This is a genomic window from Amycolatopsis sp. FBCC-B4732 (assembly GCF_023008405.1).
Classification (GTDB): Bacteria; Actinomycetota; Actinomycetes; order Mycobacteriales; family Pseudonocardiaceae; genus Amycolatopsis; species Amycolatopsis pretoriensis_A.
Genome location: NZ_CP095376.1, coordinates 9,034,615 through 9,091,210 on the forward strand (window position 1 = coordinate 9,034,615; position 56,596 = coordinate 9,091,210).

General features: G+C 71.5%; 54 protein-coding genes (2 of these 54 running past the window's edge). 27 read left to right on the forward strand and 27 right to left on the reverse strand.

What is annotated here, in order from left to right:
• A protein-coding gene (locus MUY14_RS41000; RefSeq protein WP_247017831.1) for an o-succinylbenzoate synthase crosses the window boundary here: on the reverse strand, positions 1 to 587 show its 5' portion. 343 nt of this gene lie to the left of the window's left edge; 587 of the gene's 930 nt are visible here — the first part of the coding sequence; the start codon lies at positions 585 to 587; its stop codon lies off the left edge, out of view.
• Between the two features lie 75 nt (positions 588 to 662).
• On the opposite strand from MUY14_RS41000, the gene MUY14_RS41005 reads away from it, so the two are divergent.
• Positions 663 to 3,452: an AfsR/SARP family transcriptional regulator gene (locus MUY14_RS41005; RefSeq protein WP_247017833.1), complete on the forward strand. Its 2,790-nt coding sequence runs from the start codon at positions 663 to 665 to the stop codon at positions 3,450 to 3,452.
• A gap of 98 nt (positions 3,453 to 3,550) precedes the next feature.
• Here MUY14_RS41005 and MUY14_RS41010 read toward each other — a convergent pair whose 3' ends face one another.
• Both MUY14_RS41010 and MUY14_RS41015 read right to left on the reverse strand, forming a co-directional pair.
• Positions 3,551 to 4,387, reverse strand: coding sequence for a DUF72 domain-containing protein (locus tag MUY14_RS41010; protein WP_247017835.1), 837 nt, complete (start codon positions 4,385 to 4,387; stop codon positions 3,551 to 3,553).
• A 300-nt stretch (positions 4,388 to 4,687) separates the two neighbouring features.
• Positions 4,688 to 5,449 carry a DUF4253 domain-containing protein gene (locus tag MUY14_RS41015; RefSeq protein ID WP_247017837.1) on the reverse strand — a complete coding sequence of 254 codons (762 nt, stop codon included), beginning with the start codon at positions 5,447 to 5,449 and terminating at the stop codon, positions 4,688 to 4,690.
• Positions 5,450 to 5,700: 251 nt separating this feature from the next.
• Between MUY14_RS41015 and MUY14_RS41020 the strand changes: the two genes are divergently transcribed.
• Complete coding sequence (locus tag MUY14_RS41020) at positions 5,701 to 6,333, forward strand: hypothetical protein (protein WP_247017839.1); 633 nt, start codon at positions 5,701 to 5,703, stop codon at positions 6,331 to 6,333.
• A gap of 142 nt (positions 6,334 to 6,475) precedes the next feature.
• Entirely contained in the window at positions 6,476 to 7,606 is a 1,131-nt protein-coding gene (locus MUY14_RS41025; protein ID WP_247017841.1) for a PrsW family intramembrane metalloprotease, read from the forward strand.
• Here the strand turns inward: MUY14_RS41025 and MUY14_RS41030 are convergent.
• Together MUY14_RS41030 and MUY14_RS41035 are read right to left on the reverse strand one after the other, a co-directional pair.
• A complete protein-coding gene (locus MUY14_RS41030) occupies positions 7,603 to 8,166 on the reverse strand; it encodes a TIGR03086 family metal-binding protein (RefSeq protein ID WP_247017843.1) in 564 nt (187 codons plus the stop codon). The genes MUY14_RS41025 and MUY14_RS41030 overlap by 4 nt on opposite strands.
• Positions 8,163 to 9,809 carry a DNA repair helicase XPB gene (locus tag MUY14_RS41035; protein WP_247017845.1) on the reverse strand — a complete coding sequence of 549 codons (1,647 nt, stop codon included), beginning with the start codon at positions 9,807 to 9,809 and terminating at the stop codon, positions 8,163 to 8,165. The genes MUY14_RS41030 and MUY14_RS41035 overlap by 4 nt, the downstream gene beginning before the upstream one ends.
• Positions 9,810 to 9,884: 75 nt before the next feature.
• Between MUY14_RS41035 and MUY14_RS41040 the strand changes: the two genes are divergently transcribed.
• Positions 9,885 to 10,502 (forward strand): hypothetical protein, encoded by a 618-nt coding sequence (locus MUY14_RS41040; RefSeq protein ID WP_247017847.1) that lies wholly within the window; start codon positions 9,885 to 9,887, stop codon positions 10,500 to 10,502.
• A 3-nt stretch (positions 10,503 to 10,505) separates the two neighbouring features.
• Here MUY14_RS41040 and MUY14_RS41045 read toward each other — a convergent pair whose 3' ends face one another.
• Entirely contained in the window at positions 10,506 to 11,471 is a 966-nt protein-coding gene (locus MUY14_RS41045) for an ABC transporter substrate-binding protein (RefSeq protein ID WP_247017849.1), read from the reverse strand.
• 185 nt (positions 11,472 to 11,656) lie between these two features.
• Between MUY14_RS41045 and MUY14_RS41050 the strand changes: the two genes are divergently transcribed.
• The 6 genes from MUY14_RS41050 to mdlC all read left to right on the forward strand — a co-directional run bounded on the left by MUY14_RS41050 (position 11,657) and on the right by mdlC (position 20,180).
• A complete protein-coding gene (locus MUY14_RS41050; protein ID WP_247017850.1) occupies positions 11,657 to 14,398 on the forward strand; it encodes a nitrate- and nitrite sensing domain-containing protein in 2,742 nt (913 codons plus the stop codon).
• Between the two features lie 13 nt (positions 14,399 to 14,411).
• Positions 14,412 to 15,089: a copper homeostasis protein CutC gene (locus MUY14_RS41055; RefSeq protein ID WP_247017852.1), complete on the forward strand. Its 678-nt coding sequence runs from the start codon at positions 14,412 to 14,414 to the stop codon at positions 15,087 to 15,089.
• An 88-nt stretch (positions 15,090 to 15,177) separates the two neighbouring features.
• On the forward strand, positions 15,178 to 15,723 hold the full coding sequence (locus tag MUY14_RS41060) for a hypothetical protein (protein ID WP_247017854.1): 546 nt from the start codon (positions 15,178 to 15,180) through the stop codon (positions 15,721 to 15,723).
• Positions 15,724 to 15,770: 47 nt separating this feature from the next.
• Positions 15,771 to 16,733, forward strand: coding sequence for a hypothetical protein (locus MUY14_RS41065; protein WP_247017855.1), 963 nt, complete (start codon positions 15,771 to 15,773; stop codon positions 16,731 to 16,733).
• A 140-nt stretch (positions 16,734 to 16,873) separates the two neighbouring features.
• Positions 16,874 to 18,520: a protease pro-enzyme activation domain-containing protein gene (locus tag MUY14_RS41070; RefSeq protein ID WP_247017857.1), complete on the forward strand. Its 1,647-nt coding sequence runs from the start codon at positions 16,874 to 16,876 to the stop codon at positions 18,518 to 18,520.
• 73 nt (positions 18,521 to 18,593) lie between these two features.
• The gene (gene mdlC, locus MUY14_RS41075; protein WP_247017860.1) at positions 18,594 to 20,180 is read left to right on the forward strand and encodes a benzoylformate decarboxylase; all 1,587 of its coding nucleotides are present in this window, start codon (positions 18,594 to 18,596) and stop codon (positions 20,178 to 20,180) included.
• Positions 20,181 to 20,421: 241 nt separating this feature from the next.
• Here the strand turns inward: mdlC and MUY14_RS41080 are convergent, their stop codons facing one another.
• From MUY14_RS41080 to MUY14_RS41095, 4 genes are read right to left on the reverse strand one after another with little or no spacing between them, the layout of a single operon-like run.
• The gene (locus MUY14_RS41080) at positions 20,422 to 21,282 is read right to left on the reverse strand and encodes an ABC transporter ATP-binding protein (protein ID WP_247017862.1); all 861 of its coding nucleotides are present in this window, start codon (positions 21,280 to 21,282) and stop codon (positions 20,422 to 20,424) included.
• A 20-nt stretch (positions 21,283 to 21,302) separates the two neighbouring features.
• On the reverse strand, positions 21,303 to 22,136 hold the full coding sequence (locus MUY14_RS41085) for an ABC transporter permease (RefSeq protein ID WP_247017864.1): 834 nt from the start codon (positions 22,134 to 22,136) through the stop codon (positions 21,303 to 21,305).
• A complete protein-coding gene (locus MUY14_RS41090) occupies positions 22,133 to 22,903 on the reverse strand; it encodes an ABC transporter permease (RefSeq protein ID WP_247017866.1) in 771 nt (256 codons plus the stop codon). The genes MUY14_RS41085 and MUY14_RS41090 overlap by 4 nt, the downstream gene beginning before the upstream one ends.
• A gap of 1 nt (position 22,904) precedes the next feature.
• Positions 22,905 to 23,912 (reverse strand): ABC transporter substrate-binding protein, encoded by a 1,008-nt coding sequence (locus tag MUY14_RS41095; protein WP_247017868.1) that lies wholly within the window; start codon positions 23,910 to 23,912, stop codon positions 22,905 to 22,907.
• Between the two features lie 717 nt (positions 23,913 to 24,629).
• Between MUY14_RS41095 and MUY14_RS41100 the strand changes: the two genes are divergently transcribed.
• The 6 genes from MUY14_RS41100 (at position 24,630) to MUY14_RS41125 (ending at position 31,752) form a co-directional block, all read left to right on the forward strand.
• Positions 24,630 to 27,800, forward strand: a complete 3,171-nt coding sequence (locus tag MUY14_RS41100; protein WP_247025484.1) for a nitrate- and nitrite sensing domain-containing protein — start codon at positions 24,630 to 24,632, stop codon at positions 27,798 to 27,800.
• A gap of 20 nt (positions 27,801 to 27,820) precedes the next feature.
• Positions 27,821 to 28,282 (forward strand): roadblock/LC7 domain-containing protein, encoded by a 462-nt coding sequence (locus MUY14_RS41105; protein WP_103355284.1) that lies wholly within the window; start codon positions 27,821 to 27,823, stop codon positions 28,280 to 28,282.
• 25 nt (positions 28,283 to 28,307) lie between these two features.
• Positions 28,308 to 29,087 carry a DUF742 domain-containing protein gene (locus MUY14_RS41110; RefSeq protein WP_247017869.1) on the forward strand — a complete coding sequence of 260 codons (780 nt, stop codon included), beginning with the start codon at positions 28,308 to 28,310 and terminating at the stop codon, positions 29,085 to 29,087.
• Positions 29,068 to 29,676: an ATP/GTP-binding protein gene (locus MUY14_RS41115; RefSeq protein WP_247017872.1), complete on the forward strand. Its 609-nt coding sequence runs from the start codon at positions 29,068 to 29,070 to the stop codon at positions 29,674 to 29,676. The genes MUY14_RS41110 and MUY14_RS41115 overlap by 20 nt, the downstream gene beginning before the upstream one ends.
• 402 nt (positions 29,677 to 30,078) lie before the next feature.
• Positions 30,079 to 30,495, forward strand: a complete 417-nt coding sequence (locus tag MUY14_RS41120; RefSeq protein WP_247017874.1) for a roadblock/LC7 domain-containing protein — start codon at positions 30,079 to 30,081, stop codon at positions 30,493 to 30,495.
• A gap of 6 nt (positions 30,496 to 30,501) precedes the next feature.
• Complete coding sequence (locus tag MUY14_RS41125) at positions 30,502 to 31,752, forward strand: DUF742 domain-containing protein (protein ID WP_247017876.1); 1,251 nt, start codon at positions 30,502 to 30,504, stop codon at positions 31,750 to 31,752.
• On the opposite strand, the gene MUY14_RS41130 is transcribed toward MUY14_RS41125, so the two are convergent.
• Entirely contained in the window at positions 31,749 to 32,336 is a 588-nt protein-coding gene (locus tag MUY14_RS41130) for a hypothetical protein (RefSeq protein WP_247017878.1), read from the reverse strand. The genes MUY14_RS41125 and MUY14_RS41130 overlap by 4 nt on opposite strands.
• Positions 32,337 to 32,385: 49 nt before the next feature.
• Positions 32,386 to 34,623: a helicase-associated domain-containing protein gene (locus MUY14_RS41135; RefSeq protein WP_247017880.1), complete on the reverse strand. Its 2,238-nt coding sequence runs from the start codon at positions 34,621 to 34,623 to the stop codon at positions 32,386 to 32,388.
• Positions 34,624 to 34,712: 89 nt separating this feature from the next.
• Between MUY14_RS41135 and MUY14_RS41140 the strand changes: the two genes are divergently transcribed.
• Together MUY14_RS41140 and MUY14_RS41145 are read left to right on the forward strand one after the other, a co-directional pair.
• Positions 34,713 to 34,898, forward strand: a complete 186-nt coding sequence (locus MUY14_RS41140; protein WP_247017882.1) for a hypothetical protein — start codon at positions 34,713 to 34,715, stop codon at positions 34,896 to 34,898.
• A 98-nt stretch (positions 34,899 to 34,996) separates the two neighbouring features.
• A complete protein-coding gene (locus MUY14_RS41145) occupies positions 34,997 to 36,385 on the forward strand; it encodes an NAD-dependent malic enzyme (protein ID WP_247017884.1) in 1,389 nt (462 codons plus the stop codon).
• Between the two features lie 330 nt (positions 36,386 to 36,715).
• Here the strand turns inward: MUY14_RS41145 and MUY14_RS41150 are convergent, their stop codons facing one another.
• Both MUY14_RS41150 and MUY14_RS41155 read right to left on the reverse strand, forming a co-directional pair.
• The gene (locus tag MUY14_RS41150; protein ID WP_247017885.1) at positions 36,716 to 37,123 is read right to left on the reverse strand and encodes a PIN domain-containing protein; all 408 of its coding nucleotides are present in this window, start codon (positions 37,121 to 37,123) and stop codon (positions 36,716 to 36,718) included.
• Positions 37,111 to 37,377 (reverse strand): type II toxin-antitoxin system Phd/YefM family antitoxin, encoded by a 267-nt coding sequence (locus MUY14_RS41155; protein WP_247017886.1) that lies wholly within the window; start codon positions 37,375 to 37,377, stop codon positions 37,111 to 37,113. The genes MUY14_RS41150 and MUY14_RS41155 overlap by 13 nt, the downstream gene beginning before the upstream one ends.
• 83 nt (positions 37,378 to 37,460) lie before the next feature.
• Between MUY14_RS41155 and moaC the strand changes: the two genes are divergently transcribed.
• Together moaC and MUY14_RS41165 are read left to right on the forward strand one after the other, a co-directional pair.
• Entirely contained in the window at positions 37,461 to 37,931 is a 471-nt protein-coding gene (moaC, locus tag MUY14_RS41160; protein WP_247017887.1) for a cyclic pyranopterin monophosphate synthase MoaC, read from the forward strand.
• On the forward strand, positions 37,928 to 38,848 hold the full coding sequence (locus MUY14_RS41165; RefSeq protein ID WP_247017888.1) for a molybdenum cofactor biosynthesis protein MoaE: 921 nt from the start codon (positions 37,928 to 37,930) through the stop codon (positions 38,846 to 38,848). The genes moaC and MUY14_RS41165 overlap by 4 nt, the downstream gene beginning before the upstream one ends.
• 370 nt (positions 38,849 to 39,218) lie before the next feature.
• Here the strand turns inward: MUY14_RS41165 and MUY14_RS47045 are convergent, their stop codons facing one another.
• The 3 genes from MUY14_RS47045 to moaA all read right to left on the reverse strand — a co-directional run bounded on the left by MUY14_RS47045 (position 39,219) and on the right by moaA (position 42,909).
• Complete coding sequence (locus tag MUY14_RS47045) at positions 39,219 to 39,857, reverse strand: transglycosylase family protein (protein WP_281506219.1); 639 nt, start codon at positions 39,855 to 39,857, stop codon at positions 39,219 to 39,221.
• 1,782 nt (positions 39,858 to 41,639) lie between these two features.
• Positions 41,640 to 41,900 carry a MoaD/ThiS family protein gene (locus MUY14_RS41180; protein WP_247017889.1) on the reverse strand — a complete coding sequence of 87 codons (261 nt, stop codon included), beginning with the start codon at positions 41,898 to 41,900 and terminating at the stop codon, positions 41,640 to 41,642.
• Between the two features lies 1 nt (position 41,901).
• Positions 41,902 to 42,909 carry a GTP 3',8-cyclase MoaA gene (moaA, locus tag MUY14_RS41185; RefSeq protein WP_247017890.1) on the reverse strand — a complete coding sequence of 336 codons (1,008 nt, stop codon included), beginning with the start codon at positions 42,907 to 42,909 and terminating at the stop codon, positions 41,902 to 41,904.
• 149 nt (positions 42,910 to 43,058) lie between these two features.
• Here moaA and MUY14_RS41190 point away from each other — a divergent pair, with 149 nt between their 5' ends.
• The 5 genes from MUY14_RS41190 to MUY14_RS41210 are packed head-to-tail and all read left to right on the forward strand — an operon-like array spanning position 43,059 to position 46,696.
• The gene (locus tag MUY14_RS41190) at positions 43,059 to 43,538 is read left to right on the forward strand and encodes a MarR family winged helix-turn-helix transcriptional regulator (RefSeq protein WP_247025486.1); all 480 of its coding nucleotides are present in this window, start codon (positions 43,059 to 43,061) and stop codon (positions 43,536 to 43,538) included.
• Positions 43,539 to 43,571: 33 nt separating this feature from the next.
• On the forward strand, positions 43,572 to 43,976 hold the full coding sequence (locus tag MUY14_RS41195; protein ID WP_247017891.1) for a molybdopterin-binding protein: 405 nt from the start codon (positions 43,572 to 43,574) through the stop codon (positions 43,974 to 43,976).
• Positions 43,973 to 44,788 (forward strand): molybdate ABC transporter substrate-binding protein, encoded by an 816-nt coding sequence (gene modA, locus MUY14_RS41200; protein ID WP_247017892.1) that lies wholly within the window; start codon positions 43,973 to 43,975, stop codon positions 44,786 to 44,788. The genes MUY14_RS41195 and modA overlap by 4 nt, the downstream gene beginning before the upstream one ends.
• A 58-nt stretch (positions 44,789 to 44,846) precedes the next feature.
• Complete coding sequence (locus MUY14_RS41205; protein ID WP_247017893.1) at positions 44,847 to 45,614, forward strand: ABC transporter permease; 768 nt, start codon at positions 44,847 to 44,849, stop codon at positions 45,612 to 45,614.
• Entirely contained in the window at positions 45,611 to 46,696 is a 1,086-nt protein-coding gene (locus MUY14_RS41210) for a sulfate/molybdate ABC transporter ATP-binding protein (protein ID WP_247017894.1), read from the forward strand. Before MUY14_RS41205 ends, MUY14_RS41210 begins: the two co-directional genes overlap by 4 nt.
• Before the next feature lie 47 nt (positions 46,697 to 46,743).
• Here MUY14_RS41210 and MUY14_RS41215 read toward each other — a convergent pair whose 3' ends face one another.
• A complete protein-coding gene (locus MUY14_RS41215) occupies positions 46,744 to 48,525 on the reverse strand; it encodes a multicopper oxidase family protein (RefSeq protein WP_247017895.1) in 1,782 nt (593 codons plus the stop codon).
• A 194-nt stretch (positions 48,526 to 48,719) separates the two neighbouring features.
• Between MUY14_RS41215 and MUY14_RS41220 the strand changes: the two genes are divergently transcribed.
• Positions 48,720 to 49,514 (forward strand): HAD-IIA family hydrolase, encoded by a 795-nt coding sequence (locus MUY14_RS41220; RefSeq protein WP_247017896.1) that lies wholly within the window; start codon positions 48,720 to 48,722, stop codon positions 49,512 to 49,514.
• Between the two features lie 37 nt (positions 49,515 to 49,551).
• A complete protein-coding gene (locus tag MUY14_RS41225; protein WP_247017897.1) occupies positions 49,552 to 50,352 on the forward strand; it encodes a metallophosphoesterase in 801 nt (266 codons plus the stop codon).
• Here the strand turns inward: MUY14_RS41225 and MUY14_RS41230 are convergent, their stop codons facing one another.
• The 9 genes from MUY14_RS41230 to MUY14_RS41270 all read right to left on the reverse strand — a co-directional run.
• Entirely contained in the window at positions 50,353 to 50,727 is a 375-nt protein-coding gene (locus MUY14_RS41230) for a YccF domain-containing protein (protein ID WP_247017898.1), read from the reverse strand. It lies immediately after the preceding gene.
• Positions 50,727 to 51,479 (reverse strand): PhzF family phenazine biosynthesis protein, encoded by a 753-nt coding sequence (locus MUY14_RS41235; RefSeq protein ID WP_247017900.1) that lies wholly within the window; start codon positions 51,477 to 51,479, stop codon positions 50,727 to 50,729. The genes MUY14_RS41230 and MUY14_RS41235 overlap by 1 nt, the downstream gene beginning before the upstream one ends.
• Before the next feature lie 61 nt (positions 51,480 to 51,540).
• On the reverse strand, positions 51,541 to 52,953 hold the full coding sequence (locus MUY14_RS41240) for a hypothetical protein (RefSeq protein ID WP_247017902.1): 1,413 nt from the start codon (positions 52,951 to 52,953) through the stop codon (positions 51,541 to 51,543).
• 14 nt (positions 52,954 to 52,967) lie between these two features.
• Complete coding sequence (locus MUY14_RS41245) at positions 52,968 to 53,519, reverse strand: hypothetical protein (RefSeq protein WP_247017904.1); 552 nt, start codon at positions 53,517 to 53,519, stop codon at positions 52,968 to 52,970.
• Positions 53,519 to 54,016, reverse strand: a complete 498-nt coding sequence (locus MUY14_RS41250; RefSeq protein WP_247017906.1) for a hypothetical protein — start codon at positions 54,014 to 54,016, stop codon at positions 53,519 to 53,521. Before MUY14_RS41250 ends, MUY14_RS41245 begins: the two co-directional genes overlap by 1 nt.
• A 71-nt stretch (positions 54,017 to 54,087) precedes the next feature.
• Positions 54,088 to 54,777 carry an ESX secretion-associated protein EspG gene (locus tag MUY14_RS41255; RefSeq protein WP_247017908.1) on the reverse strand — a complete coding sequence of 230 codons (690 nt, stop codon included), beginning with the start codon at positions 54,775 to 54,777 and terminating at the stop codon, positions 54,088 to 54,090.
• A gap of 34 nt (positions 54,778 to 54,811) precedes the next feature.
• A complete protein-coding gene (locus tag MUY14_RS41260; RefSeq protein WP_247017910.1) occupies positions 54,812 to 56,044 on the reverse strand; it encodes a helix-hairpin-helix domain-containing protein in 1,233 nt (410 codons plus the stop codon).
• On the reverse strand, positions 56,041 to 56,484 hold the full coding sequence (locus tag MUY14_RS41265) for a hypothetical protein (RefSeq protein ID WP_247017913.1): 444 nt from the start codon (positions 56,482 to 56,484) through the stop codon (positions 56,041 to 56,043). The genes MUY14_RS41260 and MUY14_RS41265 overlap by 4 nt, the downstream gene beginning before the upstream one ends.
• A protein-coding gene (locus tag MUY14_RS41270) for a 4Fe-4S single cluster domain-containing protein (protein WP_247017915.1) crosses the window boundary here: on the reverse strand, positions 56,481 to 56,596 show its final stretch. It continues 460 nt past the right edge of the window; the window shows 116 of its 576 coding nt (coding positions 461–576); its start codon lies beyond the right edge, outside the window; it ends in the stop codon at positions 56,481 to 56,483. The genes MUY14_RS41265 and MUY14_RS41270 overlap by 4 nt, the downstream gene beginning before the upstream one ends.

Here is a 56,596-nt window from a genome sequence, read left to right on the forward strand (position 1 = left end):
TCCGCCGCTCCGGCGACCGCGACCTTCAGTGGGTCTTCCGCGCGGCGGATCGACTCGTCGGCGGCGATCCGGACGCCCACCTTGCGGCGCACCGCGGCCAGGTCGTCGATCGTCGGGCACGGCTGCTCCGCGTACTCCAGCCCGCCCGCCGCCTTGTCGAGGTCGGTGATCGCGCGGACCGCCGTGTCGACGTCCCACGCCGCGTTGGCGTCGACGCGGATCGCGCCGTCCGGGCCCAGCGCGTCGCGGACCGCCTCGACCCGGGCGCAGTCGTCGGCCAGGGAGACGCGCGGGTCCGCGACCTTCACCTTGGCCGTGCGGCAGCCGGACGCACGCACGAGTTCGTACGCCTTTTCGGGCGCGACCACCGGCACGGTCGTGTTCACCTCGACCCGGTCGCGGACCGGGGCCGGCCAGCCGGTTTCGCTCGCTTCGAGGGCCGCCCGCAGCCACGGCGCGCTCTCGGCGTCCGAGTAGTCGGCGAACGGGCAGAACTCGCCCCAGCCCGCCGGGCCGCGCAGCAGCACGCCTTCACGGACGGTGATGCCGCGGAACCGGGTGCGCAGGGGAATCGCGTAGACCTTCATCAGGGCCGATCATGCCACCGTCCCAGGTTCGGCGAACGGGTGCAGAACCGCGCATTCGGAGGAGAGAATGATCCGGTGGTCCTCGACTTCCGCGTGCTGGGTCCGGCCGAGGTCACGGCCGACGGCCGCCCGGTACCGCTCGGGGGCAGCCGGCCGTTGATCGTGCTGGCCGGCCTGCTGCTGCGCGCGAACCGGGTGGTGCCGGTCGAGGAGCTGGGCCGCTGGCTGTGGGACGACGACCGCCGCCGTTCCAAGGGCGCGCTCCAGACGTACGTGCTGCGGCTGCGCCGGGCGCTCGGCGACCAGGTCGCGATCCGCACCGAAAGCGGCGGCTACCGGATCGAACTCGACGACGGCCTGCTCGACCTGTCCCGGTTCCGCGCCCTCGCCGCCCGCGGCAAGGCCGCGCTCGACCGGGGCGAGAGCCGCCAGGCGGCCGCCCACTTCGCCGAGGCGCTCGAACAGTGGCGCGGGCCCGCGCTGCTCAACGTCGAGTCGGACGCGCTCCACCGCGACGAAGCCGGCCAGCTGGCCGAGGAACGGCTGCGGGTCCGCGAACAGTGGGCGGACGCGCTGCTCGACGTCGGCGAGTACGGCACCGTCGTCCCCGAACTCACCCGGCTGACCAGGGAAAACCCGTTGCGGGAGCGGCTGCACGAGCAGCTGATGGCCGCGCTGTACCGCTCGGGACGGCAAGCCGACGCGCTCGAGGTGTACGGCCGGATCAGCGGGGTGCTCGCCGACGAGCTCGGGCTCGACCCCGGGCCGTCGCTGCAGCGCACCCGGCAGGCGATCCTGACCGGCGCCGACGAGCCCGCCGGGCTGGCGCGCTACCGGCTCGGCGCCGAACCGCAGGTGCCGCACCAGCTGCCCGCCGACCTGCGGACCTTTTCCGGGCGCGAGTGCGACCTCAAGGCGTTGCACGCGCTGCTGCCGGAGGCGGTCGACGCCGGTGCGTCCACGCCGATCGCGTCCGTCGAAGGCATGGGGGGTCTGGGGAAGACGACGCTGGCCGTGCACTTCGCGCACGAGATCGCCGACCGGTTCCCCGGCGGGCAGGTCTACCTCAACCTGCGCGGCTACGGCCCCGGCGAACCGGTCGAGCCGTCGACGGCGCTGGAGGCGATGCTCACCGCGCTCGGCGTGCCGTGCGAGGCGATCCCGGCCGACCTCGACGGCCGCGCGGCGAGCTGGCGGACGCACACCGCGGGACGGCGGCTGCTCGTCCTGCTCGACAACGCCAACCGCACCGAACAGGTGCGGCCGCTGCTGCCCGGGCCGGGCTGCCTGGTCGTGGTCACCAGCCGCTGGCAGCTGCGCGCGCTGGTCGCGACGCACGGCGCGCGGCGGATCGCGCTGGAGGAGCTCGGCGACGAGGACGCGGTCGAGCTGCTCGCGGCCACCATCGGCGTCGAGCGGGTGGCCCGCGACCCGGCGGCGGCCGAGCGGTTCGTGCGCCACTGCGGCGGGTTGCCGCTGGCCATCCGGATCCTCGCGGTGCGGGCGGCGCAGTTCCCCGACCTGGCGCTCGACGAGTTCGCCGGCTCGATCGAAGACGACCTGCTCGGTTCGTTCGACCTCGCCGACGGCGAAGGGACGAACATCCGCTCGGTGCTGTCGTACTCCTACCAGGCACTGGAGCCCTCGGCGGCGCGGCTGCTGCGGCTGCTCGGCCTGGCCACCGGCGCCGACTTCACCGCCCCGGTGGCGGCCGCGGTCGCCGGCCTGGACCTCGCGACGGCCCGGGCGGGCCTGGAAACCCTGGCGTCCGCGCACTTGCTGGCCCAGCCGCGGCCGGGCCGCTACCAGTTCCACGACTTGATCCGGGCGTACGCCGGCGAAGTCGCTTCGCAGGTCGATACGGCTTCGCAGCGCTCCGCGGCGTTGGACCGGCTGCTGGGCTGGTACCTGGCGTCGGCACTGGACGCGTCCCGCCGGATGCGCCCGGAGCGCTACTACCGGCTGCTGGAACCGGACGACCTCGAAGGTGGTCTCACCTTCGACTCCCACCACGACGCGCTGGACTGGTTCGTCGAAGAGTCCGCCAACCTCATCGCCGCTGTGCACCTGGCGCGGCGCCTCGGCCGCGACGACGCCTGCTGGAAGCTGGCTTGGCTCCTGCAGAGCTACTTCGTGACGCGCTCGCGGCTGGACGATTGGCGTTCGGTGTTCACGGTGGCGCTCGAAGCGGCCCGCGCGAGCGGCCACCGCCCCGGCGAGGCGGGCATCCTCAGCGGCCTCGGCGTCGTCAACGGCGTCGCCCGGCAGTACGCGGACTCGCGGCGCTACCTGGAGCAGGTGCTGGCGATCCAGCGCGAGCTCGGCGCGCGGGAGGGCGAGGCGCGGGCGCAGTACAACCTGGCGCTGGCTTCGCACAACCTCGACGAGTACGCCTCGGCGTACGAGCACGGCAAGCAGGCGCTGGAGCTCGTGCGCGAGCTGGGGATGGGCCAGTTCGAAGCGAGCGTGCTGCGCGCGCTCGGCGACGTGTGCACGTCGATGGGCGACCACGAGCAGGCGTTGCGCCTGGCGGACGCGGCACTGGCCGTCGTCGGCCCGGACGGCCAGCCGGTGGACACGCGCTTCACCCAGCACACGCGGGGCCTGGCCCTGATCGGCCTCGGCCGGCTCGACGCGGGCATCGCGTGCATCCGCGAGTCCGTCTCGATGTTCTTCGAGATGGGCGAGCTGTACGAGGCCGCGGACGTGCTCGCCCAGCTCGGCACCATCTATTCGAGGTACGGCGACGAGGCTCTGGCCCGCGAGTGCTGGCTCCGCTCGGTCCGCCTGCTGACGGAGCTGGGCCACCCCGACGCCGACGACGTCCGCGCCAAACTGGCGGCGCTGGTCAGCGCGGGCGGCTGAAAGACGTGCGGCGGACCGCCCGCGTGCCGACCCCCAGCGACAGCACGCAAGCGGGTCCGCCTGCCCGACGAGTCAAGCGGACCCCGCTCACTGTCCACTCACTGCGGCCCGATCCCGAGCAGGTCGGCGAGGCATTCGGCGTTGCGCGGCGCTTCGACTTTGACGTCGTTGTCGAAGTAGACGTAGACGTCTCGCCGCCCGCCGTCGTGCCAGGTGCGGATCTTGTCGGCCCAGGTGCGCAGGGCTTGGTCGGAGTAGCCGCTGACGTAGAGCTCCTCGTCGCCGTGCAGCCGGACGTAGGCGAAGTCCGAGGTCTGCTCTTCGAGGAACGGCCACTTTCCCGCGGTGTCGGCGACCACGAGGGCGATGTCGTGTTCGCGCAGCAGGTGCGTGGCGGCGGGCTGGGCGAAACTGGGGTGCCGGACTTCGAGTGCGTGCTTCAGCGGTTTTTTCGGGCCGGGTTTCAGGTAGGGATCGTCTTTGAGCTTGTCGTCGTGCTTCTTGGCCAGCGCGGCGGCTTCGGTCGTGGTGCGGGGCAGGAGCGCGAAGAAGTTCGCGAGCCGGTCCGGGTCGAACGCGAGCCGGGGCGGGAGCTGCCAGAGGAACGGGCCCAGTTTCGCGCCGAGCGCGAGGACCCCGGAGGCGTAGAAGTTCGCGAGGGCGGTCTCGACGTCGCGGAGCTGCTTCATGTGCGTGATGAAGCGCCCGCCTTTGACGGCGAAGAGGAAGCCCGCCGGCGTCTCGTCGAACCAGGCGCGGTACCGCTCGGGGCGCTGGAGCGAGTAGAAGGAGCCGTTGATCTCGACGGAGTTCATCCGCCGCGAGAGGTGTTCGAGTTCCCGCCGCTGAGCGAGCCCGGACGGGTAGAAGACACCGCGCCAGGGCGGATAACGCCAGCCGGACGTCCCGATCCGGATTTCGGCGATCGCCCTCACCCCCTTTCCGTTCCCGCGAAAGGTGATTCCCGGCGTCCGTCGTGGTGAAACGCGGCGACGACCGGACGGTTGGACCGCGGGTCGGGACGGGTGACCTGAGTTCGGGGACGGCCGTCTCAGTGGGCCTTTGAAGCGTTTGCTCACAGCACCGCCGGGGTGGAGTCGGACGTGGTTGTGGTGCGCGGCGCGGAGTTCGGCAGCGCCGGCCAGGCAGTGCGAATACGCGGTTCGACTGCCCGGCCGCAGCCCCGGCATCGACCGCCGGCCGTGCCGCACCGATCCCGTGTCGCTACTTTCGTGCTAGGCCCAGGAGAACCTCCAGTGCCGCGACTGCACCAGCCCCGACGCGTACTCCCGCAGGTTCCCCGGCTGCCCGGCGAACGTCGGCAAGCTGAACGCCCGGTGCTCCGCCGCCACCGTGAGCGCCCTCGCCTGGTTTCGGGGTGGGGCCGACACCGACAGCTCGATCGCGTCGAAGCCCAGCACCACCAGCGTCGCCCCGAAGCGGTCCTCCCAGCTGCGCAGCACCGCCGACAGCTCGGCCACCTGGTCCGTGCACTTGATCATCCCCGTCCAGCCCAGCAGGGCCGGGATGTCGGCGGGGCGCTCGGTCTGGACCAACCCCAGCCGGTGCGGGGCTCGGGTGGCCAGGATCGAACCCGTGTTGCCCGCTTCCGCCAGCGGGTCCGACTTGCGTGGGCTGCGCTTCGCCAACCCCGGGAAGCGGGCGCCGAAGGGGCGGAGGCAGGCGCCGTCGCAGCAGGACGTGTCCCACCAGCGGGCCAGCGCCGCCGCCGGGTCGGCGGAGGACACCCGGTGGCCGGCCGGGGCGAGGCGGCCGCGGTCGTCGATCCAGTCTTCGCCGTTCGCCGCGAACCGCTGGTCGTGGGGGATCAGCACCGGCCACAACCCCGACCGCTCGAACTCGGCCACGCAGCCGAGGAACCGCTCGGGCCGGGTCAAGGGCAGGTCGGACACCCACAGCCGGCCGTGCCACGACCCCGGTGGCAGGGTCTGGACCGGCGGCGCGGGCGTACCGGGGCGGAGCGGTGCGATCGTCATGGACGTCCCCTCGAACTTGTGTTCGGCTACTGCATCTCGAACAGTAGTTCGAGGGTCCGACAATTTCCAGCGATTCCCCCGCTCATCCGTTCGAGTGAATCCACAAATCCGCAGGTCAGGACCTCGAACGAGACGCGTGAGGTGGAAGTTGCTCCTGTGACGATTCGCTGGGCCGAAGGGGTGGCCGAGGCGTAGGAGGTGCGAACGGGGCGAAGCCTGCTTACGGTCATCACGGAGGAGAGGAGCAGCCGGTGACCGACCACGTACCCGAGCCGCCGCGGGGCTGGGTGCCCGTGGAGCACCGGTTCGCCGGGCTCGACCGGCGGACCTTCGCACCCGCTCTGCTGGTCCTCGGCATCGCGCTCCTGCTCGGCTACGGCCTGCCCGCGCTCAACGCCGCCATCCCGTGGCACAACGAGGTCCGGGCCGGTGACGTCCTCAACCTCGGCGCCGGCGCGACGGCCGTCCCGCCGGTCGGCTGGCAGCTCGAGAGCGGCACGCTGACCGGCACCGCCGCACCGGCGAGCGCCACCACCCTGCAGGTCGCCCTGGCCACCGGCGGCGCGAGCATCGACCTGCGCGGCGCGCCCTTCACCGGGTCGGCGGACGCCTTCCTCGACCAGGTCGAACGATCCGAAGGCGACGCGCCGGGCGTCGACGGGGCTCGGGGCACCGTCACGACCGCCGCCGGGCTGACCGGGGTCGCCCGGGCCGGTACCGGGCCGGTCGGCGACGCGCTGGACGTCGCCTTCAAGGTCGGGCAGCCCGCCGCCGACGCGCCCGCGCTGCTGGTCCGGGTGCGCACCGCGCCGGACCAGTTCGAGCGCTACCGCGACGAAGTGACGGCTTTCTTGCGCAGCATCACGCCGGGCGCGGCCCGGTGAGCGGCGGGGCGCGCGGGGTGTTCCGGTGTCACCGAGACGAGGTGGAGGCGGTCATCGTGGGCGTGGCTCGGCCGGACCGGTTCGAGTGCGATCGCGGCGAACTGGCGGCGTTCCTGCGCAGCAGCACCCCGGGTGCGGTCCGATGAGCGGCGAGGCGGCCCAGCTGGCCGCGATCGAGGAGTCGGGCTGGGGTGTGCCGTTCCGGCTCTTCCAGCCGCACAACCTGGCTTTCTGGGTGTATTCGCTCGGCCTGGGCGGTGGTGCGCTGGCGATCGTGCGGTACTTCGGCACCGGCGGTTTCTACACGCCGGCGCTGAACGGTGGTGTGCTGCTGTTCGCGCTTTACCTCGTGCCGTGGTTGCTGTTGCTGCGCCGCCAGAACCGCTACACGGCGCAACCGGGCGGGCTTCTCGCGGCGGGTTTCGCCTGGGGTGGCGTCGCCGCGGCGTTCTGGATCGCGCTTCCGGCCAACACCGCGCTGCTGGAGATCTGGACGAAGGCCGGCGGCACCGCCTTCGCCGGCAACTGGGCCGCCGGGCTCACCGCTCCGATCAACGAGGAGTGGGGCAAGGCGCTCGGGCTCGTCCTGCTGATCGGGCTCGCCCCGCGGCTGGTCCGCAGCGCCTACGACGGGTTCATCATCGGCGCGTTCATCGGCCTGGGCTTCCAGGTGTTCGAGGACGTGCTTTACGTCTACAACGGCGCCGCGCAGACCTTCGGCGCGAACCAGCTCGGGACGTCGCTGCAGGTGTTCCTCATCCGCGGCGTGTCCGGGATCGTGTCGCACGCGCTGTTCAGCGCCCTCTTCTGCACAGGTCTGATGTGGGTGCTGGGCCGCGCGCGTGGCGAGCGTCAGGTGCTACTCGGCGTGGTGACCATGCTGCTGGCCATGGTGTTCCACTTCGCCTGGGACGACATGGGCGGCCTCGGCGGCGGTGGCCCGCTGGTCCCGGTGCTGCCGTTCGCGATCGCGGCCGTCGAGCTCGCCACCCTGTTCGCCGTGCTGCGCCGCGCCGCGCGCCGCGAGCGGAGCTGGATGCGGGACCTGCTCGGGCCGGAAGCCGAGGCCGGAGTGGTCGGACCCGCGTTGCTGGACGCGGTCAGCGGGCTGCGCGAGGACCGCAGGAAATTCCGCAAGCAGGTGCACAGCCGGCGCCGGGCCCGCCACCTCCTCAACGCCGCGGGCGACCTCGCGCGAGAGATCTCCCGCGCCGGAGGCAGCGAAACCGCCCGCGTGGCGCACGCACGGGCCGAGCTGGAACGACTCGCCTAGCGGCCGGCGCGCCAAAGCACGGCACGCCCGGTGAACGCCGCCAGCCGGTCCAGAGCCGGCGCGCCGGCGTCGATCGGGTGCGGCTCGCCGAACCGGCTGCCGCGGTCCTGTGCGGGCAGCTGAGCCCGCACGAACGCCAGCGCCTGCTCGACGAGGTGGTCCGGCGCGGCCGCCGGAACGCCGGTGGCCTGCGCCAGGTCCCAGGAGTGCGTGAGCAGGTCCGCGATCCGCCACCGCAGCCGTTCGGCGCCGGTCGTCGTGCCCAGCGGCGTCTCCTGGACGCGGTCGAGCGCGCCCGGCTCGTCCGCGGCCGCCTGCAGGGCCGCGGACGAGCGCCGGAACGCCCCCGCGGGGTCCGCGCCGAGGTGGTCGGCCGCGCGGTCGGGCGGCGGGGCGTTCGAGAACATCGCCGTCAGCACGAGGTCCAAGCCGACGAGGTGGCCCGTCAGGTCCCGCACAGTCCACTCGTCGCACGGCGTCGGCGCGCTCCACTGGCCGGGCGCGACCCGGTCGAGCAGGCCGCTCGCGGTCGCGGCCGCGCGGGCGAGGTCTTCGATCACAACGGCCGGAGCAGGTCGTCGGCGTCCACGATGTGGTACGCGTACCCCTGCTCCGCGAGGAAACGCTGCCGGTGCGCCGCGTACTCCGTGTCGACCGTGTCGCGCGAGACGATCGAGTAGAAGTGCGCCTGACGCCCGTCGCCCTTCGGTCGCAGCAGCCGGCCCAGGCGCTGGGCTTCCTCCTGCCGCGAGCCGAACGTGCCCGAGATCTGGATCGCCACCGACGCCTCGGGCAGGTCGATCGAGAAGTTCGCGACCTTCGACACCACCAGCGTCCGGATCTCGCCGCGGCGGAACTTGTCGAACAGCTCCTCGCGCTCCTTGTTGCGGGTCGCGCCCTGGATAACCGGCGCGTCGAGCTCGTCGCCGAGCATCTCCAGCTGGTCGAGGTAGGCGCCGATGACCAGGGTCGGCTCGCCGGCGTGCTTCTGCACGATCGACTTGATCACCGGGGTCTTCGTCATCGCCGTCGCGGCCAGCTTGTAGCGCTCGTCGGCCTCGGCCGTCGCGTAGCCGAGGCGCTCGGCGTCGGTCAGCGTCACGCGGACCTCGGTGCACTCCGCCGGCGCGATCCAGCCCTGCGCCTCGATGTCGCGCCACGGGACGTCGTAGCGCTTCGGTCCGATCAGTGAGAAGACGTCGCCCTCGCGGCCGTCCTCGCGCACCAGCGTCGCCGTCAGGCCCAGCCGCCGCCGGGACTGCAGGTCGGCCGTCATCCGGAACACCGGGGCGGGCAGCAGGTGGACCTCGTCGTAGACGACCAGGCCCCAGTCTCGCGAGTCGAACAGCTCCAGGTGCCGGTACTCGCCCTTGGTCTTGCGGGTGACGACCTGGTAGGTCGCGATGGTGACCGGCCGGATCTCCTTCTTCTCGCCGGAGTACTCGCCGATCTCCTCCTCGGTCAGCGACGTCCGCGCGATCAGCTCGCGCTTCCACTGCCGCCCGGCGACCGTGTTCGTCACCAGGATCAGCGTGGTCGCCGCCGCCTTCGCCATGGCCGCCGCGCCGACCATCGTCTTGCCCGCGCCGCAGGGCAGCACGACGACGCCGGAGCCGCCCGCCCAGAACGCCTCCGCGGCCTGGCGCTGGTAGTCGCGCAGCTGCCAGTCCGTCTCGTCGAGGGCGATCGGGTGCGCCTCACCGTCGACGTACCCGGCGAGGTCCTCGGCCGGCCAGCCGACCTTTAGCAGCGCCTGCTTGAGCCGCCCGCGCTCGGACGGGTGCACGATGACCGTGTCCTCGTCGATCCGGGCGCCGAGCATCGGGCTGATCTTCTTGTTCCGGCTCACCTCGGTCAGCACCGCGCGGTCGGTGGTCGACATGACCAGCCCGTGCGCCGGGTGGTTGGCGATCTGCAGCCGCCCGAACCGGCCCATCACGTCGACGACGTCGATCAGCAGCGGCTGCGGCACCGGGAAGCGCGAGTACGTCGTCAGCGCGTCGACGACCTGCTCGGCGTCGTGGCCGGCGGCACGCGCGTTCCACAACGCCAGCGGCGTGATCCGGTAGGTGTGCACGTGCTCCGGCGCCCGTTCGAGCTCGGCGAACGGCGCGATGGAGATCCGCGCGTCGTCGGCCTGGGGGTGGTCGACCTCCAGGAGCACGGTCTTGTCGGACTGGACGATCAGCGGGCCATCAGTCACAACTACTGTTATACGTGCCTCGCTCGCGGCCGGCTGCGACGGGACGAGGTGCCGAGGGGATCACTGGAGGGCACGTTGACCACACCACCGTCCGACGACAACCCGTTCCGGACGCCCGACTACGCGACGCCGTACGCGCCGATGCCGCCCGTGCAGGGGCAGCCGGCCATCCCGCACTGGTTCACCGTGAAGGTGCGGATCACGCTCGCCGCCTGCGTGGTCCTGGCGCTGGGCCTGGGCTCGCTGGCCGCGCTGGGCATCAACTCGCTCGGCGGCAGCGGCACGCCGTCGTACGGTGACTGCCTGTACCTGACGCGGGAGAGCGGCGACCGGACCGCCTACCACCGCGTCGGGTGCGGCGCGGACAGCGCGACCTACAAGGTCGAGAACGTCTACCGCGGGGCCATCTCGTGCGCGTCCGGCGACTACGTGCGGTTCCGGGTCGGCTCCGGCTCGAGCCAGACGCTCTGCCTGGCGCTGAACGTCAAGTCCGGCGACTGCGTGCGCGGCGTCGAGGACGAGACGACGATCACCAAGGTGAGCTGCACCGACCCGGCGGCGCAGGACCGCGTCCAGGTCGTCTCCGGCTTCGGTGACGAAGACGCGTGCGGCGAGAACGCGGACAAGGTCCTGATGTACCAGGGGCCGCCGCGGCGCACGGTCTGCCTGGTGAAGACCGGCGAGAACATCTAGCCGCTAGGAGCCGTTCTGGCCGGGCAGTAGCGCCTGGACGTCGAGACGGTTCGCCAGCAGGCCGGAGTTGTGCATCAGGTCGGCCACCCGCTGCAACCGGATGCCGTTGAGCGACGCCGGGTACGAGCCGAGCGAGATGAGCGCGGCCGTCGTCGAGTCGATGTCGGAGAACTTCGGGAGCGCGTCGCGGACCACCGCCGGGTCCGTCGCGCTCTGCTGGGCCGCGCCCAGCGCCGTCCGGAACGCCGCCAGGGTCCGGGGGTTGGCCTGCGCGAACGGCTTGGCCGACGCGTAGCCGGACAGCGGGAAGCCGAGCGTCGAACCGCGGGCGCCGTCGGCCAGGATGTGCGCGCCCAGGTCCTTCTCGGCGCGGGTGATATACGGCTCGATCATCAGCGCCGCGTCCGCGTCACCGGCCTGGAGCGCCTGCGGCATCCCGTCGAACCCGACCTGCCGGAACTTGATCTTCGCGGCGTCCACGCCCGCCGTGACCAGCACCGACCGCGCGACGAGCGCGCCGATGTCGTCGAGCATGTTGACCGCGATCTCGGGTGACTTCTTCGCCGTCGGCACCGTGTAGTCGGAGCCGGGCAGGGTGACCAGCGCCATCGTGTTGGGTCCCGAGGTGTACGCCTCGCCCTGCAACTGCAGGGCCGACCCGCCCGCCGCCGCGCGGAACATCGCAATGTCGGAGGCGAAGGTGACGTCGAGGTCGCCGGCGGCCACCTTGGCCAGCCCGTCCTCGCCGCCGAGTTCCACCAGTTGGACGTTCAGCCCGCCGGACCCGAACTTCCCGCTCGCCACGGCGATCCGCAACGGGGCCGTGTCGATGGCGTTGCCCACACCGACGCGCAGGGTGGTCCGTTCCAGCGCTGGTGGGGGCGCCGGGGTGCCCGAAGAGAACACGCTGCACCCGGCGGTCGCCAGAAGCGCCGCCACCAGCGGAATCGTCCGTCCGCGTCTGATCATGAACCTTCACCTACCGCGAGAATCTGGTTCTCGTGCTGGATCGTATGGTCCGCGCCCCATACGATCGCGGGCAGGGCCGGATCGCGCCAGCGCGGCTTTCGGATCTCCACGGTGGGGGCTACCGTTCAGTAGGTTCGACTGCAGTCAGATCCGCGGGTTCCGCCCGCGGCGGAAAAGGAAACCAGGTGACCCGTCGCGAGAAGCGTCCCCGCAAGGGCGGCGACGCGGCGGATCCGCGTCCGGCCGGCGGCCGCTGGCGATTGCGCAACTGGCGCCTCGGCACGAAGCTCTTCGCCGTCCTGCTGATCCCGGCGCTCGCCGTGATCGCCCTCGTCGGCCTGCGGATCAGCTCGGACCTGCGCGACGCGCGGCAGCTCGCCGAGTTCGCCACGCGCGGCCGCGTCGACAGCACGGTGGCCGAGGCCGTCCACGAGCTGCAGCGCGAGCGCGACCTCACGGTCCGGTTCGTCGCGCAGAACCGCCAGGGCGACACCGCCGACCTCACCGCCCAGCGCAACCGCGTCGACCAGGCAATCGGCACGTTCGAACGGACCCTCGCCGACAGCAAGCCGCGGCTCGACGCGAAGGCCGCGGACAGCCTCCAGCAGACCGACGACCGGCTGCGCGTGCTCGGCGGCCTCCGGTTCTCCGCGGAGCACTCGGCGTTCCCCGCCGACGCCGTCCTGCGCTCCTACAGCGAGCTCGTCTCCGGCATGCTCGACATCAGCGACGCGGCCGCCGCCGACGTCTCCGACCCGGAGCTCGCGCGGCTGCGGCTGGCCGGGAACGCGCTGGCGCGGATCAAGGACCAGATGTCGGTCAAGCGGGCGGTGATGGCCGAGGCGCTCGCCGCGGGCACGCTGGACCGCGACCGCACGCGCGCGCTGCTCGGCGCCGAAGCCGAGCTCGCCGCCGCGCGCAACGACTACCGCACCTTCGCGACGCCCGACCAGCAGCGGATGTACGACGACACGGTGATCGGCCTGGTCGTCGACATCGGCAACGACATGGTCGAGTCCGCGCTGACCCGCACCGAGAACGGCCAGAACCTCTCGGGCCTCGACCCGAACCAGTGGGACACCTCGGCGACCCACACGGTCAACCTCGCCCACCAGGTGCAGCAGGCGCTGCTGGTCCAGTTGCAGGAACGCACCGACGCGCTGGCGGCGCAGGCCCGCACGGCGGCGTTGTGGGACGGCGGCGTGGTGCTCGGCGTCCTCCTCGTCGCGGGCGTGCTTTCGGTGGTCATCGCGCGGTCCCTGTTGCGCCCCTTGCGGATCCTGCGCCGGACGGCCCTCGAGGTGGCCGAGCACCGGCTGCCCGCGGCCGTGCAGAACCTGCTCACCGACCCCGAGCCCGCCCCGGAGAACCTGCGGAAACGGCTCGCCGTCGCGCCCGTGCCGGTGTTCACCCGCGAAGAGGTCGGCCAGGTGGCGCGCGCGTTCGACGCGGTGCACGGCGAGGCCGTCCGGCTCGCCGGCGAGCAGGCGATGCTGCGCGAGAACGTCAACGCGATGTTCGTCAACCTCTCGCAGCGCAGCCAGGACCTCGTCGAGCGGCAGCTGTCGGTGCTCGACCGGATGGAGGCCGACGAGCAGGACCCGGACACCCTCGCCGGGCTGTTCGAACTCGACCACCTCGCCACGCGGATGCGGCGCAACAGCGAGAACCTGCTGGTGCTCTCCGGCCAGGACTCCGCGCGCGAAGACGCCGGTGCGGTGTCGGCCGACGAGATCGTCGGCGCCGCGCTCTCGGAGGTCGAGCACTACCAGCGGATCGAGCTCGGCCCGGCGCCGCAGGTCGCGGTGCGCGGCGAGGCCGTCAACGACCTCGTGCACGTCGTTTCGGAGCTGCTGGAGAACGCGACCCGCTACTCCGGCGGCGAGACGGTCACCGTGGCGAGCGCCGAAACCCACGACGGCGACTGGCAGATCGAGATCATCGACCACGGCGCCGGCATGCCGCAGGCGGAGATCGACCGCACCAACGCGCGGCTCGCGCACCCGCCGGACGTCGACGTCGAGGTGTCGCGCCGGATGGGGCTGTTCGTGGTGGCGACGCTGGCCACCCGCCACCACATCGACGTCAGCCTGAGCGCCGGTGCGCCCTCCGGGCTGGTGGCGACCGTGCTGGTGCCCTCGGCCCTGATCGTCGAGCTGCCGCCGATGCCGGCGCCGCCCCCGCCCGCGGAGCCGGCCGCCGCCCCGGAACCCGAACTGCTGGCGCCGCTCGCCCCGCTCACGCCGCCGGAACCCGAGCCGGAGCCGGAACCGGAAGAGCTGACGCCGCCGTCGATCGAGGCCGGCCCGCCGCGCCGGGCCCCCGTGGTGGCCCGCGAGCAGGCGCCAGAGTGGCCGGTCGCGGACGACGACACGCACCTCGACTTCGACGCGCCGACCGAGCGGATGCCCGCCTACCGCGACGTCCTGTCCCGGTGGTTCGACGCGGCCGCGGCGCCCGAACAGCCGCGCCGCCCGGTGGAACCGCGCCCGGTCGCCGAAGAGCCGCGCCCGGTCGAGCCGGAGCCGCGGCACGCACTCGCCGCGGGCCCCCCGCCCCCGCCACCCCCACTTTCCCGTGAAAGTGGCGGCGAGGGCGGCAAAGCCGCACTTTCACGGGAAAGTGCGGCTCTGCCGAACCCGGACGACGAGGACACCGAACCGCAGCTGCGCCCGGTGGCCCCGCCGGCCGCGATCGAGCCGACGTACGAGTGGCCGACTTCGGCCGAGCTGGAACAAGAAGACGGCGCGGAAGACACCTGGCCGTTCCTCCAGCCCGCGGATTCGGCGGCCAGCCCGGGAGCGGTGCCGGAACAGCGGCCGATACTCTCACTTTCCCCGGAAGCGGTGCGCGAGCGGATGACGAGCCTTCAAGGCGGCTTCCGGCGAGGGCGGCACGCGAGGGGAGACGACACCCGGAACCAGTGAAACGGATTGAGGCATGAGCTCGAAGACGCCCCTGCTGGAAGTGATCGCGCTGGACGTGGCGGACGCCGAAGGCGCGCAGGCGGGCGGGGCGGACCGCCTCGAACTGGTCGCTGACATGGCTCAGGACGGCCTGACGCCGTCGATCGAGACCTTCCGGGACGTGCGGTCGGCGACCGACCTCCCGATCCGGGTCATGCTGCGGGACAACGGGTCCTTCGCCGTCGGCGACCTCGAAGGGCTGCGCGCGGACACCGGACGGCTGATCGACGCGGGCGCGCGCGAGTTCGTCTTCGGCTTCCTCACCGTCGACAGCGAGATCGACGTGGACGCCTGCGAAGCGCTGATCAAGGAGATCGACGGCCTGCCGTGGACGTTCCACCGCGCCATCGACCGGACGCGCGACCCGCTTCGCGCGTACGACCAGCTGGCCGCGCTCGGCTGCGACACCGTGCTCGCCGCCGGCCACCCCAACGGCGTCGGGAGCGGGCTTTCGGTGCTGCAGCGGCTGGCGCAGCGGGAGAGCGGGCCGGAGCTGCTCGTCGGCGGGGGTCTGCGGGCGCAGCAGGTGCACCTGTTGCGCGCGGGCGGGGTGCGTGGGTTCCATGTCGGGAGCGCGGTGCGACCGGGCGGGTGGCAGGCGCCGGTGGCCGCGGAAACCGTGCGCGACTGGGTGGATCTCGTCAAATCCTGATCCACTGCGAAACCCGCACGGGCGCCGCCGCCCGGACCGGAAATCCGCAGCCGGTCATGCCGGTATTCGATTTCTTTGAATCGGTACGGTGAAATTGCATTCGGTTCTTGCGAATGTCGGTCGGCGGCCGGTCGTGCAGCTGCACGTGCAATTCCGCCAGTTCGCCTGCTTGGGGGCTGATGCCGTGGCGGGCCCTGGCTATCGTGAACGGGAAGCCGGTCCGTCCGGATGGTGCCAAGAATTGTTCGGCCAGTACAGGAGGCGGCGCTGTGAGCGCGCGTATTCGGTTCGCGGTCAATTCAATGAGAAGCCATCAAGAAACCAGGATGTCGACCATCCGGTGGATTTCCGCCGCCCGGGTGTGGCTGATTACCCGCGGGGATCGCGCGAGCGCTTCCGGCACGGGCCGGAAGGCCGAATCGTGACCGGCGCGCTGCCGCGGCAACGCGGAATCGAAACCTCCGAAGACGAGTTCGCCCGACTGGGGCTCGGCGGCTCGCTCGCCCTCACCGGCCTCCTGGCCGCCGTCAAGATCGCGGAAACCGCCACCGGCGTGGTGCTGACCGCCACCGGGGTGCTCCCCGGTGCCAACACCCCGAAGGAGAAGGCACCGGCCTGGCCCGGCGGGGAATGACCCGGGGGCTGCCCACGGCGGCGGCTCTCTTCGGACGGAGGGCCACCATGACCGGCAGCGACGGGCAGGAGGACCTCCGCGGTACGCGTGTGGGGATCGCCGACGTGCGGCGGTGGGAAGACGCGGTCGCGGAGCTCCGGGCGCTGGACTACCGCTACGGCGGCGGCGCCTGCAGAGCGGCCGTCGAAGCGCGGCTCCCGGCCGCCGTCGCGCTGCTGGACGGCGTGACCAAGACCGTGGTGCTGGCGCGGCTGTACACCGCCGTCGCCGACCTCTACAACCTGGCCGGCTGGACGAACTTCGACCAGGACCGCCCGGCCGCCGCGCTGGCGGCGTTCAAGCGGGCGCTGGAGCTCGCCGGGCAGGCGGGCAACGACGACCTCCAGGCCAACATCCACTACCGCACCGGGCGGCTGCACCTGCACTACGGCGCCGTCGACGCGGCGCTGGCGGAGTTCGAGCGGGGCCGGGACGCGGCGCTGCTGGCGCACTCCAAGCTCGCGCAGTCGATCCTCTCGGCCAACCAGGCCTGGGCCTACGCCAAGAAGGCCGACGTCGCCGGCGCGCTGACCTACCTGCGCCGCGCCCGCGAGGAGTTCGCGGACGCCGCGGACCGCGAGCCTTCGCCGTGGGCGGAGTTCTTCGGCTCCACCGACCTGGCGGCGATGATCGGCACGGTGCACGCGGAACTGGCGCAGGTGGTCGACATCCGGCACGGCCGGGACGGGATCCCCGCGCTCACCGACGCGATCGCCGGGTACGGCCGCGGGATGACCCGCAGCCGGTCGCTGACCCTGATCTGGCTGGCCACGGTGCACGCGCTGGACGGCGACCTCGACGTCGCCTCGGCCGTCGGCGAGGAGGCGATCGAGCTGGCGGCCGCCCTGCGGTCACCGCGGACCCGGCAGCGGCTGCACTCGCTGTCCTCGGCGGCCCGGCGGTTTTCCGGCAATGCGGACGCGCGGGATATCGCCGACCGCGTCGACGTTCTCCGGCAATCCGGACGCTAATCGAATGGTAAACAATGTGCAAAGATGAATGGCAGACAAAAGTAGGTTCCTTCGCGCGATAGCGATTTCTTATGCTTCTCGGCAACCTGCGGCGAGCATTCCACGCAGGCCCGGTCCCCACCGCCGAGAGGAAATTCCCCATGCGCTTGCGCAAGCTCGTCGCGGCCGCTGTGCCGTTGCCTGCGTTGCTCGGCCTCGCCGTGGCCGTCCCGGCCGCCGCGGCGCCGGAACCCCTGGTCACCCTGGTCGACAACGCCGCTCCGCTGGCCGGCAGCGTCCGCACCGGCGACCTCGCGGCCGACCGGCCGATCACCGCGGCGCTCTCGCTGAAACTGCACGACCGGCAGGCGCTGGAAAAGTTCCTCGCCGACGTGCAGAACCCCGACTCACCGCAATACCATCGGTTTCTGACCCCGGCGCAGTTCGCGGAACGGTTCGGGCCGACGCAGGCGGACGTCGACCGGGCCGTCTCATTCCTCGGGAAAGCGGGCGCCACCGGGATCGAGGTTTCCGGTAACCGGCAGGCGATCACGTTCACCGGCTCGGCGGCGCAGCTCGAATCGGCGTTCCGCACCCGGATCGGGACCTACCACGACCGCACCTCCGGCCGCGACTTCTTCGCCAACGACGCCGCACCCGTCGTCCCCGCCGGCGTCTCGGACGTCGTGAGCGGCGTCGTGGGCCTCGACAACCACGCGGTGCGCAGGCACTCGTCGCAGGCCGCCGCCAAGCCCAACGTCGTCAAGGCCGTGACGCCGCCGGTGCTCAAGACCGCCTACGGCACCAGCGGTCTGGCAGCGACCGGCAGCGGCGTCAAGGTCGGCTTCGTCGAGTTCGACGGCTACCAGAAAGCCAACATCTCCAAGTACGACAGCACGTACGGCCTCTCGGCGGGCTCGGTCACCACGGTGCCGGTGAGCGGCGCGAACTACGACTCGTCGCCGGGTGACGGCCAGATCGAGGTCGAGCTCGACATCGAGGTCGTGCACGCGCTGGCCGCGGCGGCCAGCGACTACGTGTACGAAGCGCCCAACACCAGCGCGGGCGAGCTCGCGATGTACCAGAAGATCGCGTCCGACCACACGGTCAACGTCGTCTCGATCTCCTGGGGCGCCTGCGAATCCGCCGAGGGTTCGAGCGCGGCGAAGAGCGTCAGCAACGCGATCGCGACCGGCACCGCGGAGGGCATCTCCTACTTCGCGGCCGCGGGCGACGACGGCACGACCGACTGCTACCGCCAGACCGGTTCGACGGCGAAGGCGGTGGACTTCCCGGCGTCGAGCCCGAACGTCACCGGCGTCGGCGGCACGCAGCTGACGGTCACCTCGTCGAACGCCTACAGCAGCGAGAAGGCCTGGAACGACGGGGCGAACGGCTCGACCGGCGGCGGTATCTCGACGGTCTTCACGGCGCCGTCGTGGCAGTCCTCGCAGAGCACGACCTACCGCAAGGTGCCGGACGTCTCCGCGGACGCGGCGAGCGGCTCGGGCTACTACATCTACACCGCGGGCTCGTGGGAAACGGTCTGGGGCACGTCGGGCGCGGCCCCGCTGTGGGCCGCCTTCGCGACGCTGCAGAACCAGGTCCACGGCGGCGGCCTCGGCAACCTGAACCCGAAGTTCTACTCGATCGGCAACGGGTCTTCCTACGCCACGGGCTTCCACGACGTGACGACGGGCAACAACACCCTGCACGGCACGACCGGCTTCACCGCCGGCACGAAGTACGACCAGGTGACGGGCTGGGGCTCCTTCAAGGGCACCGGGCTCTCGGGCCTGATCGGCTGAGCACTCCCCCGAGCGCCCCACATTGGGGCGCTCGGGGGCTTTTCTTCGCAACGCTAAGCGTTAGCCTGGTGGCATGATCAAGCGCACGGTGCTGGACGCCACCAGGGAACTGCTCCGCGAACTGGGCCTCACAACGGTGTTCGGTAACCCCGGCACCACCGAGGTCCCCTTCCTCACCGACTGGCCGGACGACTTCGACTACGTCCTCGGGCTGCAGGAGTCCGCCGTCGTGGCGATGGCCGACGCGTACTCGCAGGCCACCCGCCAGGCCGTGCTGGTGAACCTGCACTCCGCGGGCGGCGTCGGGCACGGGCTCGGCAGCCTCTTCAACGCCTACCGCAACCGGACGCCGCTGATCATCGTCGCCGGCCAGCAGAACCGGTCGCTCCTGCCGCACGACCCGTTCCTCGGCGCGATGGACGCCCCGGACTTCCCGAAGCCGTACGTGAAGTGGTCGATCGAGCCCGCGTGCGCCGAGGACGTCCCGGCCGCGCTGGCCCGCGCCTACCACGTCGCGACGCAGGCGCCGTCCGGTCCGGTGTTCGTGTCCGTCCCGGCCGACGACTGGACCGCCACCACCGAGCGGCCCATCGTCTCCCGGCCGCGCATCCGGGGGTTCGCGCCGGACCCCGAAGCCGTCGACGAGCTCGTCGCCGCGCTCGAGGCCGCCGAACGGCCCGCGCTGGTCGTCGGGGGAGCCGTCGACCAGGACGGCGCGGTCGTGGAAACCGTCGCGCTCGCCGAGCGGCTCAACGCCGGCGTGTGGGTCGCGCCGATGTCCTACCGCTGCTCGTTCCCCGAGGACCACCCGCTGTTCCAGGGGTTCCTGGACCCCGAACGTGGCGCGGTCTCGGACAAGCTCGCGGCGCACGACCTCGTCGTCGTGCTCGGCGCGCCCGCTTTCACCTACCACGTCGAACGCGGGCGCGGGGAAGCTCCGCTGCCGCCGTTGTTCATCGTCAGCGACGACGAGCAGATCCTCGCGCGCGCCTTCGAAGGCACCGGGATCCGCGCCACGCCGAAGCTCGGCATCCGCGCGCTGCTCAACGTCGTCGAGCGGAGCACGCGGTCCGCGCCGGCGCCGCTGGAGCGCCCCGCGAAGCCGGGCGGCGAGAAGCTCACCGGTGAGCTCGTCTACTCGACGCTCGCGGAGTTGTTGCCGGACAACGCGATCGTCGTCGAGGAGACGCCGAGCCACCGCGGCATCCTGCACGACCACCTGCCGATCACGGCCACGGACACGGGTTTCCTGACGATGGCCAGCGGCACGCTCGGCTACGGCGTCCCGGGCGCGGTCGGCGCGGCACTGGCCCGCCCGGACCGCCCGGTGGTCGGCGTCGTCGGCGACGGCTCCAGCATGTACGGCATCCAGGCCCTCTGGACGGCCGCGCGCCAGGAACTCCCGGTGACGATCCTGATCATGGACAACACGGAGTACGCGGCGGTCCGCATCCTCGGCGAAACGATCGGCGGCGCGAAGCTCCCGGGCACGGAACTGGGCGGCATCGACTTCGCGGCACTGGCGGCGAGCATGGGCTGCCAGGGCGTGACGATCACCGAGCCGGCCGGCCTGGCCCCCGGCCTGACGGCGGCACTGGCCGACCCGCGCCCGACCCTGGTGCACGTCAAGGTGGCACCGTCGGAGCGCACGCTGTACTGACGTCGTCGTGAGTGAGAAACAGAGTGCTAACCCTGTTTCTCACTCACGACCGCCGGCTGTAGGCGTCCAAAGTGGACTTCGGCGTCGGCGGCCCGGTGCTCGCGGCGGTGGCCGCGTCGATTCAGGCCCGCCACGGTGTTCGGCAGGGCAGCGCCACCACGCCCGTCGAGCGCGGGCCGGTGGCCGACCGCCGTTCCCTTGCTGCGCGCCAAGAAGAACGGCGAGTTTCCCCAGCGGTTCGTCAGCTTCCGGTCTTGGTCTCCGTCACGTCCGAAGCGTGCTCGGCCAGTTCCCATTCCGCGGCGTCCGACGCGGCCGTGGCGGCCTCGGCCGGGGTACCGCCGTGCAACAGCCGGGCCACTTCACCGCGCAGCGTCACGAACTCCGCCGACTCGCGGGTGGTGATCTGGTTGCGCTCGGCCGGCAGGCCGACCGGCAGGTCCGCCACGATCGAGGCCGGCGACTTCGACAGCACCAGCACCCGGTCGGACAGGTAGACGCTCTCGTCGATGTCGTGCGTGACGACGAGGATCGTGCTGCCCTGCTCGCGCTGCACGCGCCGGGTCAGGTCCTCGAGCTCGAACCGGGTCTGGGCGTCGACCGACGCGAACGGCTCGTCCATCAGCAGCAGCGCCGGGCGGCTGGCCAGTGCGCGGGCGATCGACACCCGCTGCTGCATGCCGCCGGAGAGCTGCCACGGGTACTTCCCGCCGACCGCGGACAGGCCGACCTGCTCCAGCGCCTCGGCCGCCAGCTTCCGCCGCTCGGCCCGCGAGATCGGCCGCCAGCGCAGCGGGAATTCGACGTTCTTCTGCACCGAAAGCCACGGGAACAGCGAACGGCTGTAGTCCTGGAACACGACGGCGAGGTCGTCCGGGACGCCGTCGACGCGGTCGCCGTGCAGGCTGACCGTGCCGTCGGTCGGCGGGGTCAGCCCGGCGATGCAGCGCAGCAACGTCGACTTCCCGCAGCCCGACGGGCCGACGATGCTGGCCAGCTGCCCGGCTTCGACGGTGAACGACAGCTCGTTCACCGCGGTGTGCGCCTTGGCACCGGAGCCGTACCGGTGACTGAGGCCGGAAACTTCGAGCATGGTGGACATGGGGAGAGGCCTTTCCAGCGTCAGTCGCGGCCGAGGCGGGTCGGCTGCCAGGCCAGCACCCGCCGTTCCGCGACCAGGAAGATCGTGTTGAAGACGTAGCCGAGGATGCCCAGCAGCACCAGCCAGGACCACATGATGGGGAAGTCGAAGTCCTGCTGGGCGTTCAGCAGCGACCGGCCGATCCCGTTGTACGCGCCGATCAGTTCCGAGACCACCATCAGCAGCAGCGAAATCGACAGGCTCACCCGCAGGCCGGCGAAGATCTTCGGCGCCGCGGCGGGCAGGACGACCAGGCCCAGCCAGTACCGGCGGGGCGTGCGGAACGACCGCGCCGTCTCCACCTTCACCTGGTCGACCGAGCGGACGCCGTCGACCGCGTTGAGCAGCACCGGCCAGATCGCGCCGAAGATGATCGACCCGATCTGCATGCCCGAGCTCAGCCCGAACAGCACCGCGAACACCGGGATCAGCGTGGGCGGCGGGATCGAGCGGAAGAACGCGAACAGCGGGCCGAGGTAGTCCATCCCCTTGGCGGACCGGCCGACCAGCACCCCGAGCGCCACGCCCACGACGGCCGCCAGCACCCAGCCGCCGAGCATCCGGCCGAGGCTGGGGAAGACGTTGTCGAAGACGGCGTCGGTGAGGAAGAGGTGCGACGCGGGACCGGTGAACCACAGCTTCGCGGCGGCGACCGCGATCTCCGTCGGCGGCGGGAAGAATTTGCTGCCGCCCGCGCGGGCGGCGAACTCCCAGCCGACGACCAGGATCGCGAAGAGCAGCCAGTTGCGGACGACGGCGGCGGCGCCCCGGGCGGCCCGGCGGCCCACCCGGCCGGAAAGAGTTGCCGCGGTCACGCGATCGCCTCCCGGTCGACGCTGCTCCAGCGGAACAGCCGCTTGCCCAGTTGTTCGAGCCCTTCGTTGATGAGGTAGCCGAGCACCCCGGCGACCACGGTACCGGCCAGGACCAGGTCGAACCGGACCGAACCGGTGCTGGCGATCAGGATGAAGCTGCCGAGCCCGACCTGGGAGCCGGCCAGGAACTCCACGCTCACCACGGCGATCAGCGAAATGGTCGCCGACAGCCGGACGCCGGTGAAGACGAACGGCGCGGTCTGCGGCAGCGCGACCGAAGTCAGGATGCGGAACCGGCTGGTCCCGCACGCCCGCGCGGTCTCCATCAGCACCGGGTCGATCTCGCCCATGCCGTAGATGGTGTTGAACATGATCGGCCACAGCGACGCGTACACCGCGAGGGTGATCTTCGCGTCGGGGCCGGAGCCGATCACCAGCAGCACCAGCGGCACGAGCGCGGTGACCGGGATCGGGCGGAGGAATTCGACGATCGCGGCGGTGGCGGTGCGCAGCACCGGGATGCTGCCGAGCAGCAGGCCGGCGGGTACGCCGATGACGATGGCGATCGCGATGGCGATCAGCCAGGCCAGCATCGTCGCGATGATGTCGCGGATGAATTCGGGGTCGCCCAGCAGGTCGCCGACGGTGACCAGGACGACGCTCGGTGGCGGGGTGAACGTCTTACTGACCAGGCCGACCTGGACGACGACCTCCCAGAGCAGGAGGAAGCCGACCAGACCGGCCAGGCCGCGGAGCAGTTTCTTCACGTCAGCTGGTCGCCTGCGGCGCGATCATCGGCGCGGCTTCGACCTTGCTGGTGATGACGCCCATCTGCAGCAGCAGGTCGGGCACCCGCTGCAGGCGCCGGGCGTCCAGGGTGGAGCCGTAGCCGGGCAGGGTGAGCAGCTTGGCCGTGTCTTCGTCGATCTTCGCGTACTTGACCAGCAGCGGCTCGACCTTCGAGCGGTCGTTGATCGCGTCGCTGGTGGCCTTCTTCATGGCGCGCTGGAAGGCCGCGAGGGTCTTCGGGTTGCCCTGGACCCACTTCGTCGTCGAGCCGTAGCCGGTCAGGGGGAAGTCCTGGCTGGCGCCGGTGTTGATGTCGATGACCGGCGTCGCGCCGACGGTCTTCGCCGCCTGCGAGAGCATCGGCTCCGGCATGTAGGCCGCGTCGACCTGGTTGTCCTTCAGCGCCGCCGCCATGTTCGGCAGCGGGACCAGGGTCCACTTGACCGTGCTGAAGTCGACGCCGTGGTCCTTCATGACGGACTTGGTGAGGATGTCCGACGCGGTGTTCATGGCCGTGATGGCGATTCGCTTGCCGGCCAGGTCGTTGACCGTCTTCACGTTCGAGGACGGCACCGTGACGATCGCGTTGCTCTTCGCGTTCACCGACGTGCCGTCGGCGACGAGCTGGACGTCCGCGGCACCCTTGCTCTTGGCGACGAAGAACGGCGTGTAGGTCGAGAGCGCGATGTCGGCTTCGCCGTTGAGCGCCTTCGTCATCGACTCCTGGCCGCTCTTGGCGACGATCTGCTCGACGTCGAGGCCCTCGGACTTGAAGTAGCCGCCGTCCAAGGCCAGCCAGAACGGCGCGAGGTCCGTCGTCGGCATGATCGAGACCTTGATCTTCGACTTCTCCAGGCCGCCCCCGTTCGACGAGGCGTTCGAGTCGTCCGAGCCGAGGGCGCTGCAGCCGGTGAGGGCTGTCGCTGCCGCGAGGGTGAGGGCGAGCCCGAGCGCGGCGCGGCGAGTGCGAACCCGGCCACTGCTCATGGCGTTTCCAAGCAAGGCCTGCTCCTTGGGTGAAGAAAGTGACGGTTGATGGACCGAATCCCGGGGAAGTACGTAACTCATTCTCGGGAGTACGCGGGCCACTGTAGAGAACGTGACAGGTTGCTCACAACGGGTGGGATCAATACCCGAGAGGGTGGCGCACGTCACTCTTTTGGCCTCTGGTCTAGACCCACTGCTCCACTCGCCGTAAGCGTTCACCCAGCGTAGGGCCCAGTTCCTGAATAAGGGATGTCCAGCTGTGTGCCGACTGAGCGAACGCTGTGCAACATCGAGCGCGTCCTGTCGGGAGGGTTACATCTTCTCCGGGCGTTCGCTACCCTCTGCACCTGCGGGGAGGTATCAACCTCCGATGTAGTGAGAGAGAGTGCCTGGATGGCCGATCAAGTCGATCCCCGGTTTACCAGGGCACGCTGTGCTTTTCCTGAGAGATTCGTCCCCGTAGAGGCCACTGCCTGGCCGGGCACAGCCGCCGCGCCGGTGGGCTAGGCCGAACCAACAGACCGATGCGAGACCAGCGCAGGGACCCGACCGTGATGCTCGAGCTGAACCGATTCCGTCCAGTCGGACGGGGTTCAGGAACGCCCACCGAAGACGATCTTTTCACCCGTACGGGTAGCGTCTCGCGCTGGGCTCGTTCCGACCTGCCGCTGCGCTTGAGCGCCGGGAGCGTGCAGACGAGTGGCTGATGAGAACGCGATGCGCCCAGGTGGGCGCTGGACCGACCAAGGTTTCACGAGCACGAACGATGATGGTGGTGCGGCGGTGCCGAACGAAGACGCCGCGGGGGTAGGAGGGGCCCCCGCGCAGTCGCCCGGAGACAGTCCGGGCCGGAAGGCCGGGTTCTTTTCCGGCATGCGCGACTGGCGGCTGCGCTCCAAGCTGGCCGCGGTCCTGATCATCCCGACCCTGACCGCCGCGGTGCTGGGGGCACTGCGCGTGGTCGACGACGCCCAGCAGGCGGCGGAGTTCCAACGGACGGCCGACCAGGTGGCGTTCGCCGTCAAGGTCACGACGGTGGTCCACGAGCTGCAGAACGAGCGTGGCCTGGCCGTCGCGCGGATCTCGTCGAACAACCCGCTGCTGCAGACGGGCCTCGACTCGCAGATCTCGAAGGTCGACCGCGAGGTCGCGGACCTCCGCTCGGCGGCGTCGACGCTCAACTACGACGACCCGGCGACCAAGGACCGCTACACCCGGGGCCTTCAGCGCCTCGACGCCCTGCGCCCGCTGCGGGCGGCGTTCAACACCGCGAACGGCCTGCCCGACATCACGGTGATGACCGCCTACTCGGGCATCCTCGACTCGCTCATCGAGCTCGGCCGCGAGGTGACCACCGCGGTCACCGACCGGGACGTGCTGCGGCTGGGCACGAGCACGCAGGCGATCAGCGAGGCCAAGGAGTTCACCACCCGCTCCGACGCCGAGCTGCAGATCGCCGCGTTCCGCGGCAGCTTCCCCGGCGACCTCCTGGACCAGACGCGCGCGTCGGCGTCCAGTGCCGACGCTTCGGTGCAGTCCTTCCTCGCAAACGCCGACGACGACCAGCGCCAGCTCTACAACGACACCTACTCCGGCCCGGAGGTCGACGACCGCCGCCGGATCCAGACCGCGGCCTTCGCCTTCGCCCAGCAGGGTGACGCGCCGAGCATCGACACGACGGCGCTCGGCAAGGACAGCACCGTGTCGGCGGACAAGCTGCACGCGGTCGAATCGAACCTGCTGGCCCAGCTCAAGACCCGCGCCGACAGCCTCGCCACGCAGGCGGTCAACTCGGCCTGGATCGGCGGCGCCGTCGTGCTCGCCGCGCTGGCCGCCGCGATCGCGCTGATGCTCATCGTCGCCCGCCTGATGCTGCGCCCGCTGCGGGTGCTGCGCCGGAGCGCGCTGGACGTCGCCTACACCCGGCTGCCGGAAACCGTGCAGGCGATCCTCGACGACCCGGACCCGGTCGGCGCCTCGAAGCGGGCCGTCCAGCCGGTGCCCGTCAACACCCGCGACGAGATCGGCGAAGTCGCGCGGTCGTTCGACATCGTCCACGAACAGGCCGTCAAGATGGCCGCCGAGCAGGCCCTCCTGCGCGAGAACGTCAACGGCATCTTCGTGAACCTCTCCCGGCGGTCGCAGCGGCTGGTGGAACGCCAGCTCGGCGTCATCGACCGCCTCGAGGCCGACGAGCAGGACCCGGACCACTTGGCGAGCCTGTTCGAGCTCGACCACCTGGCCACCCGGCTCCGGCGCAACGGTGAGTCCCTGCTGGTGCTCTCCGGCGCCGGCCTGGCCAAGTCCGTGCCCAAGCCGGTGCCCGCCGCCGACGTCATCGGCGCCGCGGTCTCCGAGATCGAGCAGTACGCCCGGATCGAGGTCGGCATCGTGCCCGACGTCGCGGTCCAGGGCCTCGCGATCCACGACCTCGTGCACGTCCTCGCGGAGCTGCTCGACAACGCGACCTACTTCTCCGAGCCGGAGACGAAGGTCATCGTCCGGGCCGTGGTGACCCGCCGGAAGGCCCTCGCCATCCAGGTCACCGACCACGGTGTCGGGATGAGCGACGAGCGGCTGGCCGAGGTCAACGCGCGGCTCGCCGAGCCGCCGGACCTGGACGTGTCGGTGACCCGGCGGATGGGTCTGTACGTGGTCTCGCGCCTGGCCAAGCGCCACGGCATCGAGGTCCGGCTGCGCGAGAACGAGGACATCGAGGGTGGCGTGATCGCCCGCGTCGTCGTCCCGGCGGAGCTGCTCACCCACCTGCGCCCCGGCATGCAGCGGCAGACCCCGCTGCCGCCGAACCGGTCCGAGACGTCCATGTCGATGCCGAGCATCCCGATCCCGGCCGCGCGCTCGGACTTCGACCAGACGCAGGCGTTCTCGCCGAACCCGCCGCAGCACTCGGCACCCCCGCCGCCGCCACCACCGCCGGCCCCGCCGAAGCACGAGCCGGTGGCGAACCAGGGCGGGCTGGTCCCGCTCGACCAGCCGATCAGCCTGGACGACCTGGTCAGCGGCGGCCGCGCGGCGGGCCCGTTCCTGTCGCCCGAGCTGCCCAAGCCCGACGTGCCGGCCTGGCCGACCGCCGAGGACCTGGCGCCGCTGGCGCCGTCCTCGAACGGCGACGGGGCCAGCTCGCGGGCCGGTGACACGCAGTTCGCGCCGCTGGTGCTGCCCAAGCGCGAGCCGAAGTTCGTGCCGCCGGAGGAACCGCCACCGGCACCGCCGCCCGCGGCGGAGCTCGGCTCGTCGGCGCTCGAAGACGATGTACCCACCCGGCGGCTGCCCATCTACCAGTCGGTGCTGTCACGCTGGTTCAGTGAGGGCGACGACGCGGCTGCCGACCCGGTCCCGCCGCAGCAGAGCGACGGGGGCCACCACCGCAGCCACCAGCCGAGTGCGCCGGAAGAGGTCGAGGTCGAGGCCGAGGACCAGAACCTGCCGCCGCTCACCGGTCGCGACGAGCCCGCCCCGGAACCCGTGGACGAGCTGCTGCCGACGGCGGCCACCCGGCACCCGCTCCTCCCGCCCGACGACGGCTGGCACAGCGCCTCCGACGACGGCTGGCAGGCGGCGCAGTCGCTGCTCGAGTCCAAGAACGAGGAGATCACCACGGCCGGGCTGCCCAAGCGCATCCCGAACGCCTACCTGGTGCCGGGGTCGATCAGCAGCGCGGCGCCCGATGCGCCGGCCCAGAACAACTTCGCCGACGCCACCGCGGGCATGCCCGGAACGGGTGCGATCACCCGCTCGGCGTCCGCGGCGCGGAACCGGATGGCAAGCTTCCAACGTGGGTACACCTCGGGGCGCCATGCGCTGAAGGAGCGACCGGGCGACGAGGTTCCGGTGAGTGGCAACACCACAGACAGCAGTGAGGAGTGAAAGTGACACGGGCGGGTGCAATGCAGCCGGGTGGCTCCGCGCAGCCGAACGGCCAAGCGCATGCCAAGGCGAACAATGCCGGCAGCTTCGCTTGGCTGATCACGGATTTCGTGCACCGGGTGCCCGGCGCGGCCCACGCGGTCGTGGTGTCGGCGGACGGCCTGCTCCTGGCGGCCTCGCGCGGGCTGCCGAAGGACCGGGCGGACCAGCTGGCGGCGGTGGCGTCGGGGCTGACCAGCCTCGCGCGCGGCGCGGCCAAGGTGTTCGAGGGCGGCACGGTGGCGCAGACGGTGGTCGAGATGGCCAACGGCTTCCTCTTCCTCATGTCGGTTTCCGACGGTTCGTGTCTGGCGGTGCTGGGGTCGCCGGAGAGTGACATCGGCTTGGTCGTCTACGAGATGACCTTGCTGGTGGAGCGGGTCGGCCAGCAGCTGACTCCGGAGATGCGGGCGCAACTGCAGGGCGCGACCGTCCGCCGCTGAGGACCTGGGAACCGAGGAGAGAGCCGTGGACGACGGGCGCTTGAGGGGTGATGGCCGGCTCGGTGACGACTTCTCCGGTGGTTGGTCCGAGCAACCGGACGACGGCCGGGAGGACTGGCAGTCGTTCCGGGACCGCGTCGACCGCGAATGGCGGGCGAGGCGGGTGCAGGCATCCGACAGCGACCCCGTGCGGGAGCCGCCGAACTGGCTGACCGACAGCAATGCCGGGCAGGAACCGATCCGGCCGATCGCGGGTGGCACCGAATACCGCGACCGGCTGCTCGGCGGGCCGGGCGCGGAGCTGTTCGGCGGTTCGAGCGGACCGCTGTACGACGCGCACGAGTTCGCGGCGTACAGCACCGAGCGGGACTTCGGGTCGGGACCGGATTCCGGTGAACTGGCCGCGGCGCTGCCGCGCCAGGCCCACCAGGAGTACGTGGACGAGCCGGCGCCGACGGAGATGGAGACGTCCGGGCTGGTCCGGCCGTACTTCCGGACCCGCGGGCGGACGAAGGCGACGCTCGACCTGGCCATCGAGGCGCTGATCTCGACCAGTGAGCAGGGCCGGATGCTCGACCGGGTCCGGGTCCCCGAGCACCGGTCGATCTGTGACCTGTGCATCGACACGAGGTCGGTGGCCGAGGTGGCGGCGCTGCTGCGGCTGCCGCTCGGTGTGGTGCGGGTGTTGATTGGTGACGTGGCGGGCCTCGGGCTGGTGCTGGTGCACTCCAGCAGCACGACCGTGGGTGACCGCCCGAGTATCGAGTTCATGGAAAGGGTGCTCAGTGGGCTTCGGAGAATTTGACTCCGACGCGAACGCGCCGCAGGTGACGGGTCCGACCTCGTCGGCCAAGATCGTGGTCGCCGGCGGGTTCGGTTCGGGGAAGACGACCATGGTCGGGGCGATCTCGGAGATCGACCCGTTGACCACCGAGGCCATGATGACCGAGGCGAGCGTCGGGCACGACGACACCTCGGCCACGCCGAACAAGACCACCACCACCGTGGCGATGGACTTCGGGCGCATCTCGCTGGACTCGGACCTGGTGCTGTACGTCTTCGGCACCCCCGGTCAGCACCGGTTCTGGTTCATGTGGGACGACCTCGCGGTCGGTGCGATCGGCGCGGTCGTGCTGGTGGACACGCGGCGGCTGGCCGACGCGTTCCCCTCGATCGACTTCTTCGAGAACCGGAAGCTGCCCTACGTCGTGGCGATCAACTGCTTCGACCGGCTGCTGCACCACCAGATCGAGGACGTCCGGCACGCGCTGACCATCGCGCCGTCGGTCCCGATCATGGCGTGCGACGCGCGTGAGCGCGACTCCGCCAAGCAGGTGCTGATCTCCGTCGTCCAGCACGCGATCGCGCACGATTCGGCGTTGCGCGCGGGATAACCGATGACGCCCCGAACCGGATGCGGCCGTTGGAGTGAACTCCGCGTGCTTCACCCACTTCGGGGAGTGGTGCTGCCGTCCGGCGCAGCGACCGGCCACGCCGGTCCGCCGCGACCGGTGGCGGGGCCGCGTCTTCCGGCCACCGGAACACCGGCTGACCTGCGCCGACACCTCGCGGTGGCGACACGGGGCCGGCGTCGCCGGGGGTCGCCCGGAAGCGTGACCCCGTCCGGGCCGGCGCGGAGTGCGGCCACGCGCACACGTAGGGTGCGCACCGGCCGGCCCGTGGTGGACTCGACACCACCGGCGGTGCGAATACGCTTTACGGTGGCGTCGTCGAACCGTCGTGCCGGGTGCTCCGGGGTGCGGCGCGCGATGCCGCACGAGCAAGGAGGGGCAGTAGTGACGGCTTCCGGCCAGGGCACATTCGGCTGGCTCATCACGGACTTCGTGCGCCGGGTACCGGGTGCGGCGCACGCCGTCCTGGTGTCCGCGGACGGCCTGCTCCTGGCGCCGTCGGAAGGGCTGCCGCAGGAGCGCGCCGAACAGCTGTCCGCGGTGGCGTCCGGGCTGATCAGCCTGACGTTCGGGGCCGCGCGCTGCTTCGAGGCCGGTGGCGTCAACCAGACCGTGGTGGAGATGGAGCGCGGCTACTTGTTCTTGATGTCCGTTTCGGACGGCTCATCGCTGGCGGTGCTGGCCGCGCCGACGTGCGACATCGGCACAGTCGCCTACGAGATGACCCTGCTCGTCGAGCGGGTCGGCCAGCAGATCACCCCCGAGCTGCGCGCGCAGCTGCAGGGCGGCGTGCGTGGGTAGGGCGAGATGAGGATTTCGGGATTCGACGATCCGGACTCCAGCGGCTGGGACGCACTGCACCGCGGCACCGAGCGCGAGGGTTTCGATTCGCCCAGCAAGTTCGACATGTCGACGCTGTCGACGATCATGCCCAAGCGCAAGCCGGCGCGGCCGAAGGCGGACCCGCAGGGGTACACCGACGAGGACACCCGGGAGTGGGGCTCGTCGGCGGACGACGAGGAGTACGACGACCGCCAGGAGTACGAGGAGGCCGAGTACACGGGTGGGCACCGGCGCCTCGCCGAGGACGGCTACCCGCACCACGACCACCCGCGGCACGACCCCCCGGCCGAGCGCCCGCGCTACGCCGACAACGGCTACCCGCACCACGACCACCCGCGGCACGACCCCCCGGCCGAGCGCCCGCGCTACGCCGACAACGGCTACCCGCCTCCGCCACCGCGCGAGTTCGTCGACAACGGTTATCCGCCCGCGCCGCCACGTGAGTTCGTCGACAACGGCTATCCGCCCGCGCCGCCACGTGAGTTCGCCGACAACGGCTATCCGCCCGCGTCGCGCGAGTTCGCCCCGCAGGGCTACGCGGGCCCGCACTCGCCCCAGTACCCCGAAGACGGCTACGACCCCGCCGAACCCGAGTGGCAGGACGGGCGGACCTACCGGCCCGAGCCCCCGCCGCTGGAACCGGCGTGGACCCCGCCGCGCGGCGCCCGTCCGCCCGCACCGCCGCGGCCCCCGGCCCCGGCCCAGCACCGGCCGCTCGCCCCGCGTCCGCCGGCCCCCCGGCCCCCGGTGGCGCCCCCGCCGTCGTGGACGCCCCCGCCGGACCCGGAGACCCGCTGGATCCCGCAGCCGGAACCGTGGGAGGACCCGGTCTGGAACGAGCCGGCCCGCGTCGCGAGCCCGGTGCCCGTCGCTTCGGCGAACTCGCGGGTCCGCCCGTACACCCGCACCGGCGGGCGCACGCGGTCCGACCACAACCTGGCACTGGAGGCGCTGGTCTCGACGTCCGACGACGGCCGCCGCTACCGCGGGGTCCGCTCGGTCGAGCACCGGCGGATCTGCGACCTGTGCCTGGACACCCGGTCGGTCGCGGAGATCGCCGCGCACCTGCGGCTGCCGCTGGGCGTGGTGAAGATCCTGGTCGGCGACATGGCCGACATCGGGCTCGTGCTGATCCACCAGACCGAGCTGATCCTCGGGGACCGCTCGTCCCGCGAGTTCATGGAACGCGTGCTGGCGGGCCTGCGCGCCCTCTAGCCCCAGGTGAGGTCGAGGGCCAGGGTGTTGCCCGGCCCCGGCACCGCCGCGTTGACGACCGGCGTCGCCGATCCGCAGTTCGCGAATTCGCCGATCGTGTACGTCGAGTTCAGCCGGCCGCCCTTGCCGGTGACGAAGCCGTCCGGCACGAGCTCCGTCGTCACCGGCTGCGCGGTGCCGCAGGACGCGCCGACGTCGTACGGGACGCCGTTGACGCGCACGTCCGACACCTTGACCGGCCAAGTCGCGGAGCCGGTGAAGCTGCCGAACACCGAGCCCTCGGCGCTGCCCGGCCCGAGCGTGACGGTGCCGCTGACCTTGCCGATCCCCGGGACCGACTTGGTCACCTTCACCGGGGGCAGCGTGATCGTGCCGGAGAAGGTGTAGGACCCGATGAGCGTGTACATGTCGAACTGCCCCGGCCCCAGCGGCAGGTCGGCGCCCGGTTTCGCGATGTGCGTCGTCCCGGTGACGGTGTACTTCGAGTAGACCGGTGGCCCGGCCGCGCTCGCCGTGCCGGCGAACCCCACCCCGCTCACGATCGTCGCCGCCACCAGCGCCGTCACCCGCGTTCCCCGCTTCATGGACCAGGCTTACCACCTGCGAGGGCGCTTCGGTGGAGATTCACCGGAATCAGTCCTCGACGATGGCCGCCGAGGTGATCCGGTGCAGGGAGTACCGCTCGTTGTTCTCGCCTTCGAGGACCCCGCCGCCGACCCGCACCGGCCGGATCACGCGCTGGCTGGCGGTGCCGCGGGAGTCCACGAACCCGATCCAGACCTCACGACGCTCCAGCGTCGCCCGGGACAGCAGCTCGAGGGTGGCCGAGGTGTCCGCGCCGCCGCCGACCGGCGCGCGCACCGCCGAGCCGCGGCGCCGGGCCGAAGCCGCGTCGCCCGCGCGCAGGTTGGACACGATCCGGGTGGCCTGGTCTTCGGTGAGGACCGCCTGCTCGCCGGGGTTCCGGCGGGCCGCGCGCGCCTTCGCGGGCAGCCGCCTGCCGCCCGGGCGGATGTCGACGACCCGGCCGTCGGGTCCCTCCGCCGCCGGGGCGAACCCGGCCGCGCGCAGCCCGGCGAGCACCTCGTGCAGCGGGTCGGGGCTGATCACGACGGTCGGCGCGATCAGCCGCAGATCGTGTTCGGCCGCGACGGGGTGGGCCAGCACCTCGGCCAGCAGCGCCTCGTCGTCGCAGCGCAGGAACGACGCCGCGACCCCGCCGCGCAGCCTGCCGTGCCGCCGGGCGACGTCGTCGACCAGGTAGCTCAGCCCCTGCGGCACCGGCGTCGCCGACTTCGCCTTGAAGAGCGCGTGCAGCTCGTCGGCGGTGCGGCCGGTGTCCAGCGCGCGCCGCACGGACGTCTCGGTGATCCGGTAGACGGTCGCGTGCCCGGCCGATTCGACGTCGGCGACCGCGGTCATCTCCGCGGCCAGCTCCGGCTCCAGCGGGCCCGGCGCGACCACCGTCAGGTCGGCCTGCAGCAGCACGTGGCCGACCGGCGCGGGCAGTGCGTCCAGGATCGCCTCGACCGCACCTGGCCGGTCGTCGGCGAGTAGCGCGCGCGTCGCCGTCGTGACGCCGCCGAGCCCGACCAGACCCAGCGCGCTCGCCTCGGCCATCGTCCAGCGGACGGTCTCGTCCCGCAGCCGCCCGCCGCGCCGGGGCGCCCGCCAGGCCAGCACGGCGACGAGCTCGTCGACGCTCTTCACCCCGGCGCCCTCGGGGAGGTCGGCCAGCGCCGCGAGGACCCGCCGCCGCGCGACCGGGGCGAGCGGGCGGCGCAGCTCCTCCGACAGCGGCGCGACCGGCTTGTCCTTGGCGTCGCGCCCGCCGGCCATGCCGGGCAGCCGCGGCAGCTCCAGCCACGCCTGGGCCAGCGTCATCCAGCGCTGCGCGGTCGGCGACGCGAGCCACGAGTCGGTCAGCGTCGTCGGCACCCACTCGGGCGCGGTCGCCTCGCTGTCGGAGACGAGCCCGGCGCCCACGGCCAGCTCGGCCAGCAGGGTCGCCTGCGCCTCGTCGATCTCCAGGTCCTTGGCGAGCTTCTTGAGCTCGCGCACGCCGAGACCGCCGGACTTCAGCACCGGCGGCGGCGCGGCCGACCACGCGCGCAGCAGCGATTCGGTGTGGCGCAGGAACTCCATCGCCTCACCGGCCGCGGCCTGGTCCACAGTGGACGGCTGGTGCGGGTGGACCGGCAGGCCGGGCTCGGTGAGCGTCCCGGGCGCGAAGGCCCCGCCGCGCACCGCGATGCCGAGCTCGCGCGGCAGCTCGACGGTCTGGTCGTCGCGGCGCAGCAGCAGCCCGCGGGCCAGCAGCTTCTGCACCGGCGTCTCGGCCTTCTCGAGCGAGAGGTCGATCCCGGCGTCGCGGGTCCGGCCGATCGGCGGGCCGGCGGCGAGGGCGTTGAGCACCCCGCGTTCGTCGTCGGGCAGCTCGGCGAGCCGGGCCTCGAGGTCCTCGCCCTCGAGCGACGGCGAGGGAGCGCCCAGTCCGGCGGGGAACGGCCCGAGGGCCTCCCGGACCGCGGGCGGCACGCGCACGGCGTCGTCCGCGCCCCAGGCCAGCGCCCGCTTGCGCAGCCGGGTCAGCGGCTCGGTGACGTCGGTGCCGACCAGCTTCGCGATGTCTTCGACCGGCACCGGATCGCGGTCCGCGCCGGCCAGCAAGCAGGCTTCGAGCACGGCGAGGGTGAAGCTGTCGAGGTCTTCGCAGGCGCGCGCGACCGAGCCCGGCGTGCCGGCCCGGGTGGCCAGCACCGTGCTGTCGGAGGGCGGGGGCGTGGACAGGTCGCGCCGCGTGCGGAGCAGTTCGGTGAGTGCGCCGTCGGACTCCGCGCGCAGCCAGTCCGCCAAGGAGGTCGCGGGCATAGAAGACCAGGGTACCGGGCGGGTGCGACAAGCTCCCCGGGCTCAGGCAGACTGTCCCCGGAACACTGAACACGGCTGTGGAGGACGTTGTGGCCAAGGGCGAGAAGAAGCACAAGGGCGTCGACCCGACCTGGCCGGGCGAGGCCGGCGAACACCCCGTGACCGAGCTCGCGTCCGACCGCCAGGGCTCGCTGTCGCCGTTCGGCGACATCACGTTCCCGCTCGACTCGGTGCCCTACGTGCACCCCGAGACCGAGATCAACACCCGGCCGTAACGTTACTGGTCAGTACCGGTATCGGCCCCTCGTGAGGGCGGTCACGGGAGTAGGTTCGCTCCCGTCCCAGCCACCATTCCCATGCGGGGGTAAGTGCCATGCCGGTTCCCGGTCCCGGATATTCGATCACCGTCCGGGTCGAGGCCCCGGCTTCGTCCAGCGCGGCCGGTGACCTCACCACCGCCGTCGGGCGGGTCGGCGGCGTGCTGACCGCGTTCGACGTCGTCGAGTCGCACTCGGACTCGATCGTGGTCGACATCAGCGCCAACGCGCTGTCGGAGAACCACGCGAACGACATCACCTCGACGCTGGACTCGCTGCCCGGCGTCAAGGTCCGCAAGGTCTCCGACCGGACGTTCCTGATCCACCTCGGCGGCAAGATCGAAGTCACGCCCAAGGTCGCGCTCCGCAACCGTGACGACCTCTCCCGCGCGTACACACCGGGTGTCGCCCGCGTCTGCCAGGCGATCGCGAACAACCCCGAAGACGCGCGCCGGCTGACCATCAAGCGCAACACCGTCGCCGTGCTCACCGACGGCTCCGCGGTGCTCGGCCTGGGCAACATCGGCCCGGCGGCCGCGCTGCCGGTGATGGAGGGCAAGGCGGCGCTGTTCAAGAAGTTCGCCGACGTCGACGCGTGGCCGGTCTGCCTGGACACCCAGGACACCGAAGAGATCATCATGATCGCGAAGGCGCTGGCCCCGGTGTACGCGGGCATCAACCTCGAGGACATCGCCGCCCCGCGCTGCTTCGAGATCGAGAAGCGCCTGCGCGAGCAGCTCGACATCCCGGTGTTCCACGACGACCAGCACGGCACCGCGATCGTGGTCGTCGCCGCGCTGCGCAACGCCCTGCGCGTGGTCGGGAAGAACATCGAGGACTGCAAGATCGTGGTCAGCGGCGTCGGCGCGGCCGGCTCGGCGATCATCCGGCTGCTGCTGCACAAGAACCCGGGCGACATCGTGGCCGCGGACATCGACGGCATCGTCCACTCCGCGCGCGGCAACCTCGACGACAACCTCACGTGGATCGCGTCGCACACGAACAAGCAGCAGGTCAGCGGCACCCTGCACGACGCGCTGTCCGGCGCGGACGTGTTCATCGGCGTCTCGGCGCCCAACCTGTTCGGCGCCGAGCAGGTGGCGACGATGAAGTCCGACGCGGTGGTCTTCGCGCTGGCCAACCCGGACCCGGAGATCGACCCGCTGGAGGCGCAGAAGCACGCCGCCGTCGTGGCGACCGGCCGCAGCGACTTCCCGAACCAGATCAACAACGTGCTGGCCTTCCCGGGCGTGTTCCGCGGCCTGCTCGACGCGCACGCGCACAACATCGACGACAGCATGCTGCTCGCCGCGGCGGACGCGATCGCCGACGTCGTGGACAACGGCAAGCTCAACGCGTCGTTCATCGTGCCGAGCGTGTTCGACAGCGCGGTCGCGCCCGCGGTCGCCGACGCCGTCCGCAAGGCGGTGCGCGCCGAGCGCTGAGGCCTCACTTCGGAGGACCCCGGGATCGTTCTTTCGAGGGACGACCGGGGTCTTCCCTTTCCCTAGGCTGAGACGCAACTCACCAGGGGGAGATCGCATGCTGAGGAGTTCGTTGGTCACCGTGGGGCGGCCCAGCTGTAGCCAACCGTCTTCTGCCAGGGGCTGGTCTTCCAGCTCTCGCCCACTGCCGCCCGGGGTGCTGGGCTGGCGCGCACCGAGCCCGGCGCGTCAGCCGCCGGTTCGTCGCGTTCCGGGCGTCCAGGTCGCTCAATCCGCCGAGGGCCCCTGGAGCAGCGATGTCCCGGGGCGGCGCCGGAAGTCCGGCCGACCTCACCGACTCCGCTGAAGCACCCGCACCTCGACATCCGGAAGGTCGTCGAACCGAGCGCGCCCATCCGTGGTCACCAAAACCCGCCCGGTGGCCCGGGCAGTCGCGGCGATGATCAGGTCGTGGGCCCCGCACGCCTGCCCGCTCCGCTGCAGATGAGCCACCAGCTCGGCATGGTGCTCGACCACACCCATCGAGTAATCGACAACCGGAGTAACAGCCAGTAGCTCAGCCAGAAACGCGTCATGAGCCGCCCGCCGAGCCGGGTTCGGGTCCAGCAGCCCCACCCGATACTCCGCGACGACCAACGCCGGCACCGCGACGTCATCGTCATCGCCGATAGCTCCCGCCGGCAGTCGCTCCCGGGCCGCGTCGATCAGGACTCCCGTGTCGAGGATCAGTCGCGCCACGGATCACTGTCCAGCTCGGCCGATGCCGTCTCGCGGACCTTCGTCACGTTCTCCTCGAACCGGTCGTCGACGTCGAGCTTGCCGGCCCAGCGGTGGAACACCGCGCACACCGCGACGCCGTTCGCGTGGGGGGCGGGCACGATCAGCGCCACCCGCTTGCCGTTGCGGGTGACCGCGATCGTTTCGCCGTTCTCCGCCTCGTCGAGCACGGCCGAGAACGACCGGGAGGCCTCGGAAGCGGACAGTTCGATCACGAGAATCAGATTATCAGATTCCGAGGTTCAGGATCAAGGGGTCGCGCCGACGGGCCCGGCCCCGCCGGAAGTAGCCTCGGCTTGTGAGTGAACTCAGCCACGTCGACGAAACCGGCGCCGCCCGGATGGTCGACGTCTCCGGCAAGACCGCCACCGCGCGCACCGCGCTCGCCGGCGGGACCGTGCGGACCACCGCCGAGGTGCTCCGGCTGCTCGCGACCGACGGCCTCCCGAAGGGCGACGCGCTCGCCACCGCGCGCATCGCCGGGATCATGGGGGCCAAGCGGGTGCCCGAGCTGATCCCGCTGTGCCACCAGATCGCGCTGTCCGGGGTCAAGGTCGAGTTCGAGCTGGGCGAGGCCGAGGTCCGGATCCTCGCGACCGCGAAGACCACCGACGTCACCGGCGTCGAGATGGAGGCGCTGACCGCCGTGGCCGTCGCCGGGCTGACCGTGCACGACATGATCAAGGCCGTCGACCCGGCGGCGACGCTGGACGAAGTCCGCCTGCTCCGCAAGGACGGCGGCAAGACCGGAACCTGGGAGCGGCCGTGAAGCGCAGCGCGCGCGTGATCGTGGCGTCCAACCGCGCCGCGAAGGGCGTCTACGAGGACAAGACCGGGCCGGTGCTCGTCGCCTGGCTGGCCGGACGCGGGTACGACGTGCCGGCGCCGGTCGTCGTCGAGGACGGCGAGCCGGTCGGGGTCGCGCTGCGGGCCGCGCTCGCGGACGGCGTCGCCGTCGTGCTCACCACCGGCGGCACCGGCATCTCGCCGACCGACCGCACCCCGGACGTCACCCGCGGGGTCCTCGACCACGAGCTGCCGGGCGTGGCGGACGCGATCCGCGCGGCCGGCCTGCCGAAGGTCCCGACGGCGGTGCTGTCGCGCGGTGTCGCGGGCGTGGCCGGGCGGACCCTGGTCGTCAACCTCCCGGGCTCCAGCGGCGGCGTGAAGGACGGCCTGGGCGTCCTGGACGGCATCCTGGACCACGCGGTCGACCAGCTGGCCGGCGGCGACCACCCACGGCCCGCGGCGGCCGGCCCGGCGGTGCGTGTGGCGCGGGCGCTCGTGACCGAAGACGTGCTGTCCGTCGACGAGCACGCTCGTCTGGTCGAGGACGACGCGGCGGGCGCGGTCGTGACCTTCTCGGGGGTCGTCCGCGACCACGACGGCGGCAAGGGCGTGCGCGACCTGACCTACGAAGGCCACCCGAGCGCGAACCAGGTGATCGAGGACGTCGTCGCGGAACTGGCGGCGCGCTGGACCGGCGTCCGCGCGGTGGCGGTGAGCCACCGCGTCGGGGCGCTGACGATCGGCGATGTCGCGCTGGCGTGCGCCGTGGCGGCCGAGCACCGCGGCCAGGCGTTCTCGGCCTGTGCGGAGCTCGTGGACGAGGTCAAGGCGCGGCTGCCGATCTGGAAGCACCAGCACTTCACCGACGGCACGGACGAGTGGGTCAACTCGCCCTGATCCAGAAGACGAGGCTCAGCTTCACGAACATCGGCACCTCGCACGGGAACGCCCGCATGACCTGCTCGCGGACGCCGGGGTCGGTCAAGACATGGATGGTGCCGGCGAGGCAAGGCAGAACGGGTCCGCACGCGGCGTCGGACTTCGGCGCGGCGAACGAAGCCGCGGCGGCGGGCGCGCTGACGGCGGGCCGGCTGGCCGCGGAGGCGAACTTGAGCCCTGCAGCAACGTGCAGCGGGCGGAAGCCGCCCGCCCGGATCCGGGCTCGGTGAACCCGGGGAACCACTCAGCCCTCCACCGCCCGGGGGATCGGCGGTGGAGGGCTGGGCGGAGTCACGGCTCGAGGCCGTTACGCATCACTGCGCGATCGTCACTTGGTGGCGATCTTCTGCCCGACGAGGATCATGTCCGCGTTCGGGATGTACTTCGCGTTCAGGTCCTGCAGCTTGGCGTAGCCACCCTGGACGTTGAACTGCTTGGCGATCTTGGACAGCGTGTCGCCCGCCACGACGGTGTAGTCACCGGCCGGGTTCGAGCTGCTGACACCGGACACCGCGGGGGCCGCCTTCGGAGCCGCCGCCGCCTTCGGGGCGGTCGTGCTCTTCTTCGGGGTCACCTTCTTGGTGGTGTTGGTCTTCGCGCTGGCCTTGGGGGCCGACGAGCCGCCGCCCTTCTTGCCGCAGACCGGCCAGGCGCCGATGCCCTGGCCCTGCAGGACGCGCTCGGCCACGGCGATCTGCTGGTCGCGGGACGCGTTCTGCGCGTTGCCGGTGCCGCCGTAGGCCTTCCAGGTGCTCTGCGTGAACTGCAGGCCGCCGTAGTAGCCGTTGCCGGTGTTGATGCTCCAGTTGCCGCCGCTTTCGCACTGCGCGATCGCGTCCCAGTTGGTCGCCGACGCGGGGGTCGCGGCGATCGCGAGGGGAGCGCCGACCGCAATGCCCGCGATGGCGACGCGAGCGACGGTGCGGGTGGCAGCGGACATCTTGCGGTGCTTGCCTCGGTAAGACATCTGAATGCTTCTCGGTTTCCCTGCGCCTACGAGCCTGTGCTGAGGGTCAGGATCGGGGTCCTGGCGCCGGCCGTCTCAGACCGGCAGACGAGTCCGACGCACGTCGCGTCTTCGTCGTCCCCTCGTCCCTGTCCGGAAATGCTTTCGCTCGGGGTATGGGTCCGGGGATCCGCTGGACAGGGCTAGGCGCTACGGATTCCCGGTCGTGCTGGCTGGTCGGGGCCAACCGAAAAGCGACGGTACGTAACGATGGCCGTGATCGGAAATTATTCGGGGCGTGACCTACGTCACAGTAACAGCACGCAACCCTGACCGATGCACATGTTTGTGCAGGTCAGCGGGCCGTTATCTGGCCGTTTCCTAGCCGAGATAAAACACGGATCGTGAGGCTTGCATCACGTGATTCGCGCGGCGAATGGACCATTCGCGCCCCCTGCCGAGCGAAAGAAGCGCGCATCTTATGACTGGTGCGGGGAGTGCGCCAGACTTGACAATCCAGCCCCACTTGCCCCATGAGTCACACCAGTCCCACCTGTTAGTGGGGTTTCGAACCACGGCCGAAGCCACTTCCACCGCCGGTGGCCCTGGCTGAGGGCCACGCACCGCGACCGACCAGGTGAAACGGGTCACCGGATGGCGTTGCGGCGGGCTGGGATCAGCTTCTCGCGAACACCCGGATTTGATGACGCGCCACGCCGAGGGCGCGCAAGAGCGGTCGGCGAGCGGTCGGCTGCCGTACCCGAGCGGCGACGAAAAGAACGGGAGGGGCGAACTCGCACCGGCGGGTGGACGGCGTGTCGGGGGTGGGCAACCGGTCTAGACGGCGGGGAGAGGGGCACCGGGAGGCCCGGGCTGGGCGGGTCGGGCGGGGAGGGGTTCGCCGGGGTGGCCTGGCTGGGTTGGGCAGGCGGGCAGGCTTGCCGGGGCTTCGACTGGGCTGGGCGGGCTCGCTGGGAGAGGTCCGGCTGGGCGCGGGAGGGCTTGCCGGGGTGGCCTGGCTGGGTTGGGCAGGCGGGCAGGCTTGCCGGGGCTTCGACTGGGCTGGGCGGGCTCGCTGGGAGAGGTCCGGCTGGGCGCGGGAGGGCTTGCCGGGGTGGCCTGGCTGGGTTGGGCAGGCGGGCAGGCTTGCCGGGGCTTCGACTGGGCTGGGCGGGCTCGCTGGGAGAGGTCCGGCTGGGCGCGGGAGGGCTTGCCGGGGTGGCCTGGCTGGGTTGGGCAGGCGGGCAGGCTCGCTGGGGGCTTCGACTGGGCTGGGAGAGCTCCGGCTGGGTCAGCTGGGTGGGGAGGGCTTGCCGGGGTGGCCTGGCTGGGTTGGCCTGGCGGGCCGGGCGGGGAGGGGCTCGTCCGGCATGGCCTGGCTGGGTTGGGCAGGCGGGCAGGCTCGCTGGGGGCTTCGACTCGGCTGGGAGGGCTCGCTGGGAGAGGTCCGGCTGGGTCGGCGGGGCAGGGCGGGCTTGCCGGGATGGTCCGGCTGGGTTGGCCAGGCGGGCAGGGCTCGCCGGGGCTTCAGCTGGGCTGGCTGGGCCGGCCGGGTGGGGAGGGGTTCGCCGGAGTTGCCCGGCTGGATTGGCCAGCGGGCGGGCTACCTGGAGGCTTCAGCTGGGCCGGGAAGGGCTTGCCGGAGGCCCGGGCTGAGCCGGCCGGGCGAGTAGGGCTCGCCGGGAGGGTCCTGCCGTGCGGGAAAGGCGCGCCGAACTGACGCACGCCAGGTCGCAGGGCGCCGGCGGAAAAACCGCCAGGCGCGCAGGCGGCCCCGCGCGTGTCAGTACTAGTAGAGAAGCCTCAGCCGCCGGCGAAGGGTGGCAGGACGTCCAGCTCGGCCCCGTCGGTCAGCAGCCGGCCGACGTCGCGGACCGCGACCCCGTCCAGCAGGTAACTGACCGCGTCCAGCACCCGCGGCAGGCCCTCCGGGTGCAGCCGGCGGAGCTCGGTCGCCGCGTCGGCGACCGAGGCTCCCGTTGTCAGCTGCACCTTCTCCTCGTCGACGCCCGCCGCGGCTCGTGCTGCCGCGAAGTACCGGACCACGATGGTCAGGGTGGTCATCTCAACCGCCGATCGCGCTCATCGGCCGGATCGGCTGGGCGAATCCGGCGTCGTTGATCTCGTGGCCGGCGAGCTTGCCCCACATCGTGGCCCGCCAGGCGTCCGCCACCTCCTCATCGCGCGCGCCCGCGCGCACGAGGGAGCGGAGGTCCGTCTCGTCGTTGCTGAAGAGGCAGGAGCGGACCGCGCCGTCGGCCGTCAGGCGGGTGCGCTCGCACGCCGCGCAGAACGGCCTGGTCACCGACGCGATCACGCCGACGTCGCCGGGGCCGCCGTCGACCAGCCAGCGCTCGGCCGGTGCGCCGCCGCGGGCGACCGGGAACGGGGTCAGCTCGAACGCGGTGCCCAGCTTCTCCAGGATCTCCGCCGCGGTGATCATCTCGCCGCGGTTCCAGCCGTGCTGGGCGTCCAGCGGCATCTGCTCGATGAAGCGCAGGTGGTAGCCCTCGGCCAGGCAGAACTTCAGCAGCGGCACGGCTTCGGCCTCGTTGACGCCGCGCATCAGCACCGAGTTGACCTTCACCGGCGACATCCCGGCGTCCCGCGCGGCCGCCATGCCGGCCAGCACGTGCGAGAGCCGGTCGCGGCGGGTGATCTTCTCGAACAGCTCCGGGTCGATCGTGTCGAGCGAGACGTTGATCCGGTTCAGGCCGGCCTCGGCGAGCGCCTTGGCGCGCCGGGCCAGGCCGATCCCGTTGGTGGTCATGGACAGCTTCGGCCGCGGCGAAAGGGCCGTGACCCGCGCGACGAGGTCTTCGAGGCCCGGCCGCAGCAGGGGTTCGCCGCCGGTGAGCCGGATGTCGGTGACGCCGAGCCGCTCGACGGCGATCCGCATCAGGCGGACCAGTTCGTCGTCGGTCAGCACCTGATCGCCCGGCATCCAGTCGAGGCCTTCCGCGGGCATGCAGTAGGTGCAGCGCAGGTTGCACCGATCCGTCAGGGAAACCCGGAGATCGGTGGCCACCCGGCCGAAGGTGTCGATGAGTTGCGGGTTCTCGGGCCTGGGCACGCGAGAAGACCCTCGTGTACCGGGGACGCGAGGAAACCCGAGATCCACTGCCGTCATTACGCCCAGAGTAGCTCCGGAACGCGCGAAGTGAGCGGCTCGCTACGATACTTTGACGAGTGAGTGGTTCAGTTGCCGAACTAAGAGGGCCCGTGACGGAAAAGACTTACCCGGTCACCGACGATGAGCTCTTCCGCTTCGCGGAATTGGGCCGCCAGGGCAGCACCCTGACGGTCCTCCGGCACGCCAGGATCGCCGAGCGGATGGGCCTGTCCGGCACCGACCACAAGACGTTCGACCTGGTCATCCAATCGGGCGGACCGTTGACCGCGGGGCGGATCGCGGAGCTGACGGGCCTGTCGACCGGCGCTGTGACCGGCGTCATCGACCGGCTCGAGAAGGTCGGGCTGGTGAGTCGCGTCCGTGATCCCGAAGACCGCCGCAAGGTCCTCGTGGCGGTCGTGCCGGGGGCCGAGGAGCGCTTCGCGCCGCTCTTCGAGTCGGCCTTCGACGCCCTTCGCGAGACCTTGGCGCAGTTCTCCCCGGTCGAGCGAAAAGCCATCGAGCGTTATCAGAACGTCATGCTCGAACAGCTCCGCGCGGAAATCCTCGACAATGGCCGCCCCGCGTAGCTTTTCCTCAACTGCGGAGATAATGTCTGCGGCATGCCGCAATTTCGGTTGTCCGAGGCCGCGCGCCTGCTCGGCGTCAGTGACGACACCGTCCGGAGGTGGGTGCGCGCGGGGCAGCTGACCGCGACCGACGACGTCGCCGGGCGCAAGGTCGTCGACGGTGCCCAGCTGGCCGGGTTCGCCCGGGCCCAGGCCTCCGGCCCCGAAGACCCCTCCACCGTCGGCCGCTCCGCCCGCAACCGGTTCGTCGGGCTGGTGACCGAGGTCGTCGCCGACAAGGTGATGGCCCAGGTGGAACTGCAGTGCGGGGCACACCGGGTGGTGTCCCTGATGAGTACCGAAGCCGTCCGCGAGCTGGGCCTGCGCCCGGGAGTGCTCGCGGTTGCCGTGGTCAAAGCGACCACTGTCGTGGTGGAAACACCGGAAGGAAGTCGATGAAGAAGCTCGCTCTCGCCGTCGCGGCCGTCGCTCTGTTCGCGGGCGCGTGCAGCAGTTCGGACCAGCCCAGCACGCAGACCGGCGGGTCGTCGGCGAGCGCGCCCGCGCCGAAGGGCAGCGGCGACGCCGGCACCGGCACCGGCACGCTCACCGTGTTCGCCGCCGCGTCCCTCACCGAGTCGTTCACCGCGCTCGGCAAGGAGTTCGAGGCCCAGCACCCCGGCGTCACCGTGAAGTTCAGCTTCGCGGGCTCGTCCGGCCTGGTCCAGCAGCTGACCAACGGTGCGAAGGCCGACGTCTTCGCCTCGGCCGACCAGGCCAACATGGACAAGGCCGTCCAGGGCGGCGTGATCGACGGCCAGCCGACGGTCTTCGCGACCAACAAGCTCGCCATCGCCGTCGCGCCGGGCAACCCCAAGGGCATCAAGTCCTTCGCCGACCTGAACAAGGCCGGCCTGACCGTCGTCACGTGCGCCCCGCAGGTGCCGTGCGGCTCGGCCACCAAGAAGGTCGAGACCGCCACCGGCGTCACGCTCAAGCCGAAGAGCGAAGAGCAGGACGTCAAGCAGGTGCTGAACAAGGTCGCCTCCGGCGACGCCGACGCGGGCCTGGTCTACGTCACCGACGCCACCTCGGCCGCGGGCAAGGTCGAGAAGGTCGACTTCCCCGAGGCGGGCGGCGCGGTCAACAACTACCCGATCGCCGCGGTCAAGGGCGGGCAGGCCGCGCTGGCCAAGGAGTTCGACGACTTCGTCCTCGGCACCGAGGGCAAGACCGAGCTGAGCAAGGTCGGGTTCGGCCCTGCGCAGTAGGCGGTCCGCGAACGGCCGGCCGGGATCCGTCCCGGCCGGCCGTTCGCGCGTCCCGTGGGTGCTCGCGATCCCGGCCACGCTCGCGCTGGCCCTGGTCGTGCTGCCGGTCGTCGGCCTGCTGGTCCGCTCGGACCTGACGCGGCTGCCGTCGCTGGTCGCCACGCCGTCGTCGTGGCACGCGCTGCGGCTGTCGCTGATCACCGCCGCGCTGTCCACCGTGGCCTGCGTGCTGCTCGGCGTGCCGCTGGCCGTCGTGCTCGCGCGCGCCCGGTTCCGCGGGGTCCGGCTGCTGCGCTCGATCGTGCTGCTGCCGCTGGTGCTGCCCCCGGTCGTCGGCGGTCTCGCGCTGCTCTACCTGCTCGGCCGCAAGGGTTTCCTCGGCATGCTGATCACCACGCTGACCGGGGAGCCGGTGCCGTTCACCACGGCCGCGGTGGTGATCGCGCAGACGTTCGTCGCGATGCCGTTCCTCGTCGTCAGCCTCGAAGGCGCGCTGCGGAGCTCCGGCGACCGCTACGAGCAGGTCGCCGCGACGCTGGGCGCGCGCCCGTGGACGGTCTTCCGCCGGGTCACGCTGCCGCTGCTGCTGCCCGCGCTCGGCTCCGGCGTCGTCCTCAGCTTCGCCCGCGCGCTCGGCGAGTTCGGCGCCACGATCACCTTCGCCGGCAGCCTCGAAGACGTCACCCGCACGCTGCCGCTGGAGGTCTACACGCAGGCCGAAGTGGACATCGACAGCGCCGTCGCGCTTTCGCTGCTGCTCATCGTGGTGGCGATCCTGGTCATCGCGGTCGCGCGGCCGCGGTCGTGGGAAGGCGGCCTGCGGTGAGCCTGACCGCCCGGATCGAGGCCGTGCGCGGCTCGTTCACGTTGGACGTCGACCTCGACGTGCCCACCGGGTCGGTGCTGGCGCTGCTCGGCCCGAACGGCTCGGGCAAGTCGACGGTGCTGGGCTGCCTCGCGGGCTTGATCACCCCGGCCTCGGCGGAGATCGCGGTGGCCGGGCGGCAGCTGTCCGGGGTGGCGCCGCACCGCCGCGGGATCGGGCTGCTGTCCCAGGACGCGCTGCTCTTCCCGCACCTGTCCGCGGTGGACAACGTCGCGTTCGCCCCGCGCTCGACCGGCGCCGGCCGCCACGCCGCCCGCGAGCGCGCCTACTACTGGCTGGCCGAGGTGGACGCCGTCGGGCTCGCCGACCGGCGGCCCGGGCAGCTGTCCGGCGGGCAGGCCCAGCGCGTCGCGATCGCCAGGGCGCTGGCCGCGGAACCGGACCTGCTGCTGCTCGACGAGCCGTTCGCCGCCCTCGACGTCGACGCCGCGCCCGCGATCCGCGGCCTGCTGCGGCGGGTGCTGAAGACCGGGCCGACGACGGTGCTCGTCACCCACGACCCCCTGGACGCGCTCGCGCTCGCCGACCACGTCGCGGTGATGAACGGCGGCCGCGTCGTCGAACGCGGCCTGACCCGCGAAGTGCTTTCGGCCCCGCGGACGGCGTTCACCGCGCGGATCGCCGGGCTCAACCTCGTCGCCGGGACCGCCGTTCCCGAAGGGCTGCGGACGGCGTCCGGCGAAGTCGTCAGCGGGATCCCGGCGGCCGACGTGGTGCCGGGCGAGCCCGCGGTGGCGGTGTTCCCCCCGAACGCCGTCGCCGTCTACCCGCACGACGGCGAGCACCGCGGGAGCCCGCGCAACACCGCCGACGCCGTCGTCGCGGCGCTGGAACCGCACGGGCCGGTGATCCGGGTCCGCGCTGAAGGCGACGGCTGGGCGCACGGCCTGACCGCCGACCTCACGCCGGCCGCCGTGGCGGAGCTCGCGCTGGAGCCCGGCTCGGCGGTGACGCTCTCGGTGAAGGCCGCGACCGTGGTGGTGCACCCGGCCGCGGCTTCCCGAGCCCAAGACTGGTCGTGAGTGTTCAGGGCGGTCAGAACCTCCCTGAACACTCACGAGCCGGGGGGTCAGCCGTCGTGGTGGTGGCCGCCACCCGGGTGGACGTGGAACTTCGCCACCTCCGGCGGGTGCACCACGAACGGCCGCATCATGCCTTCGTCCTCGTGGTCGAGGATGTGGCAGTGGTACATGAACTGGCCGGTGCCGCCGCCGAACTGGCCGGCCACGCTCACCCACTGGCCGGGGTTCACGATGATCGTGTCCTTCCAGCCCTCCTCGTACTTCTCCAGCGGGACGTCGGTGAAGCCGTCGATCGGCGTGGTCGTCCGTTCGGTGGCCTGGTCGAACGTCGTGGTGAACTTCCGCCGGAAGAGCGCCTGGAACTCGGTCAGGTGGATGTGCACCGGGTGGGCCGGCGGCCCGCCGGCGACGTGCACGATGTTCCACACCGCCCACCGGTCATGGTCGATGAAGATGCCGGTCGTGTCGTCGAAGAGCCGGCCGACCATCCGGAACGTCTTCAGCCCGCCGTTCGGGTCCTGGACCTGGATGATCCCCTCGCCGCCCGGGTCCGCCTCGACCTGTTCGAGGTCCCACATCTCCGGGTGCCCCGCCTTGTTGAGCAGCAGCGCGATCCAGACGTGGTCGTGGTCCTCCGGCAGCGTCGAGCCGTGCTGCAGCCGGACGTAGGACGTCGAGATCTTCTCCGGCAGCCGGAACGGGTCGTGCTTGGCCCCGGCGTCGACCCGGAACTCCATCAGGTCCGGCTCGACCGTGCCCAGCCGCGGGTCGGCGTTGCGCAGCTTGAGCTTGCGCCCCTTGAAGCGGCTGAAGTCGATCAGGACGTCGAACCGCTCGGCCGGGGCGACGGTCAGCCCGCCGCCCGGCACCGGCGCCGGCGCGGGCAGCAGGCCGCCGTCGGTGCCGATCAGGCGGACGGCGTCGTTGACCGGCACGTTGTTCTCGTCGACCAGGTTGAGCGTGAAGAACCGCGAGTTGGCCGCGTTGAGCAGCCGGAAGCGGTACCACCGCGCGTCGACGTCGAGGTGCGGCCAGATCACGCCGTTGACCAGGGTGAACGGCCCGGTGAACGGGATCATCGGGCCGTTCGGCACCACCGGGACCTTGAACAGCAGCTGCCCGGTGAGCGCGCCGGTCGCCGGGTCGGTGTCGAGGTTCCGGTCGGTGATGATCAGCGGGATCTCGTGGTCGCCGTGCGGCAGGTCGAGCGCGTCCTCTTCGTCGTCGCGGACCAGGTACATCCCCGCCAGGCCGGTGTGGACGGTGAAGCGCGTGATCGCCATGGCGTGGTCGTGGTACCAGAGCGGCATCGCCGGCTGGCGGTTCTGGTACTCGGTCAGCTGCGAAGTGCCGTTGAGCCCGGCGTTGTGCGCCCAGCCGTCGTTGCCGGCGTTCGTGCGGGCGCCGTGGAGGTGCACGACCGTCCAGGCCGGCAGGTCCGCGACGCCGTCGATGACCGAGTAGCCGGGCCGGTCGAGTTCCCGGCCCGGACGGCTGGTCGGCGCGTCGGCGATCGGGCCCTGAACGGCGACGAGCGGGAACTCGCCCTCGATTTCGTTCGACCACGAAATCCGCAGTTGTTTGCCGCTGCGCACTTCGATCGTCGGACCCGGGAAATGCCCGGCGTACGTCCACAACAAACTCGGCGGCAATTGCGAGTGCAGCCGCTGGCGCTTCGTGATCATCGGGATGGTGATGGTGTCGTGGCCGCCCCACGAATGCGGCCGGTACACCGGCGGGACCCGGAGCGGGTCCAGGAATTTGGTGAGCCCCCAGTTCGGCGCGGCGATCGGCGCGGTGGCGACCGGGCGCTCGATGATTTCGGTCATGCGATCTCCCCTTTTTGTGGACCGGGGGTAGGAAGAATCGCGCCGACACGGATCACGCCGGCGACGTCGAATGGTATTCCCCCGAACCCCCTCGGTGACCGGCTCGCGAACTCCCCTCGCAATACCGGCAATTTCAACTGTAGCCTTTTTCGGCACGCACCGCAGGCGCCTCGCGCGCGTGATAGGTTCCGCGCATGAGCGAACGCCGGTGGACGTACCTCTCCGACATGGACGGCGTCCTGGTGAAGGAGGAGCACCTCGTCCCCGGGGCCGACGAGTTCCTCGCCGAGTTGAAGGCGAACGGCATCGACTTCCTGGTGCTGACGAACAACTCGATCTACACCCCGCGCGACCTGCGGGCCCGGCTCGAGCGCACCGGGCTCGACATCCCGGAGGAGTCGATCTGGACCTCGGCGCTGGCGACCGCGAAGTTCCTCTCGTCGCAGCGGCCGAACGGCTCGGCGTACGTCATCGGCGAGGCGGGGCTCACGACGGCGCTGCACGAGGTCGGCTACGTGCTGACCGAGCGCGACCCCGACTACGTCGTGCTGGGCGAGACCCGCACGTACAGCTTCAGCGCCATCACGCGCGCGATCCGGCTGATCGAGGGCGGCGCGAAGTTCATCGCGACGAACCCCGACGCGACCGGCCCGAGCGTCGAGGGCTCGATGCCGGCCACCGGGTCCGTGGCGGCGCTGATCGAGAAGGCCACCGGGCGCTCGCCGTACTACGTCGGCAAGCCGAACCCGCTGATGATGCGCTCGGCGCTGCGCCGCCTCGGCGCGCACTCGGAGTCGACGCTGATGATCGGCGACCGGATGGACACCGACGTGCACTCGGGCATCGAGGCCGGCCTGCAGACCATCCTGGTGCTCACCGGCATCTCCACGCAGGAGTCGGCCGAGCGCTATCCGTACCGGCCCACACTGGTGATCGACTCGGTCGCTGACCTGATCGGGCGTACCCAGGACCCGTTCGGCGAAGGCTGACCACCGGGCAGGCGGGAGAAGGGCTTATCGTCACCGGATGAGCAAGTCGACGTACGTGGTCGGCGACGTCCACGGGCACAGGGACGAGCTGGCCGACGCGCTGAGAGCCGAGGGCCTGGTCGACGACGAGGACAACTGGTCGGGGGAAGAAGACCAGCTGTGGTTCCTCGGCGACTTCGTCGACCGCGGCCCGGACGGAGTCGGCGCGATCGACCTGGTCATGCGCCTGGAGGCGCAGGCGGCCGAGGCCGGCGGCCAGGTGCAGACGCTGCTGGGCAACCACGAGATCCTCGCGCTGGGCATGTACCACTTCGGCGACGAGCCGGTGCCGTCCGACTTCGGCCCGCGCAGCTTCGCCCGCAGCTGGGAGATCAACGGCGGCCTGCTGTCGGACCAGGACCGGCTGACCCCGGAGCACATCGAGTGGCTCGCCGCGCGCCCGCTGGCCGCGCTCGCCGCCGACCACCTCCTGCTGCACTCGGACACGCTGGAGTACCTCGACTGGGGCTCGTCGATCGAGGAGATCAACGAGTCCGCGAGCGAGATCCTCACGGGTTCGGACCTCGAGGCCTGGTGGGACGTCTGGCGCCGGATGACGACGCGCTACGCCTTCCGCGGCCCGGACGGCGAGGAGAACGCCCAGAAGCTGATGGACGCGCTCGGCGGGTCCCGGATCGTGCACGGCCACAGCGTCATCGCCGACCAGCTGGGCATCCACCCGACGCAGATCGAGGGCCCGTTCCTGTACGCGGGCGGCAAGGCGCTCGGCGTGGACGGCGGCCTGTTCGTCGGCGGGCCGTGCCTGGTGGTGCAGCTGCCGTACGAACCGGAGTCGTGATCAGGGGAGCTCGACGATCTCCTTGCCGAGCGGCACCAGCGACACCGGGATCATCTTGAAGTTCGCGACGCCGAGCGGGATGCCGACGATCGTGAGGCACAGCGCGACGCCCGTGAAGATGTGCCCGAGCGCCAGCCACCACCCGGCGAAGACGAACCAGACGACGTTGCCCAGGCAGGACGCGGCGCCCGCGTCCCGCCGGTCGACGACCGTGCGGCCGAACGGCCAGAGCGCGTAGCTGGCGATCCGGAACGACGCCAGCCCGAACGGGATGGTGACGACGAGGATGCAGCAGATCACGCCGGCGAGCAGGTAGCCCAGCGCCATCCAGAAGCCGCACAGGACGAGCCAGATGATGTTCAGCAGCGTGCGCATCAGACGTGCAGCTCCCCGCTGAGGACGGTCACGGCCTGGCCGGAGAGGTGCACGCGGTCGCCGTCTTGGCGCGTCCGGACGATCCCGCCGCGTGGTGACACCTGTTCGCCGACGAGTTCGGTGCGCCGGAGCCGCTCGGACCAGTACGGCGACAGGATGCAGTGCGCCGAGCCCGTGACGGGGTCTTCGTCGATGCCGACGCCGGGGCCGAAGAAGCGGCTGACGTAGTCCGTTTCGTCGCCCTTCGCCGTGACGAGCAGCCGTCCGGTCCAGGTGTTCTTGAGCTCGGCCAGGTCGGGTTCGAGGTTCTTGACCGTTTCGGCGTCGGCGAGGACGGCGAAGAGGTTGTCGACGCCGCGTCCGACGTACTCGATCCCGACCCCGGGGAGGATGCCGGACAGGTCGTCGTCGGTGGGCGTCGGCGGGTCGGAGGGGAAGTCGAGCTCGACCCAGCCGTCCTGTCCGGTGGCGCGCAGTTCGCCGCTGAGGGTGGTGTAGACCTGCTCGCCGCCGAGGACGTGCGTGGTGGCGAGGGTGGCGTGCCCGCAGAGGGCGACCTCGACCTCGGGGGTGAACCACCGGAGCGACTTGGGGCCTTCGGTGGTGACGACGAAGGCGGTCTCGGCGTGCTTCATCTCGGCGGCGACGGCCTGCATCCAGCCCGGGTCGGCGGGCTCGTCCAGCAGGACGACCCCGGCGGGGTTCCCGGCGAAGGCCCGGTCGGTGAAGGCGTCGACGATGAAGAAGCGCATGCCCCCAATGTAGCCAGACCGCGTCCGCCGCTTCCGGTCCCGCGCGGCGAATGGGGGAAATCTAAGGGGTTTCCCCGATGGTCGGCCGCACGATCTTCTCGCCGTCGGGCCCGGTCTCGGGCTTGAGGTCGAAGACGTCCTCGTCGGCGGCGTACTTGTTCTTGTGCTCCTTGTCGTCTTCCTTCTTCTTGCCGGCGCCCGCCGCACCGGCAGCCCCGGCGCCCCCCTTGCCCTTGGCGGCCGCGGCGGCGGTGGCCCCGCGTTCGAGCCGTTCACCGGTCTTGCCGGCGCCGCTGCCCTTGCCTTCCCCGGGCATCTCCTTGGGCGCGCTCCCGGCACTGCCGGACACTCGCGCCCCGGCGAAGCCGCTCCCGGCGCGGCCCGGTTTGCTGCCGCGGGTGATGTCTCCGCCTCCGCCGGTGGTGCCGCCGCCTGAGGTGGTGCCGGGCATGGCGAGCCCGTCGGGAGTCATGCGCGTGAAGGAGCCGGCGGCGGGGGTGGCGCGGAAGCTGGTGTTGCCGGCGAAGTTCCCCGGGCCGCCGGTTCCGCTGGTGGTACCGGGTGGGACGTAGGAGGCGCCCGGTGGTGTGGTGCCGCCGGGGGCGAAGGTGCCGCTGGTCCCGCCGGGTCCGGTGCCTGTTCCGGTGAAGCCCGTTCCGCCGGTGCCGCCGATCCCACCAGTGCCGCCGGTCCCGCCGGTCCCGCTCGTCCCGTGGAACCCGCTCACCGAGGTGGAGTCCCCTTGCCCGAGCTGCGGCGGCGGCGCGTAGGTGGGCTGCGAGCTGGCGGTCTCGTGGTAGGTGCCGTCGAGGTTTTGCAGCACCTGCACGGCTTGCTGGTGCGCGGCGTCGGCTTGTTGTTGTTTGGCTTGGATGTCGGCCATGGTGCCGCTCATGCCGACGAGATCACCGGAGTTGTACTGCTGCTTGGCCTTGTCGAGCTCGGCTTGCTGGTTGAAGCCGGTGGGCTCGGGCATGTTGGTCTTGGCGTAATGGGCGGCCGCGGACTGCTGGGAGTAGTGGTTCGACGCCAGCTGCATCGCGTTGCCGGTTTGTTCGGTGTGCCCGGCCGTGCTTTGGAAGAACCCGTTCGCCTGGTCGGCCGCCGGTCCCTGCCACGAGCCGCCCGCCGCGGTGGCGGCGTCGCGGAACTGGTTCGACGCATCGGCGAGCCAGTTGCCGTAGACGTTGGCTACGCGGCTGCGGTCGTTCAGGTCCTCGAGGTCCAGGTTCTCGTGGACCATGTTGTACAGCACTTCGTGCGGCTGGTTCGCGTAGTTCTCGTCGGGGGCCGGTGCTCCGGAACGGAGGGTTTGCCCTTCCTGCAGCAGCTTTCCCTGGGCGACCGAATAGTCGGACGCCGCTTTCCTGGTTGTCCCTTGCGCGTCGGCGCCGTGGCCTCGGAGCTTCTGTTCGGTGGCCGCGTAGTAGTCACCCTCGGACTGGCGGTGTTGCGCCCGGTGCGGCTGACTCATGGCAGGACTCCGTATCAGTTGTTCTTCGGCAGCAGAGGCTCGACCTTCGGAGCGAGGTCTTCGATCTGGTGACAGGCGCCGGCGGTGTCCGAGCCGAAGGCGAGCGACAGCAGGGCACGCGAGTCCCGCACCTGGAACCGGACGGCGCATTGTCCCTTGACGTTCAAGGGTTCCTGTTCCTCGATCGCCGGGCGCTCGTTGACCTTGCCTTCGCTGGCCTTGCCCGGGTTGTTGACGTTGTCCTTGTAGTTCCCGCCGGCCTGCAGGAACAGACCGACATCCACCGCCGGTGTGTCGCCGGCCCTGGGTTTCTTGGCGTGGCAGCCGTGAGCCGGGTCCGCGACCGTCTTCTCGGCTTGGGGAAAACCTTGCCCGGCAAGAGCTTGGTCGAGAATGGTGCAAGAGCTCAGGCCCGCGAAGGGATCGCCCGAATCAGCCGGCGTGCTGTTCGTGGCGGAAACCTGCGAGCTCGGGTTCGCTTGTCCGCCGACCTCGCTCGTGCAGGCGACGAGGCCGAGCCCGAGAGCCAGGGTGGCGAACGCGACCGGAACGCGTCGTGCGATCACTACTCGTGCAGCCCCTCGTTCAACTTGGCAAACGTCGTGCTGTGGGCATCTTCGGTTTCGCGGTAGTTCTTGCGCGCGATCACCATGGCCTCGCGAGCCTGCTCGACACCGTCTCGCATCTTTTCGAGGTTGGGGATCAGCGACTCCGGATCGCCGTTGGCCACCTGCACGTTGAAGTCGGCGACAGCCTTGGCGTAGTTGCTGCCACCCATCTGGGCCGGATTGGCCAGCTTGTAGACGTTGGTGATCATGTCGGTGAAGCCGTCGATGAAGAAATCACAGGCTTTGATGTACGCCTGGAACCCCTCCTCGTTCACGGCGAACTGGCCGCTCTGCGCGAGGGATTTCAGGTGACGACCGCCTTCGCCGACCTGCTTGGCGGCCTGGTCGTCCACCTGTCCGGTGAGCAACCCCGAGAGGAAGTTCGAACCCGCGTCCCCCGCTGCGTCCGGTGGGGGTGTGAACGAGCCCGGTGCGCCGAACTGCGAACCGCTCATGACGCCCTCCCCGTCGTCCGGCACCACCCTGCGTGGTCCCTTCGCACTGTACTAGTGACGAACCGGCCGCGTCAGTGGTTCCTGACACGGTCGTTGAGCCATGCGCGCAGGTGAGAACCATCCGATGGGGTGAACGTGACCCGGGACGAACCGTCCGGCAGGGGCTCCGTCGACATCAAGAAGCGGCCGCCGTCGTTGTCGATGAACGTCACCGTTCCCGCCGGGCGCAGGGAGTCGTGGCGGATCGACAGCTCCACCGTGCCGTAGCGGTGCAGGGGCCACGCGGAGAACTCCGCCGCCAGCTCGGCGTCGGCGGGCGATCCGGGGGTGACGAACGTCAGCTCCGCCAGCGGGACCGGGCCGTACGCCGGCAGCATGCCGACCACCAGGTCGACCAGGCGGTCCGGCCGCGTCTGCGCGAACAGGACCTCCTCGCCGGCCAGTTCCGAAAACACCCCGAGCCCGTGGCCGATCGCCGCTCGGTAGAAGACCTGGCGGGTGTCCTCCGCCGCTCTCACGACGATCAGCACGTCCGGCTGGGTCCACGCGCGGAGGGTCTGCTCCACTTCTATGTCCAGCTTGTCCGGGCCGGCCAGGCCGCGCGCCCGCATCGACTCCCAGGCCGCCGCCGCGATGCGCTCGTTCTCCGTCAGCGTGCGGCCCGGGCTGCGGATTTCGAACGGGTGCCAGCTCGCCGGGAGACCGGTGCGCCGGACCGCGGTGTCGACCTCCGTCAGGCCCAGTGAGAATTCCTCCGGCACGTCCCCGAGCGTAGCGGAATCGCCAACCGCCGCTTCAGATGTCGAGCTGGCGCACGCCCGTCTCGCGCAACGCCACCCGGCCGGCCGTCGCCCGTCCGCGCAGGCGGACGATCTCGTGCGGCTGCAAGCCGATCGCGACGCCGAACGCCTCCACGTCGGGGAAGCCGCCCTGCCGCTGACGCAGCTCCAATGCCGTCGTCACCCGCGACGGTGACAGCCCCGGCAACGACGCCAGCTCCGGGCCGGACGCCGTGTTCACGTCCACCGCCGCCGGAGCGGGCGCAGGCGGCGGCGCCAAAGGGGCCAACGGGGTCAACGGAGCCACCGCAGCCGGTACGAAAGCCTCGATCAGGTCGTTCTCCCGCAGGTCCCGCGTCGCCAGCCCGACCGTGAACACCCGCGTCCCCGCGCTGGTCCGCACCGCCACGCCGTCCCGCGCCAGCGACAGGATCCGCAGGTCCGGGGAAACGACCGTGCTCCGCTCGTTGAACGTCGTCCCGATCGGCCGCAGCACCCGCGCCGGCGACCCGGTCGTGAACGCCGCGCCGCGCCCCTCCGGCACCTCGACCGCCGCCACCACCGAGCCGTTGCCCAGGTCGGTGACGCCGTGCACCACCACGGACCCCTCGCGCCGCTCCAGGAAGTCGTGCGCGGGCTCCTGGAACGCCACCAGTGCGTCGCCGGCGAGCGGCGGCACCTCGCACTGGAAGCCCAGCAACACGGTCCCCGGCGGCCCGGGCGGCAGCTCCTCGAGCGGGCCCGCCGGGCCGAACAGCCCGAGCACCCGCATCGGCTCGCCGGCCGGTCGCCCGCCCCGCACCAGCGAGACCAGCGCCCCGAAGCGCAGCACCCCTTCGCGAACGCCCACCGAAGCGTGGAACCCGGTCAGCTGGTCGAAACCCGGCGCCAGCACCGCACCGACGCCGTCCTGGCGGCTGGTGTCCGGGCCGACGGTGTCGTCGGTGTACAGCTCCAGTGAGTCGCCCTTCGCGAGGTCGCGCCGCCCGACGGCGACGAAGACGTCCTTGAGGAAGCCGGCGTCCGTGACCGCCTCGACGTCGCTGGAGAAGAACTTCTTCCGCACCATGATCCCGAGGCGCAGGTTGTCCGCGAGGACGCGGTCGCCGCGCCGCAGCCGCGCGCGGGCGCCGCGGACCGCCCGGCCCGCGCTGACCTGGCCGCCCGGAAGCTCGCCGAGGCCGGGGAGGGTGACGGAGTCGTTGAGCGCCTTGCCGAACTCGATCAGCCCGACCCTGACCTCGGTCACGACGTGGCGGCCAGCGTGACGCTGATCGACTGGTCGGCGTTCACCCGCTCGGACTCGACGACCATCCCGGTCGACGCCGCGCGGGCCTTCAGCCGCGCGAGCACCGCCTGCTGCACCTGTGCGGCGTACGCCTCGTCGACCGACAGCACCAGCCGCTGGGCTTCGGCCTCGGCCAGCCCCGGGCCGTCGACGTGCGCCACCTGGACGCCTTCGGGGCCGTAGCCGAACGTGATCCGCCGTCCCTCCCACGCGGCGACGACGGAGTTGCCGTCGTCGGTGACCTGCGCACGCAGCCCGGTGAGCGCGCGGGCGAGCAGGTCGCGGTGCCGCATCCGGGTCCGCACGGTGACCACGCCCGGCTGCGCCTGCGTGTGTGCGGCGATCGTCGCGGCGTTGAGCTGGGCCAGTGCTTCGCTGCGCAGCTTCAGCGTGACGCTCATCGGTAGTCCCCTTCGAGCAGCGCTTCCAGTACTTCGGTGGTGGCGAACCCGTTCACTTCGATCCCGCCGTCCACCCCGATCGTCAGTTCCAAGCGGTTCGGCGTCGTGAAGA

Bases quoted from the DNA above. Each gene is read 5' to 3' on its own strand.
- MUY14_RS41015 (WP_247017837.1), bottom strand. From the start codon at position 5,449: ATGACGATCGCACCGCTCCGCCCCGGTACGCCCGCGCCGCCGGTCCAG.
- mdlC (WP_247017860.1), top strand. From the start codon at position 18,594: ATGATCAAGCGCACGGTGCTGGACGCCACCAGGGAACTGCTCCGCGAA.
- MUY14_RS41105 (WP_103355284.1), top strand. From the start codon at position 27,821: ATGCAGCCGGGTGGCTCCGCGCAGCCGAACGGCCAAGCGCATGCCAAG.
- MUY14_RS41095 (WP_247017868.1), bottom strand. From the start codon at position 23,912: ATGAGCAGTGGCCGGGTTCGCACTCGCCGCGCCGCGCTCGGGCTCGCC.
- MUY14_RS41225 (WP_247017897.1), top strand. From the start codon at position 49,552: ATGAGCAAGTCGACGTACGTGGTCGGCGACGTCCACGGGCACAGGGAC.
- MUY14_RS41230 (WP_247017898.1), bottom strand. From the start codon at position 50,727: ATGCGCACGCTGCTGAACATCATCTGGCTCGTCCTGTGCGGCTTCTGG.
- MUY14_RS41025 (WP_247017841.1), top strand. From the start codon at position 6,476: ATGAGCGGCGAGGCGGCCCAGCTGGCCGCGATCGAGGAGTCGGGCTGG.
- MUY14_RS41125 (WP_247017876.1), top strand. From the start codon at position 30,502: ATGAGGATTTCGGGATTCGACGATCCGGACTCCAGCGGCTGGGACGCA.
- MUY14_RS41055 (WP_247017852.1), top strand. From the start codon at position 14,412: ATGAGCTCGAAGACGCCCCTGCTGGAAGTGATCGCGCTGGACGTGGCG.
- MUY14_RS41265 (WP_247017913.1), bottom strand. From the start codon at position 56,484: ATGAGCGTCACGCTGAAGCTGCGCAGCGAAGCACTGGCCCAGCTCAAC.
- MUY14_RS41235 (WP_247017900.1), bottom strand. From the start codon at position 51,479: ATGCGCTTCTTCATCGTCGACGCCTTCACCGACCGGGCCTTCGCCGGG.
- MUY14_RS41145 (WP_247017884.1), top strand. From the start codon at position 34,997: ATGCCGGTTCCCGGTCCCGGATATTCGATCACCGTCCGGGTCGAGGCC.
- MUY14_RS41065 (WP_247017855.1), top strand. From the start codon at position 15,771: ATGACCGGCAGCGACGGGCAGGAGGACCTCCGCGGTACGCGTGTGGGG.
- MUY14_RS41135 (WP_247017880.1), bottom strand. From the start codon at position 34,623: ATGCCCGCGACCTCCTTGGCGGACTGGCTGCGCGCGGAGTCCGACGGC.
- MUY14_RS41180 (WP_247017889.1), bottom strand. From the start codon at position 41,900: ATGACCACCCTGACCATCGTGGTCCGGTACTTCGCGGCAGCACGAGCC.
- MUY14_RS47045 (WP_281506219.1), bottom strand. From the start codon at position 39,857: ATGTCTTACCGAGGCAAGCACCGCAAGATGTCCGCTGCCACCCGCACC.
- MUY14_RS41240 (WP_247017902.1), bottom strand. From the start codon at position 52,953: ATGAGTCAGCCGCACCGGGCGCAACACCGCCAGTCCGAGGGTGACTAC.
- MUY14_RS41070 (WP_247017857.1), top strand. From the start codon at position 16,874: ATGCGCTTGCGCAAGCTCGTCGCGGCCGCTGTGCCGTTGCCTGCGTTG.
- MUY14_RS41195 (WP_247017891.1), top strand. From the start codon at position 43,572: ATGCCGCAATTTCGGTTGTCCGAGGCCGCGCGCCTGCTCGGCGTCAGT.
- MUY14_RS41080 (WP_247017862.1), bottom strand. From the start codon at position 21,282: ATGTCCACCATGCTCGAAGTTTCCGGCCTCAGTCACCGGTACGGCTCC.
- MUY14_RS41250 (WP_247017906.1), bottom strand. From the start codon at position 54,016: ATGAGCGGTTCGCAGTTCGGCGCACCGGGCTCGTTCACACCCCCACCG.
- MUY14_RS41100 (WP_247025484.1), top strand. From the start codon at position 24,630: ATGCGCCCAGGTGGGCGCTGGACCGACCAAGGTTTCACGAGCACGAAC.
- MUY14_RS41220 (WP_247017896.1), top strand. From the start codon at position 48,720: ATGAGCGAACGCCGGTGGACGTACCTCTCCGACATGGACGGCGTCCTG.
- MUY14_RS41215 (WP_247017895.1), bottom strand. From the start codon at position 48,525: ATGACCGAAATCATCGAGCGCCCGGTCGCCACCGCGCCGATCGCCGCG.
- modA (WP_247017892.1), top strand. From the start codon at position 43,973: ATGAAGAAGCTCGCTCTCGCCGTCGCGGCCGTCGCTCTGTTCGCGGGC.
- MUY14_RS41045 (WP_247017849.1), bottom strand. From the start codon at position 11,471: ATGATCAGACGCGGACGGACGATTCCGCTGGTGGCGGCGCTTCTGGCG.
- MUY14_RS41130 (WP_247017878.1), bottom strand. From the start codon at position 32,336: ATGAAGCGGGGAACGCGGGTGACGGCGCTGGTGGCGGCGACGATCGTG.